Genomic DNA, 42,077 nt, shown 5'->3' on the forward strand with positions numbered 1-42,077 from the left:
AAAGCCCCGCATAAGATACGTCGTTAACGACGTCGCTATGCACGTGTCTTAGCCGATCACCCCACGCTCAGGCAGGCGGTGGCAACCGGGCGGTTACGACCGATCTTCTCCTTGTGGATCCGAGCGAAGGCCTCGGCCGTCATGTAGCGGCACAGGCAGTCCGCCTGCATGACAGATGCCGTCGCTAGATCGTCGGCGCGGACAGTCCCAGCCGGTCGCAATCGGCCCGCACCCAGTCGCGCAGGATCGTCAGCACCGCGTCGTCGAAGCGCGGCGCGGAATTGGCGGTGATATGCAGGTCGGCGGGCGTTCCCGGCACGCCATAGGCATGGATGCCGACGCAGACCGGCGGGCTGTCCGGGGCATCCTGCGCCCAGACCGGCGCCCCCGACTGGCCGCTGACCGTGTCGATGTCATAGAACAGCCGCCGGGGCGTCACCGCCATGATCCGGTTCGCGTGGTGATACTGCGTTTTGGCCAGTTCCTTGTCGGTCGGATAGCCCGAGACGTTGACCATCCGCCCCACCAGGTCGGCATCCGCAAGCTGCCGGATTGGAAAGACCCCTGTCCGGTCGCCCAGCGGCTCGGACAGGTGGATCGCGGCGATATCGTGATCGGCGGCCTGGCCGCCGACCCAGACGTTGAGGGTCGAGAAATGCGCCGCCTCGACCCGGCCGAAGGGAAAGCTGTCGCCGGTGCGGCCGGCGGCGACCACGATCCGGTCGGCCCAGCCGCCGAAGAACATTGGGTAATGGACGCAATGCCCGGCGGTGACGACGGTCGCCGGTCCGGCCAGCCAGCCGGTGCCCTTGAAGATGCCGCGCGGGCCGATCAGGTCAAGCTGGCAGATCCGCTTCCACGGATCGGCGCCCGCGTCGGGCACCCGCTGGCGTTCGTCGTTGCCGATCACGGTTTCCAGCCCTGTCATGGGATTGCGCGCGCGGGGGCCCGGGCGGGGCGGCCGGAAGCCCGTCGCGGGAACCGGCCCAGGGGGCGCGGCGGCGGGCGCCACCTGCCCCGCCTCGACCGGGGCCAGCGGTTCACGGGTGGGTGCGGGGGCGTCGAAGGCGCGATTGCTGACGCTGAACAGATCCATGCCGGTCACCGGATCAGCGACACGCGGCCCACGGTGATCTCGGGCAGCGCGCCTGCCTCGACCCCCCCTGCCTCGACCCCCCTGGCCTCAAGGGGCGCCCGGGGCACGATCCGCACGTCGATAGCACCGCCGTCATAGATGCCCGCGCGGATCTGGCGGTCGATCAGACCGCTGACATCGAAGGCCTCGTCATAGGTGTCCCCGCCCTCGGGCGGGGTGAAGGGCGCGAACAGGCCCACGAAATAGGCCGGATCCCTGTCGCGGGCCGCGCCTTCGGGGGCGTTCAGATAGACCTCGAACACGGTGCGGGGCGGCGTGTCGAAGCGGATGTCGTCCAGCCGCAGCACGACCGGCTGGGACAACTGGTCAGGCGTGGCGGTCGCAAACAGGTCCGGCCCGCCGGCCTCGACCACGGGCTGGGTCTGGATGGTTACGCCCTCGCGCGACAGGGTGACGGGACCGGCCGATGCCGCCAGTTCGCTGACCGGCGCCCCCGCCTCGACCCCGCTGTCCGCCTGGGCCAGGGTCACGGTCCCGGCTTCGGGCGCGGTCGCGTCGTCATAGCGGTAATCCAGCCGCGTGACGGTATCCATCACCTCTCGGGTGGTCATCTCGACCAGGTTGCCATCCTCGTCCCAGAAGCGGTGGACGCGGCCCAGGAAGGCGCCGTCGCTGACATTGGTCCGCCCCCGCGCGTTCCAGCGGGCCCACAGCCGGTCGATGTTGCAGTGATGCAGCCAGAAGATCGGGTCCAGGGCGGCGGTCGCGGGATCGGACATCAGCCCGTCGCCGCCCAGCGTCACGTGGATGATGTTGTGAGGCTGGCTTTCGATTTCCTGGTAGAAGCCCGGCCTGGCGCCGGAGGGCGCGGCCGAGGTTTCGTTGAAGGCCCCCGAGGTGCTGACCGATCCGCTGTCCAGGGCCGTGCCGCTGTTGATGCCCGGCGCGCGGGCGCTGCGGAACAGGGCGTTGGCCGCTTCGGTCGCGGGGTTGCGGAACGCCTCGGGCAGGGCGCGTTCGGCGGAGCTGTCGGTATAGTTCCAGTAGGGCAGCATGAAATCGGCCTTGCCCGAGGCTTTCCGCACGATCCGTTCGAAGAAATAGACATACATCCGGTGCCAGGGCAAAAACCGCAGGTTGCGGTGCTGGCACAGGTTCGTGCGGTCCAGGTAAAGCTGCAATTCCACCGGCAGGGCGGCGAAGTCGCGCGCGTCCGCCGGGTACGGCAGGTGGATCGCCGCCTGGAAGCGCCAGCTTGTCACGTCGGAATAGGGCTTGGCCATCATCGCCTTGACGCCGGTGCGATAGGCCTCGATCGTGGCGCGACCCTCGGCGGTCTGGGCCAGGGCATAGATGTTGCTCCTGACCCGCGTACCCTGCGAGGTGCCGCCGCCCGACCCCCCGGATCCGCCCGATCCGCCGCCGGGTTGGGCCGGGACGCTGGCGGGCCATGCCATCCCCATGGCCGCGGCCCCGCCCAGGGCGGCGGTGCCCAGAAAGCCGCGCCGGGACAGCGCGGGAACATGCGGGCCGGGGCGGGCCGGATCGTGATCGGATGTCATGGAGATCCTCCTTGCAGGGGCGCCGGGGCCGGGTGGCGCGGCGGGATGGAATCGGGGACATGGAACGGGACGGGCGCGGACAGGCGGCGTTCCAGCCAGCCATCGGCGTGAAGATAGATCGCCGCCCGCAGGCCGCCGTCCGGGCGCAGGGTCAGGGTGTGCAGGCTGCGCGGGGCGGGGCCGTCCCGCCGCAGCGCGGCCATCAGCGCCAGGGCAGACGCGGCGGACAGGCCCAGGCCGCCGGCCCAGGCGGCGATTGAGGCTGTCTCGTGCCCGTCGCGCCAGGTCACGCCCTGGGCTGCCTGGGTGGCCAGAGTCAGTTCTGAGACCAGGCCGCGGACGGGATCGGCATGGACCGCCAGTCCCGACAACCCGCGCAGCGCCGCCGCTGGGCTGGCGATGCCGGGGATTTCAGGGGTAAAGCCGGGCGGCAGCGCCAGTCCCAAGGCATCCGCCAGCCGCCCGACCGCCGCCGCGTCATGGCCCGGCAGTTCCCAATAGACCTTGGCCCCCGCAAGCCCCTGGGCCGTCAGCGCCAGCCCCATCTGCTGCGGACGGCCCGCCGCAAGGGCCGCATCCAGCGCCAGCAGGTGAGGACCGACCGCCGCGCCCCCCGCCGACGCGACGATCCGCGCGGCAAGCGCCAGCCGACAGGCGGGATCGGGACCGGCCACAGCTAGGTTGGCATAGGCTTTCAGCACCGGCTGCGGTCCCTGCGGGCCGTCCGTCAGATCCAGCCCGCCCCAGATCAGGAACCGCTCGGCCGGATCGGCCCGGCGGGCCTGGGCGATCAGCGGGGCCAGGCCCGCCTGCAACGGCAGAGGATCCATCCCCAGCACCTTCGCCGCCCGGATCAGCGCCGCGCGCGCCGTCCCGGCCCGCCCGGCCGGAGACAGGCGCGGGTCGCCCAGGTCGCAGGCCAGCCGCAGCGCGGGCCGGTGATCGGGATCGAGCGTGGCCGAGAATTCGACCGGCCAGCCCCGCGCGAGGCTTGAGACCGCTTTGTTCGGCCAAGGCAGCGGCGCGCCCAGCAGCGGGTCCAGCAGGGCATGGCCCGCGTGGCGCGCCATCCGGGCGGCCTGGGGCGACAGGCCGAGGGTCCGGGCCAGTGGCTCCAGATCCTGTGCGACGCGGGGCGCCGGGCGGGTGTGCGCGGGTCGGGTCCGGGGATCGGGCAGCGCCGCCAGGGCGCGCAGGGCGGCGGCGGCGGTCAGCGCGCCGCGTCCCTCGGGGCTGGAATCGCCCGGCGGGGATGCGGGATGGCGGGGCGGGGCCAGCAGGACGGCATCGGCAGGCCAGCGGCCAAGCCCCGCCATCCGTGCGCAGGCGTCGGCCAGGGCGTGGGCGCCCTGCGCCGCATCCAGCAGCCCGCGCGCCTGGGCCAGCGTCACGGCGTCCAGGGCGGGCATCGCTGGCGTGGCGGGATCGGGCAGGCGCGGGCGCGGGGCGGGGCGGCCAGCGGCGGCCCAGACCTCGATGGCGGCCAGGGTGGCGGTGCCGGGGCCGGGCCACCAATAGGCGCGCCAATGCCCTGCGTCGTCCTGGGCCAGGGCCAGGCGCTTGCGCCACAGCGCCGCCAGGTCGTCGCGGTCCAGTGCCTGGGCGGCGAACAGCGCCAGGGCGGATGCGGCGTCGACCTCGGGGCAGGGCAGGGACCAATGGTCCCAGGACCGCATCGGGCCATAGGTCGCCCAGCCCTGGGCGGGATCGCCCTGCATGGCCAGGAAGGCGGCCGATGCGGGCGCGGTCCGCCCAAGCGCCGCGAACAGGCGCAGCACGGCGGCGGTGCTGTCGCTGTCGGGTGGGACCGCCCCGTTGTAACCCCAGCCGCCGCCAGGGCGTTCGCGCAGGCGCAGGGCATCGGCGGCGCGTTCGGTGCGCGCCCGCGCCGCAGCCGCAAGGGCCGGTGGCAGGCGCCCCGACCCCGCCGCCTCGGCCAGGGACAGGGCCGCCACGGCGCCCACCCAGTCGCGGCTTTCGCCGGGGCGCAGGCGGAAGCCGCCCCACAGCCCGTCCGGTCCCTGCATCGCCATCAGTCGCCGGGCGGTCGCGGCAAGGGCGTCCGGGTGCCTCATCCCGTGCCCCCGTCCAGCGGCGGCACGAAGACGAACAGCGTGTCGCCGACATGATCGGCCGGATCGCTCCACCCGCCGAAGCCGCCGGGCCAGACGCCCCGCGCCGTCACCGACAGGCGCAGGAAGCCGTCGCCCGCCGTTCCGCCGGTGGTCCCGGCGGGGATCAGGTCGTCCAGGTTGCGTGGAAAGGTCACGCTGCGTTCGGGTTCGGACGCCATCAGCGTCACTTGCACAGGGGCGGCGCCGTCGCGGGTCATGCGCACCTCGACCGCGACCATCCGGTCGGGGCCGGGGCTTGCGGCAGCCTGGGCCAGTTGCGGCGACAGGATCCGCAAACGCCAGCCCGCGGTTCCCGGAGGCGCAAGCGCGTGGATGGCCCGCAGCGCCGCGTCGGGATCGACGGCGGCGGCCACGCCGGTCAGCACCGGAACCACGGTGTTCCAGACCGCGCCTTCCGGGGCGGCGACGGGGGCGAAGGTCAGCGTCGCGCTGCCGCCCGCATCGATGGTCAGGGGGAAGGGCTGCGCGGGCCGTGCAGCCAGCACCGCGGCGGGCAGCAGGGCGTTTTCGTCCAGCAGCAGCAGCGATGCCTCGGCCCCCGCGACGGTGACGGGCTGGGCGGCGCGGTTGGTGATGTCGACGCGTTCGGGATTGATCGTCGCGGTCGCCACGAATTCCGTCAGCGGCAGCGCGCCCAGCCGCTGGAAGGTCAGGACCAGCGGCACGCGGCGCAGCGGTGCGGCGGCGCCGTCGCTGGCGGGGGCCAGCGTCACCTCGACCGTTCCGGTCAGGCCGACCGGGCCGGTCAGGATGGTGGTCAGCAGGGCATAGTATTCCTCGCTGACATCCAGCGTCAGATCGAAGGGCGAGGCCATGTCGATGGCCACGCCGTCGGCCTCGGCATCCTCGGCGACGGCGATCTCCTCGGGGAAGATGGTGCGCAGGGTCAGCCGCGCGCCCGCCACGCCCCCGGCGATGACCTGGGGATGCAGATAGATGCCGCCGCTTTGGCGCGACAGCGCGGCCTGAAGCCCTGCGACGCGGGCCGGGTCGTACCAGGGTTCGGTCCGCAGCATCACCCGCAACCGGCGGCTGCCGTCCGGGGCCGCATACTGGACCGGCAGCATGTGCGGCAGCCCGCGCGCGGCGTCATAGGCCAGCCGGTATTCGTGCGGGATCAGATAGACGGTGTTGACGAATTCCGCCGGACACAGCGTGCCCCATTCGCTGTCCTGCCAGTCGCCGGGCAGGGTCGCCGCCCCCGAGATCGCCCGGAACACCCCCAGGTTCTGATCCAGTGTCCGGTCGAAGAAGAACGGCACCCGCCGCGTGAACGTGGTCGAGACGCTGCGGTCCTGGGGCGCGCCTGGACCCACCCAGATGGGCATGTCGATGATCTGCAAGTCCTTCCAGCGCACCAGCAGTTCGGGCGAAACCAGCGCCCCCTTGGCGATCAGCGCCGGGTTGATCCCGTGCGGGCCGCCTGCGCCGGTGCGGGGGGCATTTCCCAGGATGTCCGCCAGCGGCACCCGGATCTCGGGCGGCTGGAAGCGCGATTCCACGGTGATGATGTCCGCGCCGGTGCGTTCGCGCGGCAGGCGGATGGGAAAGCGGGGGCGTTCGACGGGTTCGCGTGGCGGCGGCGGGGGATCGTCGGTGCGAGGCGGGTCGTTCGGCACGAAGATGACGGGCGGGTCTTCGCGGACGCGATAGGATGCCGCATAGGTCGCTGTCAGCGCGCATCCCGCCGCCGGGTCGGTCATTGCCTGGACCAGCAGCGCCACCTGGTCGGGGGCCAGGGGGGCCAGGATACGCATTCCGCCCCGGATCCCCTCGTCGTCTTCCATCGGCGTCGGCTCGGGCAGTACGAATTCGCCGCCCACCCAGGTGATGCGAAGCGGCCCGGACAGGACGCCCAAGGTTGTCGTCCCGTCCGGCACGCCCCCCGGCAGGCCTTCGCGCAGGCCGATATGCAGGAACACAGACCCGTCGATTTCCTTCAGAAAGGCCACATCGGGGCCGGGAAAGCTGCCGCCGCGCTGTCCCAGCGTCAGGGTCGGGCGCGCGAAGTTCAGGCCGTCGATGGTGCCATAGGCCCGGTCGTCCCCCACCGGCTCGTTCGCGGGCAGGAACACCGGCTCCAGCCGCATCGCCATTTGCAGGGCGCGCATGACGATGCCCATGTCCGCCGCCGCGCGGTGGGGGCGGGGCGTCACCTGCACCCGGCGCGAGGGTTCCTGAACGATGCTGAACAATGCGTTCGCCATGGCCGCGCCCTACCTGAGAACCACGAAGGGATCGTCGGTCTCGACCGGCGGTTCGATCAGGTCGTCGGTCGCGACCCGGCCCACCCGCCGCACGGAATAGCGGAAGCCGCGCCGGGCGGGATCGGCGATCAACCAGGACCAGGTCTGGACCTTTTCGCCGCTGTCCGCGAAGAGCAGCGGCTTGCGCAGGGAGATGCCGTGGGCCGGATCCTCGTATTCCAGCGTCACCATCACGCGGGCATAGCGGGTCCAGTCCACCATCTCGGTGTCCACCACCACCTCGACCGCGCCGGCGCCGCTGGGACCGACGGTGATGATGTCGCCCAGCGTGCCGGAATGGTCGGTCGTCGCCTCGGATCCGTCGAGGCGCAGAACCTTCACCCGGTAGTCGAAGCGGGTCAGATCCTTGTCCACCTGGCGCACCGTCCAGTCCCGGTTGCGGGTGGCGGCGTCCAGCGTGAAGGTGGTGCGTTCGACCAGATCGTGGGCCGGATCGGCATAGGTGGCGGTGACGACGATCATCGCCACGTCGGTGCCGAAATCGCCCCGCCCGGCGAAGGTGGTCGTCACCTGCGATTCGAACGGGCTGGTGATGGTCAGCGCCTCGGCCGCGTTGTCCTGGGGCGGCAGGGTCAGCGTGGATCCGTCCATCATGCGATAGACGCGTTCGACCCGATAAGGCCGGATGGCGCCGCCCGCCGGGACCGAGACCAGCCAGCTTGCGGTCGGGCTTGCGGGCGACAGGGTGACGGTCTTGACCGCGCCGCGCGCCGTCGGATCGGGATAGGTGAGCGTCACATCGACCGAGGCCACCTCGGGCGGCATCGGTCCCAGCAGCAGGTCCACCTTGACCTGGCCAAGCTGGGCATAGCTGATGACCAGCACCTCTCCGGTGCCCTCGCTCCAGCCCCCGGCAGGCGGATGTTCCACCGTCGCCATGGATCCGGTGAAATGGACCACGGTGCGGTATCGGTAATTGGCCTTGGCCGCCCGATCTGGCCCCATCGCCAGATCGAAGCGGAACTGCTGCGGCCCGTCGTCGCGGCTGAGCCGGATCTGCTTCTGCACGCGGACCCGTTGGTTCTTGATGTCGTCGAATGCGTCATAGTCGATGAAGACGCTGACCAGCAGGATCGGATCGACCTCGAAATTGATGTTGGGCACCACCGTCAGGGTCATCACCGGGATGTTGGGCTGGGACAGGCTGGCATAGCGGATGGCGGCGGCGGCCTCGGCCGGGGTCAGGTTCGGCCCCAGGATGGCGTTGGCGCCGTGTTCGATCTGGACCACGTCCCGGCGGCTGATGGTCACATCGACCACGCCGGTGTCGGTGGTGGTTTCCCGGAACCAGTAGCCGCGGCCCTTTTCATCAGCCGATTCATCCTCGGACGGGATGGCGGTTTCGAAGAAGCCGGGCAGGATGTTGTTCTGAAGGATGGTCAGCGCCATCTTTTCCAGTTCCTGCGTTAGATCCTCGGACGGGTCGGCGTCTCGGAAATCGCCGTCGTCTATTTCCACGGTGAGGCTGTGATGGGTGTCGCGAAAGCTGGACAGGGTGGGCGGCGCATACCAGACCAGCCGGTGAATGAAGGCGCCGTGGACGGTCAGGAAGCGGCGCATGAAGGCGTGCTGGCGCGCTTCCTCCAGAAACTCGCGCCGCTCGCCATGGATGCGGATGGTGATGGCGGGAATGCGCGCGATCATCATCAGCTTTTCATAGCGGACCTGGATCGGCAGGGCGCCTTCCTCCATCGTCTGGCTGATCAGGCGGGCGCCGCTTTGCGTCAGCTGATAGGAAAAGCTGGCGCTGTTGATGCCGGTGGCCAGGATCGGGCAGGTGCCTTGGGCCGCGATCTGCAAGTCGGCGCCGAAGGTGGTGGCGGTGGCGGTGCCGCCGATGAACTGCGGCGCATAGCCCAGTTCCGGCTCGCCCGGCCGCAGCAGGATGCCCAGGAAGCGGAAGCCCCGGTTCAGTTCCTCGGCCAGCCGCTGGCGCAGGAAGGCACGGATCCGGTTCTGGTCGGCCTGGCCGATTTCCAGTCCCACGGTCATCTGCAACATGCCGCGTTCGACATCCTCGGTCGCGGGGATGGGCTGGGAATGGTCGCGGGTATAGGCGATCAGGTCGATCATCGGGCGGCTGGCCGGGTCGCGCGGATCGCTGCGCAGGATCTTCGGCTTGCCCGAGACCATATAGAATTTCCGCGCGTTTTCATCGTCGCGATAGATGACCACGTCGGGGACGCCGGGGACGGTAAAGCTGCCGTAAAGCGAAAGCATGTGCGTCGGTCCTTATCCTGTCACGTTCGGTCGAATCCGGCCCAGATCACGTCGCGGCCCGGCGGCAGGCGCAGGGGGTGGTCCCGCCGGATGGTCAGGACCGCCACGCCCTGCCGCCGCGTCGTGGTTGTGCTGGAGGTGCTTTCCAGCGTCAGGTGCCCGTCGCCGCCCGACAGGCGCAGCGTTTCGTCAAGGCGGGTCATCGCGTCGGGTTCGCCCATGCCGCGCAGGGTCAGGGTCACCTGCGCCACCGCGTCGGGCAGGCCGCGATCCCAGGCGCGGGCCAGGGCCTTGCCCGCATCGCCCGCAGGCGCCTCTCCGTTCAAGGCAATGGTGCCGCCGCGCCAGGCGGGAACACGGGCGGCGGCGGTGGTTTCGGGAACCAGCACCGCGCGCAGGTCCAGATCGGCCTCGGCCATCAGCAGGCGGGGGGGCGGGGCGTCGGGCCGGGCCAGCTGTGCCGTGATCGCCGTCAGGTCGGACGGCGGCGCGTCGCCGCGCAGGGGCAGCGTCCAGAAGCCGCCCAGGATCCCCTCGGCCCTGTCCCTCGGCCCGCGTCCCATAATGGTCAGCGACGGCGGGCCGTCGCCGGTCAGGTCCAGCGGCAGGACGTGGTGCGCGTTCGGATCGGCGTCGTCGCCGAAGACCAGCAGGTTGGCCCGGCCCGTCACCGCCCGCAGGGTCGCAAGGGCGATCATGATGTCACCGGAACGCCGATATTGCCGCTCAGCATCAGCACCAGGTCGGATCCCCAGCTTTGGCGGCTGTCGACCTCGAACAGGGCGTCGGCCGCCAGCCGTTCCACGGTGGACAGGGCGGGGACCGCGACCGGGGTCGAGATCCGCTGCAACGGCCCCTGCGTGCCGCCTTCGGGGATCGCGAACCAGCGGTTCAGCGCCGCCGTCATGTCGGGTTCCGCCGCGCCGAAGATGCTGTCCCACAACTGTCGGCGGAAGGCGGGGACGGCGGCCTCGGCCTCGTCCATGAAGGCGAAGCCGTGTTCGAAATCGGTGAACTGCGACCGGACCGAGAAGTTGGGCGATCCGACGAAGCCCCATTTGTCGTCGGCGATGGCGATCTTGCAATGCACCACCTTGGACGAATGGTTGAAGATCGCCACCCGCGCCTTCTGCGCCGCCCTCAGCCCGCGCATCAGGTGGAAGTTGATCGCTCGCGCCCGCGTCCAGGATCCGATGTCGCTGGGCTGGTCGTTCGGATCGAACCGGCCCGTGACCAGCACCACGCGAAAATCGTCATCCGCCCGCAGTCGCGCGTTCAGCGCGTCGCACAGGGGTTGCGAGGACAGCATCTGATCCTCGACATAGTAATAGGTCTCGGCCCCGCCGATGGCCGCGCGCCAGCCGCGATCCACGTCGAAGATGCCCGATGGCGCGAAGGTGCAGGTGTCGTTCATCGGGATCGGCGAGAACCCGAACAGCGACGGGAAATTGAACTGCGGCACGGTGCGCAGCGATTGCGCGTGGATGCGCCTGGCGGAGGGGCGGCCCACGCTGCGCGCGGGGATCGCGGCCGCCGCCGCCGTGCGGTTGTCCAGGCTGATCGCGTGGACCGTGCCGCCCAGGGTCACGGAAAAGGACAAGGGCCTGACCGGGCGGGACTGCACCTCGTTCCACATCTCGCGCCAGAAATCGAAGGCGGGCTGGGCTGCGGGGCCGGTCAGGCGCAACTGCACGTCGCGCCAGATCGGATCGTGGCGGTCGTTCACGCAATCGAGGCCCCCGGTAAAGACCGTCATCTGGTCGTCGTTGCCGACGATCGCCATCTTGGCATGGACCGCCCCCGCCGGATGAGACAGCGTGTTGCAGGCCACCTTGTCGGCAAGCGCCGGTTCGCTGCGCAGTTCCTTGACGAAGCGCATGGTGCCATAGCTGGTGCGGAACGCCTCGGCCGCGTGGGACTGGACGATGCTGGATCCCATCATCTCGGGCGCCAGAACCCAGCCCAGCACGCGGACATCGACGCCCGCCCGCGCCTTGGCTTTCAGCAGCGCGGTCAGTTCCGGCCCGCCGGTCATCGCGTCGAGCGAGAACAGCGGCGTGAACCACCAGCCCGCCAGCCACAGGATCGGATTGCCGCTGGCGGGCAGCGCGTCGATGGCGGCCTTGAGGCGGGCGAAATAGGCCGGACCCATCAGCAGGGGTTCGACCTCGTTCCCCAGGTGGATCGGGACAACGGGATTGGCCGTGCCGTCGCCCCCGCCGCTGCCAAGGATGCCGCTGCCGCCCGCCGGTTCCGAGGTGAACATGTAGCGCTGCTTGTCTGTATCGAAACTCATGATCGCGCTCCGGTCTCAGGCGGTGATCTGCAAAAGGACAAGGCTGTTTTCGGTGGTGACTTCGGGCAGGGCGCGCTGCTGGCCGGTTTGCAGCATCAGCGTGGCCTGCCAGGTAAAGCTGCGCGCCGCGCGGTCCTTCAGCCGCACGACCCAGCGGGCGGGTTCGGCGGCCTCGACGAACAGGCTGGCGGTCTGCCGGAATTCGGGGTCGTCGTCGGGGGTGGCGTATTTCAGCGTGACCAGGATCCCCAGCACGCCCAGCGTGGCCATCGGTGGCCCCAGGTAGCGCATAGTCACCTCCATCACGTCCGCCGCCGGGACGCCGACGATGGCCAGGCCGTCGGTCAGGGGGTGGAAATCCAGCGTCTCGATGCCGCCCCGGTCGAAGATGCGGCGTTCGCGCAGGCGGACCTCGGGCAGGGGGGTGGGGTTTGGCAGGACCACGGTGACGGGGACGGCGCGCAGGGGCTCGGTCACCTCGACCGCGGCGGCGGCGATCAGGGTTCCGCCCTGCCTGACCTCGTAATCGACTAGGACCGAGCGCAGTTCGTCCAGCGGATCGGACAGCATCACGGAAAACTGCGCGGCGGGACGCTGGGGCACCGGCAGGACGACCAGATCCAGGGGCTTGGCGCCTGCGGGATCGGGGCGCATCTCCTCGGCCAGAGGCTCCGCGCTGCCATCGGCGAAGACCGCCTCGGCGGTGATGCGGGCGGCGTCGTTGGCGTCGGCGAAGCGGACATTGGCGATGGCGGGCGCCCCGCCGGGGGTCAGCACGAAGCTGCGGCGGTCGTCGATCACGCCGTCGGGATCGACATAGGCCACGGTCGCGCGCACCTCGGACAGGTCGGGCGGCACGACGCGGGGCAGGGCGAGCGTGATCGGCTGGCGGCGGGCCAGCATCGAGGGGTGGACCGACAACTGCCGCGCCTCGGTCCGGGTCCAGGGGCCGGTGACGGTCTGGCGCGTGTCGCCCAGGCCGAAGTCCGGCAGATAGTGCAGCGTCAGTTGATAGTCATAGCCCATGTCGCCGCCGGGGTCGCGGGCGAAGACGAAGCTCGCGCGGTCCTCGGCGCTGTCCAGGATCACGTCGGCGGTTTCCTTGGGCTGCCCGTCCGGGCGGCGGCCATAGCGCAGGTTCACGGTCATGGCGCGGATGCCTTCGGCCGCGAAGTCGGCGCCGCCCGCGTCCACGTCGATCCGCAGCCGCGCGAAGAACGGGTGGTTCAGGCTGATCTTGTGGATCCGTGCGCGGATTTCGCGTTCCGACCCCATGAACAGCAGCGGGTTCTGCGGGCCGGTGCTGCGCTGCATCGCGGTGGTGCGCGACAGGTCATACACGACATGGCGCAATTCGCGCTGTTGCAGGCGGCGCATGGTGAAGGTCGCGGTGGGATGGCCTAGGGCGGACGACTGTTGGGCGACCTGGCTGTTCGCCGCTGGGGCGGGCGTGCCTTCGCCCGGTTCCGGGGGCGGGGTGTTGATGTCAGTGGCGGTGGCCATTTCCCGCGCCGTCACCGCCTGGCCCATCGCCTGGCCGATGGCGGCGGGCAGGCCCTGCTGGAACATGCCCGTGGCGGCTCCGGCGGGCGGGGCGAAGACGCTGCTTTCCTCGACGGCAGGGTCGCCCAGCTTCAGGGACGGCGCGAAGAACGCCCCCGTCGCCAGATCCTTGACCAAGGCGTCGATGCGGGTCTGGCGTTCTGCGAGGGCCTCGGGCGTGGACAGCTCCAGGCTGCGCACGGTGTCGTCGATCCTGATCGACTGGTTGTCGCGCAATTCCTCGACGATGGTGTCGATCTCACCGGCGACGACGATGGCGTTGAAGCCGATCCGGGTGCGCAGGAAATCATAGACGCGGGAATAGTCGATCTCGATCCGCAGGCTCTCGACCTCCATCAGCCCGGTGTATTTCAGGTCATAGATGGCGATCAGCGGGCGGGCGGACCGCCCCTGTTCCAGCAGGTCGGCGAAGAAGGCCGCGCCGTCCTGGGACAGTTGCAGCGAAAAGACCGCGCGGTTGTCGCCGTCCAGGTTGGGCACGGTGGCGCCGAAGACCTTTTCCACCAGCCGGATGCCGGTGGGGCCGGGATCGCTGGCGGGCGGGCCGCTGCCGTCGGGGTTGATCGGCGCCACGCCCGTGTCCAGCCCCGCCAGCCGCACCGAGCCTTCGGTGAAGGGGATCGACACCAGCCGCGCGTTGTCCCCGAACTGCCGGCGCAGTTCCCGCAGCAGGGGCTGTTCCAGCGACCCCAGCCCCGTGCTGATCGCCAGCGTCAGGAAGCCGCCGGTTTGCAGGTCGTCGGCCTGCCCGCCCTTTTCATACAGCATCAGGTCGAACATCAGCCCGGCCCGGTCGCGCGCGATGACCGGGTTCTGCGGCAGGAAGAAAAACACCTCGGGCTGGTCGGCGTCGCGATACAGCGTTACGCCCAGAAGCTCGAAACGGGTATTCAGGTCCAGCATGGTCGTGTCCCCTTAAAGGGTGCGTATCGAGATGATCAGTTGCAGGGCGTCGGTGCGGGTCTGCCACGGGCTGGCGGCGGATTCGCCCGTGCTGCGGAAGGTCTGGGTGCGGAAGTCATAGGTCATCGGCTGGCCGGGCCGGCGGATCAGATCGACCGTCGCGGACGGCGTGTCGGCGGGGCCGAAGAACAGTTCTGTTGTGCGGGGGGCGCCGGTCTCATCGGGTGCGCGGATTTCCACCAGCACGGCGTCCAGCCCGGCACCGGCCAGGTCGCCGCCGATCAGCCGCACGGTCAGCGCGTCGGGCCGGGCGGCGTCCGTGCCGACGACATGGGTGGTCTCACTCCAATCCACCCAGTCGCCCTGCGAGACGATGCCGCCCTCGCGCACGGTGGACCGGATGCGGACGGTGCGGCGGTCCTCGTCCAGGATCGACCAGGACAGCGACAGCGCCGCGAAAGGCGGCGTCAGCGTGGCGCGGAAGCGGCGGCGGTAATCGGCGGGCGCGTCGTCGTATTCGATTTCCACGTCGATCCCCTCGACGGACGGGGAAAGGACGTTCGGCTGGACGATCAACTGCCGCTGCGCGCGGAAGGGCGCGTCCAGCGTGAAGAAGGGCGGTTCCGCGATCTGCTGCGGCGCGGTCCAGACGCCGCCTTCGGCAAAGACATAGGTGGGGGTCAGGCGGAAGGTGCCGGGGCCTTTCTCCTCGGTGCGGATGGTCCAGTCGGCGCCGTCGGGGGCGATTTCCGCGATGGCGCGGTTGAACGGGGCCGTCAGGCGGAAGCCGCGGCTGGCGGTGAAGGCGCCCGAGGGCGTGGCGAAATCCGCATCCAGGCTGATCTCCGCCACATCAGCGGGGATCCGGCCGGGCCGCAGCGTCAGGCGGCGATAGCCGAAATCGCCGCGTGGATCGACCATCACCGACCGGCTGGTCGAGGTCCGGCGCGGCGTGACATAGCGGCTGCGGTCCACGGTGGCGTCCACCGGATCGTCGAATTCATAGGCGATGTCATAGCTGACGGCCATGCTCGGTCGCCCGTTGCGGTGGAAGGTCAGCACCCGGTTCCGCTCGCCCCCCGGCTGGCAGATCAGCGGCGGCTTCACGTCCGGCGGGCGGGACGGATCGTCGTCGCCATAGGACATGCCGACGACCGCCTGGCGCAGGTTCATTTCGGCAAAGGTCTCGTCCTCGGGCAGGGAAACGATGGCCTCTACGCGGTCGAAGAAGGCCGAGGCGGTGCCCAGGTTGACGACCGTGGTGTGTTCGTCGTGATCGTCGGGATCGATCAGGGTTTGCAGGAACGCCTGCGGCGCGTCGGTGCGGGTGACCGGCATCCGGGAATTATAGCTGAAGGTGCCCGACAGATGCGCGGTCTCCTGTTTGAATTTCAGCGTCAGGCCCAGCGATCCGCCGGTGGCTGTGGTAGCCGCCCCCGCCGCGCCGCCCGCCGCGTTGCCGGTTCCCGCGCGGGCAAGCGCCGCGATGGCCTGGCCCAGGCCCTGGCCCGGCGCGGGCTGCGGCGGCTGCGGCAGGGACGGGCGAAACATCTGCTGGATCAGATCCTCCTTGAACAGGGCGATGGCCTTCTGTTCCGCCTCGCGCGCGGCGTCGCTGTCGATGAAGGTCGAACTGTCGATCCTGACCACGTTGGTCTGGACAAGGTGATCCAAGGCGGCCTGGATGTCGGCCTTGAACCACTGCACCTGGCCTTGCAGCCCGCCTCCGAAATGACGCCGCATCTTGTCCATGTCGGCGGTGACGGTGACGTTGACGGCGGGGGACAGCCCCTCGAAGGTCAGTTCATAGACGACGCCCACGGGGGTCGAGGCCGCACCGAACATGCCCGCCATGAAGGCCGCGCCGTCGTCGGACAGCGACAGCGAGAAGATCGATTGCAGATCGCCCAGCAGCGCGGGCACCCCGGCGCCCAGGATCGCGGTGACAAAGCGGGGCCGCCCGACATTCGGATCGGCACCGGCCGGATCCGGCGTCACCGTGCCCAGTGTGGTATTGTCCAGCGCAAGGACGCTGGCCTTGCCTTCGGTATAGTGGATCGGCGACAGCTTGACGGCATCCTCGTCGGCCCCCGTCGCCCGCGCGACGGCCTTGCGCGCCTCTCGCAACTCGCGCTCAGAGCGGCGGCAGTTGACGCCCAGCGTCAGGAAACCGCCGCCCATTTCGTCGGGGATGCGGGTGCCGGTCAGGAAGTTGTGCACCAAAGCCTCGGTATAGACCCACAGGTCGAACATCGGGCGGCCTTGGGGGCCGACGGCCATCTGCGGCGCCCCGGCGCTGTAATACCACAGCAGCGGATCCTCGTGGTCCGGGAACAGGATCACCCCGTCAGCTTCGATATGCGGCGTTTCGAAGCTGAGCATGTCGCGCCCCCCTATGCCTGGAACGTCATCTGCGGGACGCGGACCAGGACCAGATCGCGGGTCCAGTCGGTCCAGCCGCTGCCGTTCGGAAAGCCGTCGGCATCGCGCCAGTCGGCCCTGATGCGCAGTGTCGCGACCTCGGGGGCGAAGCGGGGAAAGGTCCAGGTGCCCAGGTCGGTGCCCGCCTGGTCGCCCGCGACCGCGATGCGGTGCCGGTGGCGCAGCGCGCCGTCGGACCCAAGCGCCTCGGCCTGGATTTCCATCTGCGACAGGCGGTGCTGCGACAGGGGCAGACCGACCGCACGGAACCGCACGGCGCGCATCTCGACCAGTTCGCGGCCCAGGGCGATGGTGGTGTCGGTGGTCTCGCGCCAGTCGCCCTGCACAAATCCGCGCCCCGGCATAAGCGCGGTCAGGCGATAGACCAGGGCGGCCACGGTGGGATCGGCGATGGCGTAATCGCGCTCGATCAGCGGCTGGTCGGCGGACAGGGCGATGCGTTCGTCGATGCGGACGCCGTTCGCGGCATCGTCATAGCGGATTTCCAGGAAAGCCATCGTCACCTCGGCCCAGGGCAGGGCGGCGAAGAAGGTGGCGCGGCGGCGATGCGGCAGGGGATCGGGCAGGGTGATGCGCAACCCGGTCTCGGCGCGCCAGTCCAGGGCAACCGGCCCGCCCTGCGGCATCGGGCGTTCGAATTGCAGCCGGTATTCGAACCGCTGCGGATCGTCGCCATGGCCGCGAAAGGTCCATTCGGATTCGGGGCTGTCCGGGGTCAGGGCCAGCATGTCGCGCTGCGTTTCCTCGGTCCCCTCCGTCCGGCGCAGGTCCACGGTGACTTGCGGGAACTGCGCGAAGGGAAATCCCGGCGCGACGCCGATCACCGGCTGGCGCAGGCGATAGGGACCATCCACGCGCGGATCCACGATCAGTTCCCCGGCGCGGCCTTCGACCCAGGGGCCGGTTTCGCCGGGCCGCTGCCCGAAATCGGACGCCGGGTCGTAATGGCAGCGCAGTCGATAGCGATAGGGGTCTGTCAACAGCGCGGGGTCCGCGTCCAGCAGGTTGACCGCGTAAAGCTGGCGGTCCGTGGCGTCGTGAAAGACGAAGGTTTCGGGATGCAGGTCGCCCGCGCCGCCGGGATCGGGCAGGGCGATCTCGACCTCGACCGCGAACAGGCCGTCGCTGGCGAAGCGGTCCATGACGCCCAACCGGACCTCGCGGCGCGGGATCGAGGCGATGTTGACGCCGCCGATCAGCCGGTCGCGCAGGGCGGGCCAGTCCGGGCGTTCCTGTCCGTCCCCGTCCACCCGGCGGGCGAACAACTCGTGCCCAAGCGTCGCCTGGAACACCAGGTCGCGGCGGCGGACGGTGGTGCGGTTCAGCACCGCGTCGATCTGGCGCACGTCGCTGTCGCGCCGGGACTTCAGCTTGAAGGACACGCCGGGTATCAGCGTGTCGAACAGATCCGTCACCGTCCCGGCGATGGAATCGACCAGGGTCGGGGCGGGCGGGGGCGTCGTGCCATAGGCGGGATCGAAATAGCTGTCGGTGATCCAGTCCAGCACCGCGCGTTCGGCCGCCGCCGCGTCATCCGCCGCCTGTCCGTCCATGATGAGGGTATCGACCCGCACACCCGCATTGGACAGCGCGTCGCGGGTCTGGGCGGCGATGTCGGCGCGGACATACCAGACATTGGCCCGGAACCGCGCGTCAAGTTCGCGTTCCAGCCGCGACAGGTCGCCCGACACGCTGACCCGATAGGCCGGGTGCAGCCCCGACAGCGCCATGCGATAGACGACAAGCGCGGGCAGAGTGGGATCGCCGACGCCCGCCTCGACAAAGGCGGCGGCGGCGTTGAGCGCGATCTGGAAGGTCGCGGTGTTGTTTCCCGCCATCGACGGGCGGGCGCTGCCCAGCACCGTGACCTCGAACGGGGTGCCGGGCGTGGCGCCGCCACCCTGGCCCAGCAGGGTCAGTTCCACCTGCCCGTCGTCGAACAGCGGCAGGGACAGGCGCACGGGCCGCCCCAGCTCGTCCGAGAGGCGCTGCGCGATCCGCCGTTGCGCCAAGTCAGGCACCGCCAGTTCGGTGGCCAGCGACAGGAACCCGCCCGCCACCGCCGCACCGTCCGGCCCGTCGCCCAGGTATCGCATCAGCCCGAAGGCCGGGTCGCCGTTCGGCCCGTCCGCCAGCACCGGGGCGGCGGGCAGGATGTGGAACAGGCCCGCGTCCTGGTGGTCGGCAAAAACCGGATGGCCTTCGATCAGCCGTATCGGTGGGGCAAAGGACAGCATCGCGCCCGCCCTCGCATCAAGGGGCTGGCGGTTCGACGAACAGCCAGTCCTCGGGGTTGGTGAAGCTGGCGGTCCTGTCCTGCCCCGCGATCCGTTCGCCCGAAGCCAGGAAGTAATCCGCGCGATAGGTGTAATCCAGCTTGGCGGGATCCGCCAAGGCGACCGTCCAGACCGAGCTTTCGCCCGGCCCGCGCAGCACCGCGCCGTGCATGTCGGTCACGTCGTTGGCCGGATCGTCATAGCGCAACGTCACCGCCACGCGCCGAACCTCGGTCCCCAGGGCCACGTCCTCGCCCGAGATGGTCAGCCTATAGACCCCGCCCGGCGCGTTGCCGACGACCACCGGCACGCCGGTCGCGTCGATGGTGCGCACCGGCAGGCTGCGGGCCGCGCCGGACTTGAACAGATGCGTTTCCGCCACCGACACGGCGCGTTTCGCCGGATCCTTCAGGGGCGCGATGAAGGTCTTGATCTTGCCCACATCGTCGGGCGCGAAGAACAGCGACTGCTGGCTGCGCACATCGTTCGCCGCGTCCTCGTAGGTCAGCGACACCAGGATGCCGCTGAGTTCGTTCCAGTCGGCGGAAGGCACCACGTCCAGGCGCAACTCATCCTCGAACGGGGTCGAGACCTTGATGTTCGTGGTCCCCGCAGGCGCCTCCAGCCAGGGGGTCGAGATCTTCTGCGTCGGAAAGACATGGGTGATGCGATAGCGGAAGGGCTTGACCTCGGGCGAATAGACAGGGCGCTGGATCTGGACCTGCGGTGCGTCCTTGGTCAGGCTGCGTTCCTCGGTGAAGGGGGTGACGCCGTTCCTGCGGTCCTCATAGGCCAGTTCGATGTCGATGGATTGCAGGTCGCCGTCGAAGCCTGCGGCGGGGGCGGAAAAGGTCACGTCGATCTCGCCCGGATTGGCCACCGCGATCACCTGCGCGGGGGCGACGGATGTGGCGTTCAGCAGCCGCTGCTTCAGGACCGGGCCGTTGCGGTAATGCACCTCGGCCGTGACCTGGTATTCGTTGCTGCGGCCCTTGGCGGTGATGAATTTCTGCGGCTTGTTGTCGTCCTTGGTGAAGATGAAGCTTTCCGATTTCTGGATCCGCCGCCCGGTGTCGTCGGCGCTGTCATAGGACAGATCCACGACGATGGAATGGACGTAATCCTCGAACCGTTCGAAGTCGAAGCTGGTCGAGACATCGACCTCCAGCCGCTTGAAGAACGGATGGGCGATGGTGTCGACGATGATCAGGTAATCGGCGACATCGGCGGAAATGAAGGTGGGGTCGATGGTGGCGCTTGGGTTATATTGGCGCAGGATCACGTCGGATTGGGTCAGCACCAGGTCGAAGTTCTTCTCGAAATCCTCGTTGATGAATTCCAGCCATTCGCTTTGCAGCTGTTCGGGCGTCAGGATGCCGCCGACGTTCAGCCATTGTTCGTTGATGAACTTGTCCATCGCGCCCAAAGCGAAGTCGCGCAGGTCCGAGATCATGTCGTCGTCCATCTCGACCTCGGCGGAACCGGCGCGGATGTCCAGTTCGACCAGGGAATTCTCGCGCAGGAATTCGCTGTATCCGGTGCGCTTGCGGACCTCGGTGGTGGTGTCGCCGCCCCAGAAATCCTCGTCCACGACCTGCTGGGTGGTATAGGTGGCCACCACGTTGCGGACGCGCGCGGAACTGATATGGGCCTCGATCACCACGGCGGGCAGGCGCACCTCGAATTCCAGGTTGTATTCGACTGCCGCGATGGCCCCGCCCTGACGCAGCACGTCGGCAAAGACCTGCGCGCCCTCGAAGGGCATGTCGGTGACGATGGATACGGTGTTGCGCCCGAACAGGGACGGCTTGCCCAGGTCGATATTGGTGACAAGCTGGCTGCCCGGACCCCTGGCGATGCGCAACGCGGCGGTGCCATTGGTGAAATTCACCGGTCGGATTTTCGGCGTGGGGACCGGCGCGCCCGGCGAAGGCGCCTCGGCCCGCAGGATCTTCTGCGCCTCGTTCAGGGCCTTGGGTCCGATGATGTCGGCGGGCGCGGTCAGGACGGTGGTCATGACCATGAAGCCGCCGCCCTGCTGCTTGCCCTCGATCGGCAGCCCGGCCTGATACAGCACGAACTGGAACTGGGGCGAGCCGTCGGGGTTGCGGGCAAGCTCTACGGTGTTGGGCAGGTAATAGAAGGTCTCTTTCGCCTCGTCGTCACGAAAGAAATCGACCCCCTCGATTGAAAATCCGTCGGTCAGCGACAGCATCCTTGCGCACCCATGAAAGGTCAGGTGCCGCCGATGCGGTTCCTGACGTAAGACGAAATTGCGAAAAACAGGGATATTGCATATTTATTGACTCTGGCAGTGATGAAAGTAAAGCAATTCTTTTTGCATTATGTCGGTGTAATTGTTTTTGAATTGCAAAGCGCATTTTGTTAACAAAATCGGCATCGGAAGTATTTCGCCAACACGCTTTTCGGCATCTTCATTTCAACGTGTTAACTGATTTTGCCTATCCCGGCAGCGGCAGGCGCGCTGCGGCGGGCCTTTGCCGATTGCGTCATCGCGACGATGTGAACGGAACGCCGGGGGGCCGCGCCCGTTGGTCTTCACCTGGTCAGCCAGGGCCGCCCAACCAATCGGGGACCGAATGACCGACGAACCCAAGCCCGACGTTCTTCCCCTGGTGGAAGAACGGGTCGCCCTGACCAAGCGGACCATCCCGACCGGCCGCGTGCGGGTCGAGACCCGAACCGAAACCGTCCAGCAGCACCTTCCCGCCCAGCTTTCCAGCGAAGAGGTCGAGGTGGTGCGGGTGCCGGTGAACCGTCGGGTGGATGCGATGCCCCCGACCACCACCGAGGGCGACCTGACCATCATCCCGGTGGTCGAGGAGCGGCTGGTCGTCACCCGCGAACTGTATCTTCGCGAGGAGGTCCATGTCCGCCGCATCCGGCGGCAAGAAACGGTCGAAATCCCGGTCGAGACGCGCCGGCAAACTGTTCGCATCGACCGTCTGTCCCCCGAAGGCCAAATCCAACCCAGCAGCAAGGACCATCACGATGACCTATGACAACGATTTCGCCGCCACGGGCGGAACCTCGGTGACCGCTCTGTTCGACAGCCGCGACGACGCGCAGCGCGCCGTGGACCGGCTGACGCAGGCGGGCATTCCCACAGCCCGCATCAGGCTGGTCTCGGGCGGGTCGGACGCCGCGACCGCAACCCCCTCGCGCGACGAGGACAAGAGTTTCTGGGACAGTCTCAGCGATTTCTTCTTCCCGGACGAGGACCGCTATGCCTATGCCGAGGGGCTGTCGCGCGGCGGATATCTGGTGACTGTGACGGGGCTTGAGGCCGCGCAATACGACACCGCCCTGGACATCCTGGACGATGAAGGCAGCGTCGATCTGGACGAGCGCACGGAAAGCTGGCGGTCGGAAGGCTGGGGCGGGTACGAAGGCAGCGACTATGCCATTCCGGCGGCCGGGGCCGGGACGCTGGCAAGCGGCCGCGCCACGGACGATCTGGACGCGCAGACCGAATACGGCGCGCATTCGGACCAGCGGGGCATCGGCTCGGACGACGAAACGATCCCGGTCGTCCAGGAACGCCTGCGCATCGGCAAGCGCGACACCAGCCACGGCCGTGTCCGCGTCCGCGCCTATACGGTCGAGGAGCCGGTGAGCGAAAGCGTCGACCTGCGCGAGGAACGGGTGGACATCGAACGCCGTCCCGTGGACCGCGCCGTCAGCAGCGCCGACGCCGCCTTCCAGGACCGCACCCTGGAGGCCGAGGAATACCGCGAGGAAGCCGTCGTCCAGAAGGAAGCCCGCGTGGTCGAGGAAATCGGCCTGCGCAAGACCAGCGACACGCATCGCGAGACCGTTTCGGACACCGTGCGCCATACCGAGGTCGAGATCGAGGATGACCGCGACGGCACCGGCACGATCCGCCGCGACCCCGACCGGACCCTGTAAGATCGAAGGCGGCGCCCCCAGGGGCGCCGTTTTCCCTCAAGCGCGCAGCCGCGCGCGGCGCAGCCCCGCAAGATCGGCGCTGCCGGTGCAGAAGCAGGCGGTGCGCAACTGCCGCAGCACGATGTCCAACTGCCGTTCCAAAGCCTGCGGCCCGTCCAGGGCCGAGGCCAGCACCGCCCCCGCCAGCGAGACCATATCCGCGCCCAGCCGGATCGCCCGCGCCGCGTCCAGTCCGGTGACGATGCCGCCCGATCCGATGATCGTCGCATCCGGGGCGGCCGCCCGTGCGGCGCGGATCGCCTCGGCGGTCGGGATGCCCCATCCCGCGAAACAGGCCGCGACCTGGGCTGCGGCGGGATCGGGCGCCCGCGCGGCCTCGACCCGCGCCCAGTCGGTGCCGCCCGCGCCCGCCACGTCGAAGATCGCGACGCCCTCGGCCGCCAGGCGGGCGACGACGCTTGCGGACAGGCCCATGCCGACCTCTTTCACGACGACCGGCACCGGCAGGTCGCGGGCCAGGGCGCCGATCCGGGCGGCCAGCCCGCGCCAGTCGCGGTCGCCCTCGGGCTGGACGGCCTCTTGCAAGGGGTTCAGGTGCAGGATCAGGGCGGATGCGCCGATGGCCTCGATCGCGCGCAGAGCCTGATCGCGGCCGAAGCCCCGGTTCAACTGCGCCGCGCCGAAATTGGCCAGGATCGGGATGTCGGGCGCCAGTTGCCGCAGCGCGCCGTCCAGACCCGCCGCCGCGCCGCCTTCGATCATCACCCGCTGCGAGCCGACCGCCAACGGCAGGCGCAGGTGCTGGCAGACCTGCGCCAGCGTTCGGTTAATCGCGCCGGCGCGGGCAGGCCCCCCGGTCATCGACCCGATCATCACGGGGGCGTCAATGGCGTATCCCAGAAATTCGGTGGACAAATCGACATCGTGCCATGAAACTTCGGGCAGGGCGACGTGTTCGAACAGGACCGTTTCCAGTCCGGTCGTCACCGCTGCGCCCGCTTGTCCCGCAAGCACCACGTCCAGATGCTGTTCCTTCCGAGAGGTGAGTGTGAGATCAGAATCATCGTCTTGTCCAAGCGACGGATCGGGGTGGGTCATGCCTGTCAGCCCTTGTCGGTTCGCGACGGCCCGGTTCGGGCGCCGCACGCGGTGAACGACAGTCTCATGCACCGGCAGGCAAGAAACAAGGCAGGCCTGGCGTCCGATGCGCAGGCGGGCTTTGTCCGCAGCCTTGACGCGCGGATCCTGCATCACCTGTCGCATCTGTCCCCCGCCCCCGCCCGCCTGGTCGAGGCCGCGCGCGACGCGATGGGCAGCGGCAAGCGGCTGCGCCCCTATCTGCTGCATCTGGTGGCGGGCGATGACGCCGACGGCTGCGCGGTGCTGGACATGGCCGTGGCGCTGGAGATGGTCCATACCGCATCGCTGATCGTCGACGATCTGCCGTCGATGGACAACGCGACGCTGCGGCGCGGGCGGCCCACCACCCATGCCCGCTTTGGCGAGGCGACCGCGATCCTGACCGCCATCGGGCTGCTGAACCAGGCGATTTCCATCGCCAACGGCCTGCCGGGCTTGGCCGACGGACAGCGGGGCGCCCTGGTGGCGATCCTGTCGGGCGTGATGGGCTGGCAGGGGCTGGTCGCCGGGCAGGAACTGGATCTGAACGGCTTTTCCGACGCCGACCAGACGGACGGCGCCCTGGACCGCATTACCCGCATCAACGCGCTGAAGACCGGCGCGCTGCTCTGCGCAGCGGTCGAGGCGGGGGCGATCCTGGGCGGGCGCGCAGACGAGGAACGCAGCCTGCTGCGCCGCTTTGGCGAGGATCTGGGCCAGGCGTTCCAGATCGCTGACGACTTGGCCGACATGCTGTCCGACAGCGCCGCGACGGGCAAGGATTGCCGCCAGGACATCGGCAAGGAAACCTATCTGGCGGTCTTCGGCGCGGACGAGGCGCTGCGTCGCTGCCGGGCGCTGCTGGCCGCTGCGGACGACGCCCTGCTGGGCGCGGGCCTGGATCCCGGCCCGTTCCGCCACATGATCGACGCCATCTTTCAGCCGATGCTGGATCGCGTGCCCCAGGCCCGCCCGGCAAGCGCCGCGCGATGACCTGGCTGGCCCCCCTGCTGATTGTGGTCCTGACCGTCGCGGCGATGGAGTTCGTGGCCTGGTGGACCCACAAATACGTCATGCACGGTTGGGGATGGGGCTGGCACAAGTCGCATCACGAACCCCATGACGGCGGGTTCGAGCTGAACGACCTGTATGCGGTGTTCTTCGCCGCCGCCTCCATCGGGCTGTTCTGGTGGGGGCAAAGCTGGTGGCCCGCGACCTGGCTGGGGGCGGGCATGACCCTGTATGGGCTGCTGTATTTCATCGCCCATGACGGGCTGGTCCACAAGCGTTGGCCCTTCACCTATATCCCGCGCAAGGGCTATCTGAAGCGGCTGTATCAGGCGCACCGGCTGCATCATGCGGTCGACGGCAAGGACGGCTGCGTCAGCTTCGGCTTCATCTACGCCCCGCCGGTGCCGACCCTGGTCAAACAGTTGGACCGGAACAAGGCCGCGCTAGGGCCGGATGTAAAGTCCGCTCCGGTCGATGGCGCGGGGACGCCGCCGCAGGATCGTTGATCCGACCGCCCGCGCCGCCAGCCGCAGTTTTTCGCCCCTGGTGGTGGACAGCCGTCCGGCCCAGGCGTCCGGCCCCTGGGCGCGCAGCTTGACGCCGATCTGGCGATAGATGTTGCGGGCCGCGGCGATGGCAAGCGCCGGGCGCCGGGGCAGGGCGGCGATGCCGGTGTCGGCGCTGCGGTAATAGATCTCGGCCTGATCCAGCAGGCGCAGGGCGACCCGGTGCAGGGCCGGGCGTTGGCCGGGGTCGTCGGGGTCGATCCGCTTCAAGCCTTCGGATCGCAGCAGGTCGCGGGGCAGATAGGTCCGCCCGATGCGGGCGTCGTCGATCACGTCGCGGGCGATATTGGTCAGCTGGAACGCCAGCCCCAGGTCGCTGGCGCGGTCCAGAACGCCGTCGTCCCGGACGCCCATGATCCGCGCCATCATCACGCCCACCACCCCCGCGACGTGATAGCAATAGTCCAGCAGGTCGGTCATGTCGCGATAGACACGGCCTTCCACGTCCATCGCGAAGCCGTTCAGCAGTTCATCGACATGCCGGTGCGGAATGTCCCGCGCCGCGACCACGCGGGCCAGCCCGGCATAGACCGGCGCCGACGGCTGGCCTGCCAGCGCGCGGTGGGTCAGGTCGCGCAGTTCGGCCAGCCGCGCGGCAGGGTCGTGCGCCGCGCCCGTGGCAAAGCCTGCCTCTTGCCCGTCGATCACATCATCGGCGTGGCGGCACCAGGCATACAGCATCACGCAGTCGTCGTGCATTCCGGACGGCAGGAAGCGCGAGGCCATGGCAAAGCTTTTCGACCCGACCGCGATGGATTGCCGGGCTTGGTCCAGCGTTGCGTCGGTCATCGGGCATCCTTCAGCATCAGCGAGGCGGTCGCCTCGGCCGAACCCACCACGCCGGGGATGCCCGCGCCGGGATGGGTGCCCGCGCCGACGATATACAGGTTTTCCAGCCTGTCGTCGCGATTATGGGGGCGGAACCAGGCGCTTTGGGTCAGGATCGGCTCGATGGAAAAGGCCGATCCCAGATGGGCGTTCAGTTCCGACCGGAAATCCAGCGGCGTGAAATGCCGCACCGTCATCAGGTCGCGCCGCAGGTGCGGGATATAGCGGGCCTCCAGATAATCCAGGATCCGGTCGCGATACGCCGCCGCCGCCTGGTCCCAGCCGGGATCCACCGTCCCCAGATGCGGCACCGGGGCCAGGACGTAATAGGCGCTGCACCCAGGCGGGGCGAGGTCCGGGTCCGTGACCGAAGGGGCGTGCAGATACAGCGAGAAGTCCTGGGCCAGTTCCTTGCCCGCGAAGATTTCTCCTATCAGGTCGCGATAGCGGGGGCCGAACAGGACCATGTGATGGCGCAGATCCGGCCGCAGCCCGCGCAGGCCGAAATAGACCACGAACAGCGACATGGAATGGCGTTTCGCCGCCAGCCTGTCGCCCTTGGGATCGCCCAGCAGGCTGCGATAGGTGTGGACCACATCGGCATTGCTGGCGATCATGTCGAAGGCATGGCGCGCGCCCATGGCGTGAACGGCGGTGGCGCGGGCGCCTTCGGTCTCGATCCGGTCGACGGGGGCGTTCAGGTGGATGGTGCCGCCCAGTTCCCGGAACAGCCGCACCATGCCCGCAACCAGCGCGCCGGTGCCGCCTTTGGCGAACCAGACGCCGCCCTTGCGTTCCAGCGCGTGGATCAGCGCATAGATGGACGAGGTGGTGAACGGGTTCCCCCCCACCAGCAGCGTGTGAAAGCTGAAGGCCTGGCGCAGGCGTTCGTCCCGGATATGCCGCGCCACCATGGAATGAACCGACCGCCAGGCTTGCAACCGCGCCAGTTGCGGGGCGGCACGGATCATGTCCGAAAAATGCAGGAAGGGGACGGCGCCCAGCTTTTCATAGCCTTCGCGATAGACATCGCGGGAATAGGCCAGGAACCGGCGATAGCCCTGGACATCGGGCGGGTTGATCGCGCGGATCTGACGCTCGATCGCGTCCTGGTCGTCGGCATAGTCGAAGACGGTGCCGTCTTCCCAGCACAGCCGATAGAACGGATCGACCGGCAGCAGCGTCACATGGTCCGCCATGTCGCGGCCGGACAGGCGCCACAGCTTTCCAAGGCAATCGGGATCGGTGATGACCGTCGGCCCGGCATCGAAGGTGAAGCCCGCGTCGTGATAGACATAGGCCCGACCGCCCGGCTTGTCGCGCTTTTCGAAGACCGTCGTGGCCACCCCCGCGCTTTGCAGGCGGATGGCCAGCGCCAGTCCGCCCAGGCCCGCGCCAATGACGGCGGCCGTCTTGCCGGAGGGCTGCGTCATGCGGGATCCGCCCGCAGCGCGCCGGGCAGGCAGCGCAGGGCGCGGCCCACCGGGACGGGCGGACGGCCCGTCAGGATGCGGGCCTTGTCGGCCAGGGTGCTGCGCCCGGCATAGAACCGCTCGATCAACGGTTCGGGCAGGCCATAGAAGCGCGCCATCACGCGGCGGCGTTCATCGGGGGCGGCGGCCTCGAACAGCATCCGCGACAGCAGGCGGTAAAAGCCCTGCGCCCTGGCGTCGGCCAGCGAGGTTCTGCGCAACTCTCGGGCCAGCGCGCGGGGGCCCTGGCGCCAGTGCCGCGCGATCAGATCGGCGTCGCGCACCGCATGGGGCAGGCTGTAGCCGGTCAGCGGATGGAACCGCATCGCGCGCAGGCCGATGGTGGGAACGTCCGGGGGCAGGCTGCGCCAGAAGGCGTCGGGGTCGAAGCGCAGGGCGATGGGCAGGACGCCGCTTTCCTCTCGGACCACCTCGGCCACCTGCCAGCCCTGGTCGGCGGCATAGGCGGCGATGGCCGCGCGCTGATCGTTGGCCGACAGGGCGGCGGCGTCCGAATAATAGGTCGCCTCGACCAGCAGGCGGGTGTCGTCGAAGGGCAGCAGATAGAAGAAGCGGTATCCGTCCCGCTGCGGCACGGTCGCGTCCATGATGACGGGCCGGGTCAGGCCGTGGGGCGCGGCCAGGCGCAGTTCCTGGCCCAGGAATTTCTGGAACCGCACCTGGATCGCCGGATGGGGAACGAAGCCGCGCGCGTCAAGGACCAGGTCCGCGTCGATCCGCCTGCCATCCGCCAGCGAGACGCCCCCCGCGTCGACCGACGCGACCCTTGCTGTCAGCCGCGCCACCCCCGGCACCCCTGCAAGCGCAGCGCCCAGGCTGTCCGCGTCCAACGAGGCATAGCCGGATCGCAGCCCGCGCGTCCGGCCCGGAAAACGCACCTGCTGGCCGTCCCAGGCGCGGCGGATCGCGGGGGCCAGCCAGGCGCGCTGGCTGGCGTGGATATCGCCCGCATGGAAGGACCAGGTGTGGCCCGCCAGCGGATCGGCCCTCTGATCGATCAGCAGCACACGCGCCGCCCCTGCCAGCCGCAGCGCCGCAAGCGAGGCCGAAAGCCCCGCGCCGGCAATCACGACCTGGGCTGCCTGATGTGTCATAACCCCTTGGATCTCTGGCCTCTTGCCTCTGCTGTCCGCAGCCTTACTGTGGTAACGATGACAAACGAGAACCGTTCCGTCCCGCCGTTTTCCCCTGAACGATCCGCCAGCCTGACGCTGGTTGCAAGCGAATTGCCGCAACCGCGCGGACGGGGGCGGCAGGCCGCCCTGCTGATCGGCCTCGCGCTTCTGGGCAAGCTGGTGTTGCTGGCGATCCTGGGCCGCCCGGCAGGCTGCGATTGCGGGCAGATCTGGGCCATGCCGGGACAGGCGGGGCTGAATTCGCGGACCCTGCTGGATCCCTATAGCCTGTTGCACCTGATCTTCGGCGCGGTGCTGGTCAAGCTGGTGCGGTGGAAGCGGCCCGACTGGCCGTTGTGGACGCTGCTGGCGGCGGTGATCGTCAGCAGCACGGTGTGGGAGGTGGCCGAGAACCTGCCTTTCACCATCGCGATGTTCGGCTATGACCCTGGCGATCCGCTGGCCTATCGGGGCGACAGCATCGCCAATTCCTTCAGCGACACGGCCGCCGCCGCCCTGGGGGCGGTCCTGGCCCTGCCGCTGGCCGGTTGGGTCGTCGCCGCCGCCGCCGTGGCGGTCGAGCTGGGCCTGACGCTGTGGATCGGCGACGGCTATCTGATCACGCTGTGGCGCGCCCTGGGATTTTGATCGCGGCCTCGATCCGGTCCACGGCAGCCGCCGCCCCGCCCCAGCCGTCGGCCTGCGCGGCGAATCCCTGCGCGGTCCGGCGGTAACGCGGATCGTCCAGCACATCTCGCACCGCATGCGCGATGGACGCCGTGCCGCGCTGCCAGGGATGCAGCCGCAGGCCCGCGCCGCAATGGGCGATGCGCGCGGCCACGCCCGGCTGGTCATGGGTCAGCGGCAGGGCCAGCATCGGCACGCCCGCCGCCAGGCATTCAAGCGCGGTGTTCAGCCCGGCATGGGTCACGCACAGGTCGGCGCGTTCCAGCACCGCCTGCTGCGGCACGAAGCCGCGCACCCAGTCGGCGGGGATCGCCTGCGCCTGGGCCTCGGTCAGCGACCCGGCATGGGACACCAGCACCTGCACACCCGCTTGGCGGCAAGCCCGCGCGATCCGCGCCAGAAGCCCGGCGCGGTGCCCCTGCAAGGTGCCAAGCGAGGCATAGACGAAGGGCCGTGCCGGATCGGGCCGGATGTCGGCGGGAAAATCCTGTGTTGCATGGCCGCGCCGGAAGGGGCCAAGCTGGGCGATATGCGCGCCGTTCACGGGGCGGGCATAGTCGAAGCCCGGCGCCATCTGCGACAGCGTCAGGCCGGGGGACAGGCAGTCCTGCAAGCGGCGCAGATCGCCCAGGCCCCAGGCCCGCGCGCAGCGGCGGATCGTCCGCGATTGCGGCGTCATCAGCAGGTCGGCCACCCGTTCGCCCCCGGCATTGCGGCGCAGTCCCTGGGCGGTGGGATCGTGCGGCCAGCCCAGAAACGGCAGGGGGATGCCCGGTTCGGGATCCATCGGCACCGCGCAGGCGACCGAGACCAGCGGCACCCCGACGGCGCGCGCCAGCAGGCCCGAGGCAGGCTCCATCTGGTCGCCCAGGATCAGGTCGGGCGACAGGCCGCGCAGGACCGCCAGGCCGTCGCGGCACAGACGGTCGGTGCGGCGCCGCTTTGCAAGGCGGTGCCGGGTTCGGTCAGGAAGATCGCCTGATGGCCCCGGCGGGTCAGTTCCTGGGCCAAAGCCTCGAAGGCGCGCAGGTGGCTGGGCAGGGGCGGGCAGATCAGGACGGCGCGCATGGAACCTCGGGGGATGGGGGCAGGGCCGTCCTGCCACAAACGCCGCCGGGTTGCACTTGTGCTTTTGCGCCGGATCGCCTCTGGTCAGGGGATGGGGGGACCGTGACCATCGATCTGATCATCTTCGATTGCGACGGCGTGATGGCCGACAGCGAGGTTCTGTCGGCCTCGGTCCTGATCGACCAGCTTGCGGTGCTTGGCATCGTCGTGACCGCCGCCGACGTGCGGCGCGATTTTCTGGGCCGCAGCTTCCCGACCGTCGCGCAGTCGATCCGCCAGCGGTGGGGGCGGCCTTTGCCCGACAGCTTCGAAGCCGATTATCGCGCCCGCCTGCTGGACCGCTTTTCCGCCGAGTTGCGGCCGACGCCCGGTTTCCTGGCGGTGCTGGACGGGCTGGGGATCCCGGCCTGCGTCGCCACCTCGTCCAGCCCGCAGCGGGTGGGGCATACGCTGCGGGTGCTGGGGCTGGCCGATCGGTTCGGGGACCGGGTCTTCACCGCCAGCCAGGTCCGCCATGGCAAGCCCGCGCCCGACCTGTTCCTGCTGGCCGCGGCGCGGATGGGCTGCCCGCCCGCATCAACCCTGGTGATCGAGGACAGCGCCCCCGGAATCGCCGCCGCCCTGGCCGCCGAAATGCGCGTCCTGCATTACGCGGGCGGCGCGCATCTGCGCGGGGCCGAGCCGATGGCGCTGCCGCGCGGCGTCCGCTCCTTTGACAATTGGGCAGAGTTTCCGCAACTGTTGGCAAACCTTCAGCAAGAGGCGGCGACCCGGTGAATGCAGGACGATTCAGCCCCGACGCGGTGCGCCTGGACGATGCGGCGCGGGCCGGCTGGCTGTATTACGTCGCGGGCAACACCCAGGACGAAATCGCCCGCAAGCTGGGCGTCAGCCGCCAGTCCGCGCAGCGCCTCGTGGCGATGGCGGTCAGCGAAAAGCTGATCAAGGTGCGGCTGGACCACCCCATCGCCCGCTGCATGGATCTGGCGGGCGCGCTGTCGGATCGCTTCGGGCTGATGTCCTGCGAGATCGTGCCTTCGGACCCGGATGCGCCGGGGCTGATCACCGGCGTCGCCATCGCGGCGGCGGCCGAACTGGAACGGGTGCTGAAATCGCCCGACCGCCGCATCGTCAGCCTGGGCACGGGCCGGGCGCTGAAGGCCACGGTCGAACAACTGCCGCGCATGTCCTGTCCGCAGCATGTGGTGGTGTCGCGGCTGGGCAACATGATGCAGGACGGATCGGCGTCACCCTATAACGCGACGATCAGCCTGGCCGAGCGGATCGGGGCGCCGCATTACCCCTATCCCCTTCCGGTGCTGGCGCGGAACCCCGCCGAACTGGCCGCCATGCGCAACCAGGAAGCGGTGCGGAACACCATCGATCTGTGCCAGCAGGCCGACCTGTCGCTGGTCGGTATCGGCCAGATGGACCGCAGCGCGCCGCTGTTTGTGGACGGCTTCGTCAGCGCCGAGGAAATGGACCAGCTTGCCGCCCTTGGCGCGGCCGGTGAGATCACCAGTTGGGTCTATGACAGCGAAGGCCGGGTGATCGACTGCGCCTTCAACGCCCGCGTCGCCTCGGCCCCGCTGCCGCGCGCGGCGGAACGCCCGGTCATCGCCGTCGCCACCGGCGAGGCGAAGCTGCCCGCGATTCGGGCGGCCCTGGTCGGACGGCTGGTCAACGGCCTGATCACGTCCGAGGCCACGGCGGAACGCCTGCTGACCCTCTGAACCCCACCAGCCTTGTGAAGGTTTGCGCCTGGGCAGATGCCCCGGCCAGGCAAATTTTGCCGATTGACAGAGCGCGTGCGGTTTGTGAATATTTGCCCGTCGATGTGGCAAATGCCCAAACGACAAGGGAGGATAGCATGACCATCACTCTTCGCGCCCTGCTGGGTGGGACGGCGCTGTGCGCCACCGCCGGCATCGCGGGCGCGCAGGACAACGTGACCCTGACCGTCGCCACGGTGAACAACGGCGACATGATCCGGATGCAGGGCCTGACCAGCGAATTCACCGCAGCCAATCCCGGCATCACCGTCGAATGGGTAACGCTTGAGGAAAACATCCTGCGCGAGCGGGTCACCACCGACATCGCCACGCAGGGCGGGCAGTACGACGTGCTGACCATCGGCACCTACGAGGTTCCGATCTGGGCCAAGCAGAACTGGCTGGTGCCGCTGGAATTCGACGACGCCTACGGGGTGGACGACCTGATCCCGGCCGTGCGGGACGCGCTGTCGGTGGACGGCAGGCTGTATGCCGCGCCCTTCTATGCCGAATCGGCGATGGTGATGTACCGCACCGACCTTGCCGAGGCCGCCGGGGTAAAGATCCCCGAAAATCCGACCTGGACCGACATCATGACCGCCGCCAAGGCGATGACCGACAAGTCCAAGGAACAATACGGCATCTGCCTGCGCGGCAAGCCCGGCTGGGGCGAGAACATGGCCTTCCTGACCGCCATGGCCAACAGCTATGGCGCGCGGTGGTTCGACACCGACTGGAAACCCCAGTTCGACAGCCCCGAATGGCAGGCCACGCTGACCGATTACCTGACGATGATGAACGAATACGGCCCTCCCGGCGCGTCGTCGAACGGCTTCAACGAAAACCTGTCGCTGTTCCAGCAGGGCAAGTGCGGCATCTGGATCGACGCCACCGTCGCCGCCAGCTTCGTGACCGACCCCGAGGACTCGACGGTCGCCGACAAGGTGGGCTTCGCCAAGTTTCCCAACAAGGACGGCGTGGACAACCACGGCAACTGGCTGTGGGCCTGGAACCTGGCGATACCGGCCTCGTCGGACGCGCAGGACGCGGCCAAGACCTTCATCGCCTGGGCCACGTCCAAGGGCTATACGGACCTGGTCGCCAGCAAGGAAGGCTGGCGCGCGGCGCCTCCGGGCACCCGGACCTCGCTTTACGAGAACCCTGAATACCAGAAAGAGGCGCCCTTCGCGGCGATGACCCTGACGGCGATCAACGCGGCCAATACGCAGAAATCCTCGGTCCAGGACATTCCCTATACCGGCGGGCAATTCGTGGCGATCCCGGAGTTCCAGGGGATCGGGACCGCCGTGGGGCAGCAGTTCTCGGCGGCCTTGGCGGGGCAGGCTTCGGCGGCTGATGCCCTGGCCGCCGCGCAGGCCAACACCACGCGCGAGATGACGCGGGCCGGCTATATCAAGTGACGCATGACCCGCGCCGCCTGGGGAACCGGGCGGCGCGGATCCGGGGGGCGCGCCTGTCGCGCCTGGGAGGATAGAGGAGTTTCGGCCATGGCCACTCGCCAGACCCAGGGGCTTGCGCGGCTGATGCGCGCGCCCGCCATCATCCTGCTGTTTCTGTGGATGATCGTGCCGCTGGGCATGACGCTGTACTATTCGTTCCTGAACTACAATCTGCTCAATCCCGGCATGACCAGTTGGGCGGGCTGGTTCAACTATCAGTATTTCTACAGCGATCCGGCCTTTTTCGCGGCCATCTGGAATACGCTGGTGCTGGTGCTGGGGGTGCTGGCGATCACCGTGATCGGCGGGATCGCCATCGCCATGCTGATCGACAAGCCGATCTGGGGGCAGGGGATCGTGCGGATCCTGGTGATCAGCCCGTTCTTCGTCATGCCGCCGGTGGCCGCGCTGATCTGGAAGAACATGATCATGCACCCGTCCTATGGGGTGCTGGCCGACATCGCCCGGTTCTTCGGCGCCAGTCCGGTGGACTGGTTCGCGCAATATCCGCTGACCTCGATCATCCTGATCGTCGCCTGGCAATGGCTGCCCTTCGCGACGCTGATCCTGCTGACCGCGCTGCAATCGCTGGACACCGAGCAGATGGAGGCGGCCGAGATGGACGGCGCCCCCGCCCATGCCCGGTTCCTGTACCTGGTGCTGCCGCACATGGCGCGCGCGATCACCGTGGTGATCCTGATCCAGACGATCTTCCTGCTGGGCATCTATGCCGAGATCCTGGTGACGACCAATGGCGGTCCGGGCTTCGCCTCGACCAACCTGACCTTCCTGATCTATCGCGCCGCGCGGCTGAACTTCGACATCGGCGGGGCGGCGGCGGGGGGCATCATCGCCGTGATCCTGGCCAACCTCGTCGCGATCTTCCTGATGCGCGCCGTCGGCCGCAACCTGGACTGAGGGGGAACACATGGCCCGCGCAACATCCAAGAATGCACGGATCGGCTGGACCGTCGCCGCATGGTTCGTGGCCCTGCTGATCTTCTTTCCGATCCTTTACACGATCATCACCAGCCTGAAGACGGAACAGGAAGCCATCGCGGGCTTCAACCTGATCCCGTCCTTCACGCTGGAAAGCTATCAGACGGTGCAAAGCCAGAACAATTACTGGCGGCCCTTCACCAATTCGGTGATCCTGGCGGTGGGATCGACGCTGCTGGCCCTGGTCGTGGCGATTCCGGCGGCCTGGGCGATGGCGTTCTCGCCCACCAAACGCACCAAGGACATCCTGATGTGGATGCTGTCCACCAAGATGATGCCCGCCGTCGCGGTGCTGGTGCCGATCTATCTGATCTTCCTGCGCACCGGGCTGATGGACACACGCATCGGCCTGACGATCCTGCTGATGCTGATCAACCTGCCGATCGTGGTCTGGATGCTCTACACCTATTTCCGCGAGATTCCGGGCGAGATCCTGGAGGCCGCGCGGATGGACGGCGCGTCCCTGCGCGACGAGATCCTGTATGTGCTGACGCCGATGGCGGTGCCCGGCATCGCGTCCACGCTGCTGCTGAACATCATCCTGGCCTGGAACGAGGCGTTCTGGACCATCCAGCTGACCACCACCAACGCGGCGCCCCTGTCGGCCTTCATCGCCAGCTTCTCCAGCCCGCAGGGGCTGTTCTGGGCCAAGCTGTCGGCGGCGTCCACCATGGCCATCGCGCCGATCCTGATCCTGGGCTGGTTCAGCCAGAAGCAACTGGTCCGCGGCCTGACCTTCGGCGCCGTGAAATAAGGGGAACGACATGGGACAGATAACCCTGCAAGGCGTGGCCAAGCGCTTCGGCGAGGTCGAGGTGATCCCGCCGCTGGACCTGGCCATCGACGACGGCGAGTTCGTGGTCTTCGTCGGCCCGTCCGGCTGCGGCAAGTCCACCCTGCTGCGTCTGATCGCGGGGCTCGAGGACGTGAGCGGCGGGCGCATCCTGATCGACGGCAAGGACGCCACCGATGCCTCGCCTGCCAAGCGCGGGCTGGCGATGGTGTTCCAGTCCTATGCGCTTTACCCGCACATGTCGGTCAGGAAGAACATCGCCTTTCCGATGAAGATGGCGGGCGTGCCGCAGGACGAACAGAACCGCCGGATCGAGGCCGCGGCAAAGGCGCTGAACCTGACCGACTATCTCGACCGCCGCCCCGGCCAGTTGTCGGGCGGGCAGCGACAGCGCGTGGCCATCGGCCGCGCCATCGTGCGCGAACCGGCGGCGTTCCTGTTCGACGAACCGCTGTCGAACCTGGACGCCGCCCTGCGCGTGGGGATGCGGCTGGAAATCAGCGAGCTGCACAACCGCCTGAAGACGACCATGATCTATGTCACCCACGACCAGGTCGAGGCGATGACCATGGCCGACAAGATCGTGGTCCTGCAAGCGGGCCGGATCGAGCAGGTGGGCAGCCCGCTGGATCTGTATCACAGCCCCCGCAACGTCTTCGTGGCGGGCTTCATCGGCAGCCCGAAGATGAACCTCTTTTCCGGCGCCCCGGCGGCCGAATACGGCGCCGCGACCATCGGCGTGCGGCCCGAACACATCCGCATCTCGGCCACCGAGGGCAAGTGGAAGGGCCGCATCGGCGTCAGCGAACACCTGGGGTCCGACAGCTTCTTCTATGTCGAGGATACCGGCCTGGCGGAAACCGTCACCGTCCGGTCCACCGGAGAGGTCAACCTGCATCACGGCGATACCGTCTGGCTGACCCCGGACGAGGACAAGATCCACAAATTCGACAAGAACGGAGACCGCATCTGATGCGACGACTGGACGGCAAGCGCGCGCTGATCACCGGCGCGGCGCGCGGCATCGGGCTGGAATTCGCCCGCGCCTATCTGGCCGAAGGCGCCCGCGTGGCGATCTGCGACATCAACATCGACGCGGCGCGCCAGGCGGCGGAGGGCCTGGGCGAAGGCGCCATCGCCGTGCGGCTGGACGTGACCGACCAGTCCTCGATCGACGCCTGCGTGGCCGAGGTCGAAGGGGCCTTCGGCGGCATCGACATCCTGGTCAACAACGCCGCCCTGTTCACCGCCGCGCCCATCGTGGAAATCACCCGCGCCGATTACGACCGCATCTTCGCGGTCAACGTGTCGGGTACGCTGTTCATGATGCAGGCCGTCGCGCGCGGCATGATCCAGCGCGGGCAGGGCGGGAAGATCATCAACATGGCCTCTCAGGCCGGTCGTCGCGGCGAGGCTCTGGTGGCCGTCTATTGCGCCAGCAAGGCCGCCGTCATCAGCCTGACGCAATCGGCGGGGCTGAACCTGATCGCGCACGGCATCAACGTGAACGCCATCGCGCCCGGCGTGGTGGATGGCGAACATTGGGACGGCGTGGACGCCTTCTTCGCCAAATATGAAGGCAAGGCCCCCGGCCAGAAGAAGCGCGAGGTCGGCGAGGCCGTCCCCTTCGGCCGCATGGGCACCGCCGCCGACCTGACCGGCATGGCGATCTTCCTGGCCTCGTCCGAGGCCGAATACATCGTCGCCCAGACCTACAACGTCGACGGCGGCAACTGGATGAGCTGAGGCTTGTCCCCCAGAAGAAAGGTTCGGCCATGGCCGTCTCATTGAACGCATCCGCCTTTGCAGACCTGCCCGATACCGTGGGCCGCCCCGGATACGACCGCGCGGCGCTGCGCCCCGGAATCCTTCATGTCGGCGTCGGGAACTTTCACCGCGCGCATATGGCCTATTACCTGGACCGCCTGTTCGACATGGACGCGGGGCAGGACTGGGCGCTGATCGGCGCGGGTGTGCGGCCCGGCGATGCGGCGATGCGCGACCGGCTTGCCGCGCAGGACTGGCTGACCACGGTGGTCGAACTGGATCCGAACGGGCTGAGCGCCCGCGTGATCGGGTCGATGATCGACTTCGTGCCGGTCGATCCGCAGGCGGTCATAGCCGCCATGGCCGACCCGGCGATCCGCATCGTGTCGCTGACCATCACCGAGGGCGGGTATTACGTCGACGCCAAGACCGACGGCTTCGACGCCGCCCATCCCGATATCGCCCATGACGCGGCCAATCCCGAGGCGCCGAAGACGGTCTTCGGCATGATCCTGGCCGCGCTGCGGCGCAGGCGGGATGCCGGGATCGAGCCTTTCACGGTGATGTCCTGCGACAACCTGCCCGAAAACGGCCATGTCTGCGCGCGCACGGTGACGGAACTGGCGCAACTGTCCGACCCCGATCTGGCCGAATGGGTCCGGCGCAAGGTGGCGTTCCCCAATTCCATGGTCGACTGCATCACCCCGGCCACCTCGGACCGCGAACGCGCCCTGGTCCGCGACCGCTTCGGCATCGCCGACGCAGCCCCCGTGGTCTGCGAGCCGTTCCGCCAATGGGTGCTGGAGGATCACTTCCCCCAGGGCCGCCCGCCGTTGGAAAAGGTTGGCGCCGAATTCGTGGCCGATGTCAGCAAGCATGAACTGATGAAGCTGCGGATCCTGAACGGCGGGCACGCGGCCATCGCCTATCCCTCGGCGCTGCTGGGCCATCACTTCGTCCACGACGCCATGGCCGACCCGCAAATCGCCGCCTGGCTGCGCGCGGTCGAGGAACGAGAGATCATTCCGACCCTGCAACCGATCCCCGGCGTCAGCTATGACGATTACCTGGATCTGATCGTCAGCCGCTTCGCCAACCCCGAGGTAGGCGATACGATCCCTCGCCTGTGTCTGGACGGGTCGAACCGGCAGCCGAAATTCATCCTGCCGACGCTGGCCGACGCGCTGAAATCCGACGCGGTTATCGACGGCCTGGCGCAAGAGGTCGCCTTCTGGTGCCGCTATTGCGAGCGCACCGATGAGGCGGGAAACCCGATCGCGCCCAATGACGACAACAGCGACACGCTGCGCGACCATGCCCTCGCCGCGCGCCGCGACCCGCTGGCCTTTCTGGCGAACGAGACGGTGTTCGGCCCGCTTGCCGCCAATCCGCGCTTCCAGGAAGCCTTCGCCCGCAGGCTGAAGATCGTGCAGGATCAGGGCGTGCGCGCCGCCATCGACAGCTATCTGTCGGGCAAGTGAAAAAAAACCGGCCCGTAGGGGGCCGGTTCTTCGTCGATCACGGTCGTCGTTTCAGTTCCGCAGCGTCTGGATCGTGACATAGCCCAGGGCCGGGCCGACCCATTGGCGCGACACCGGGATCTGGCCGCCCTGCACCATATAGCTGTTCTGGAAGCTGGCGCCATGGCCTTGGCAGGATTCCACGATCACGCCGGGGCGGGGGCCTGCGCCCACGGTGCAGGCGAACTGCAAGGGCCGTTCCACCCCGTCGCCCGCGAAATAGCGCATGACGCGCGTGCCGCTGCCCGAACCGCCCGCGCGGATCAGCCCTTCGGTTCCCGGCTCGGCGACCGACAGGTCGTTGCCCAGCCCGCGTGTGCCGACCAGCATTCCGTTCCGCAGGATCACCGCTTCTTCGGACGGGGTCATGAAGGTGCGCATGGCGCCGTTCTGGCCTGTCATCGCCATGACCTGCGTGCGGCCCAGGTTCTCGAAGCCGACCTGAATCAGCGGACCGGGATTGACGCGCAGCGCCTCGGCCGCCGCTTCCTGAGGGGATTTCGCGGAGGCGGCGGGCTGGTCGGCCGCGCGGCGTTCGGCGGCGATCTGGCCCGCCGTCTGGGCCAGCGCGCCGAAGGGTCCGGCGTTTTCGCTGTCGTTGCCGCATCCCGCCAGCCCGGCCAGCAGGGATGCCGCCAGCGTGATCTTCGTGACGCCGTTCATCATCGCCAGAACCTCCCCCAGCCTTCATAGAGTTTGACGGAATGACTGTCCCGGACATGGTCGTACAGCCGGTCGCGGACGTTCAATTGCGCCCCGCCGTCGCGCGACAACGACCGCAGGTCGGCGCTGACGCGTTCGCGCGACGGCTGGCCGGTCACCCAACCCAGGGGGATCGACAGCGTGACGCCCTTGTCGAAGCTGCCCTCGCCGAATTCCTCGGCCGACAGGTCGGTCTTGGTCGCATAGGCCCCGATCCGCCAGCCGTTCGCGAATTCGCGCGTCAGCGTGACGGTCGCGCCCTTGTCGCCCGCCAGATACTTGCCGACATCAAGCTGCGCCGTGAACCCCTGGGCAAATTCGTAATAGGCCGAGACATGGCCCATCGTCACCTCATAGTCGCGGAAATCGAACAGCTGGTCGAAGTCGCGCTTCTTCACGCGGTTGATTTCCGCGCCAAGGGCAAAGGCCGAATTGGCGGGTTTCCACAGCACCTCGGTCGAGACGCCGCCATAGGCGCGTTCCAGAAGACCGGCGGTGACGCGGGTATAGACCGCGGGCGCGGGCTTGGCATACCAGCCCAGCGTCAGTTCCGGGATCACCAGGTCGTTGTTTCCGGTATACATGCGCGTGTCCGACCGCACCCGCGGCACGCCCTGGGGCGTGGTTTCCAGGGCGGGGTTAGCCTCGTATTCGCCGGGCGTGTAGTGTTCGCCCCGCCGTCCGGGAATGCCGGGGCCGCGCTGGTCGATGTTGCCGAAGGCGCGCTGGCGCAGGGCGCCGGTCAGGATCAGGCCGGGCGCGATCTCATAGCTGGCGCGCGCCTCGGCGCCGACCTCGTGGGTCACGCCGTCCTCGGCGCTGAAGATGCCCAGGTCGACATAGGGCTTGATCGACCAGCGAAAGCGCGGATAGACGCCCTCGCTGCGCACCAGCCCCGGCGCGCCTGCGGGCGCGTCCGACAGCGCGGATGCGGCGGCTATCTGCCCGGCCTCGGTGTTTTCCAGCCGCTCCACATCCGACCGGCGCACAGTGACCGAGGATGTCGGCACCCCGTCGGCGGTCGAGGTGATCACGAAGGTCTCGACCGAGGGGGGCAGGGCGCGGGTCATCAGCCGCGCGGTGCGGCCGATGGCCTCGGCCTGGCTGATGTAGCGCCCGTTGCGCAGCCGGACCTCGGCCCGGTTGGCCGTCAGCGCCATGCTTTCCAGGGTCTGGCCTTCCTTGCGCATCGCATCGCCAAGCGCGGTCTGGATCGCGGGCTGCGCGGTCGGATCCTGCGCCCAGCTGCCCGACCAGCCCTCGGGATCGGCTTGCGGCGCCGGGCGCGGGCGCACCGGGGCCGGGGCCTTTTCCAGGCCCGAGGGATAGGTCGCCTCGCGCTGGTTTAGGGCGATGGAGAACTGCGCCCCGAAGGTGTTGCCGCCGATGGTGTAAAGCCCGACCTCGTAATTGCCGCCAAAGCGGTAGAAGGCGGCAAGGTTCAGGTTGCTGTCGGGTTCCTCGCCCTGCTGGAAGACCGCGCCGTTGCTGTATTTCGCGATATAGTCGTTGTTCGAGTATTCCGCGACCAGATTCAGCCGGTCGTTGACCTGCCAGCTGACCGAGGCGAAGGGCCGGGCGCCGCCCCGGAACCACTGGTCCAGATTGGGCGTGCCGCCCTCGTCGTTGCTGTCGATGGTGCGCGGCTTGCCCGCCAGCGCGCCCCAGCCAAGGCCGGCGGACACGCGGACCGAAGGCGTCACCGTCCTGGTGGCGACGATGTATTCGCCCGAATAGACGCCGGTGCCCAGGAAGTCCTGCAAGCCCACCGCGACCGCCGGACGCCAGCCTTGTTCGTCCAGAACCTGCCAGCGCAGATCGGCCGAGCGGTCCGAGATATAGCCGTCGTTTCGGTAGTCGTTGATGCCTTCCACGCGCGAATACCGCAGGACCGCCGTCAGCTTCGGAAGCGCCTGGAACACCACGCTGCTGCGGCGGCCGTAATCCGACCAGGACACCGTCGCGCCCAGCGTGCCGTCCGGCAAGGTTTCGGCCGTCGGCGTGTCGATGCCGCCCGCCAGGCCATAGGTGGACATGTTCCGCGCATACAGCGGATCGGCCACGGCGGTGGTGCCGGCCGACCCCAGCACCAGGGCCACCGGCAGGGTTGTCGCCATCAGGCGTCGGATAAGGGGGGATCGGCGCATGGCGTGTCCTCGTTTCGGCTTTGGCCGGATCATAGACGGCAAACCGCCCCGCCGACAGCCCGCCGCGCACCAGGCTTTGCCGGGTGCGGCATGGCTGCCGCAGGGCGGCCGGGTCGTCATTCGGCGGGTTCGGGGGGCGTCGGCGTCGCTGATTCCGAGGCCGCGCCGGTCGATCCTGCGGGCGGCAGGGTGCGCAGTTCGGGGACGATCGGGGCGGATGCCCCGGTTTCCGCAGCCGGGGAGGCGGGTGCGGAGTCCGGCGTGGCTGCCGCCGCGGGCGGCGGAGGCAGGTCGCCGGTGCCCTCGGATGCCGGGGCGGGGGTCGCTGCGGGCGCCGGGG

The 42,077-nt window shown here is 68.8% G+C and carries 32 protein-coding genes and 1 pseudogene; 13 read left to right on the forward strand and 20 right to left on the reverse strand.

Translation table 11 applies throughout. The features are described from left to right. Positions 1–184: 184 nt before the first annotated feature. From PARHAE_RS19700 to PARHAE_RS19750, 11 genes are read right to left on the reverse strand one after another with little or no spacing between them, the layout of a single operon-like run. Positions 185–1,096: a trypsin-like serine peptidase gene (locus PARHAE_RS19700; protein ID WP_126156215.1), complete on the reverse strand. Its 912-nt coding sequence runs from the start codon at positions 1,094–1,096 to the stop codon at positions 185–187. A gap of 5 nt (positions 1,097–1,101) precedes the next feature. Beyond that, the gene (locus PARHAE_RS19705; RefSeq protein WP_126156216.1) at positions 1,102–2,658 is read right to left on the reverse strand and encodes a tyrosinase family protein; all 1,557 of its coding nucleotides are present in this window, start codon (positions 2,656–2,658) and stop codon (positions 1,102–1,104) included. Further along, complete coding sequence (locus PARHAE_RS19710) at positions 2,655–4,733, reverse strand: hypothetical protein (protein ID WP_126156217.1); 2,079 nt, start codon at positions 4,731–4,733, stop codon at positions 2,655–2,657. Before PARHAE_RS19710 ends, PARHAE_RS19705 begins: the two co-directional genes overlap by 4 nt. Continuing rightward, positions 4,730–7,000 carry a hypothetical protein gene (locus PARHAE_RS19715; RefSeq protein WP_126156218.1) on the reverse strand — a complete coding sequence of 757 codons (2,271 nt, stop codon included), beginning with the start codon at positions 6,998–7,000 and terminating at the stop codon, positions 4,730–4,732. The genes PARHAE_RS19710 and PARHAE_RS19715 overlap by 4 nt, the downstream gene beginning before the upstream one ends. A gap of 9 nt (positions 7,001–7,009) precedes the next feature. Then, on the reverse strand, positions 7,010–9,280 hold the full coding sequence (locus tag PARHAE_RS19720; protein WP_126156219.1) for a hypothetical protein: 2,271 nt from the start codon (positions 9,278–9,280) through the stop codon (positions 7,010–7,012). A gap of 20 nt (positions 9,281–9,300) precedes the next feature. Next, positions 9,301–9,978, reverse strand: a complete 678-nt coding sequence (locus PARHAE_RS19725) for a hypothetical protein (protein ID WP_126156220.1) — start codon at positions 9,976–9,978, stop codon at positions 9,301–9,303. After that, positions 9,975–11,576: a phospholipase D-like domain-containing protein gene (locus tag PARHAE_RS19730; protein ID WP_126156221.1), complete on the reverse strand. Its 1,602-nt coding sequence runs from the start codon at positions 11,574–11,576 to the stop codon at positions 9,975–9,977. The genes PARHAE_RS19725 and PARHAE_RS19730 overlap by 4 nt, the downstream gene beginning before the upstream one ends. 15 nt (positions 11,577–11,591) lie before the next feature. Beyond that, positions 11,592–14,042, reverse strand: a complete 2,451-nt coding sequence (locus PARHAE_RS19735; protein WP_126156222.1) for a hypothetical protein — start codon at positions 14,040–14,042, stop codon at positions 11,592–11,594. A gap of 12 nt (positions 14,043–14,054) precedes the next feature. Then, on the reverse strand, positions 14,055–16,424 hold the full coding sequence (locus tag PARHAE_RS19740; protein WP_126156223.1) for a hypothetical protein: 2,370 nt from the start codon (positions 16,422–16,424) through the stop codon (positions 14,055–14,057). 11 nt (positions 16,425–16,435) lie between these two features. Then, positions 16,436–18,721: a hypothetical protein gene (locus tag PARHAE_RS19745; protein ID WP_126156224.1), complete on the reverse strand. Its 2,286-nt coding sequence runs from the start codon at positions 18,719–18,721 to the stop codon at positions 16,436–16,438. Positions 18,722–18,737: 16 nt separating this feature from the next. After that, positions 18,738–20,975 carry a hypothetical protein gene (locus PARHAE_RS19750; RefSeq protein WP_126156225.1) on the reverse strand — a complete coding sequence of 746 codons (2,238 nt, stop codon included), beginning with the start codon at positions 20,973–20,975 and terminating at the stop codon, positions 18,738–18,740. A gap of 385 nt (positions 20,976–21,360) precedes the next feature. Between PARHAE_RS19750 and PARHAE_RS19755 the strand changes: the two genes are divergently transcribed. Then, on the forward strand, positions 21,361–21,783 hold the full coding sequence (locus tag PARHAE_RS19755) for a YsnF/AvaK domain-containing protein (protein WP_126156226.1): 423 nt from the start codon (positions 21,361–21,363) through the stop codon (positions 21,781–21,783). Continuing rightward, the gene (locus PARHAE_RS19760) at positions 21,773–22,690 is read left to right on the forward strand and encodes a YsnF/AvaK domain-containing protein (protein ID WP_126156227.1); all 918 of its coding nucleotides are present in this window, start codon (positions 21,773–21,775) and stop codon (positions 22,688–22,690) included. The genes PARHAE_RS19755 and PARHAE_RS19760 overlap by 11 nt, the downstream gene beginning before the upstream one ends. A 36-nt stretch (positions 22,691–22,726) precedes the next feature. Here PARHAE_RS19760 and fni read toward each other — a convergent pair whose 3' ends face one another. Further along, on the reverse strand, positions 22,727–23,953 hold the full coding sequence (gene fni / locus PARHAE_RS19765; RefSeq protein WP_338142939.1) for a type 2 isopentenyl-diphosphate Delta-isomerase: 1,227 nt from the start codon (positions 23,951–23,953) through the stop codon (positions 22,727–22,729). On the opposite strand from fni, the gene PARHAE_RS19770 reads away from it, so the two are divergent. After that, entirely contained in the window at positions 23,840–24,802 is a 963-nt protein-coding gene (locus tag PARHAE_RS19770) for a polyprenyl synthetase family protein (RefSeq protein ID WP_164555324.1), read from the forward strand. The two genes, fni and PARHAE_RS19770, sit on opposite strands and share 114 nt — an antisense overlap. Beyond that, on the forward strand, positions 24,799–25,326 hold the full coding sequence (locus PARHAE_RS19775; RefSeq protein ID WP_126156230.1) for a sterol desaturase family protein: 528 nt from the start codon (positions 24,799–24,801) through the stop codon (positions 25,324–25,326). Before PARHAE_RS19770 ends, PARHAE_RS19775 begins: the two co-directional genes overlap by 4 nt. Here the strand turns inward: PARHAE_RS19775 and PARHAE_RS19780 are convergent. Genes PARHAE_RS19780 through crtY form a run of 3 tightly spaced genes read right to left on the reverse strand, consistent with a single transcriptional unit; the run spans position 25,264 to position 28,801 of the window. Continuing rightward, entirely contained in the window at positions 25,264–26,175 is a 912-nt protein-coding gene (locus PARHAE_RS19780) for a phytoene/squalene synthase family protein (RefSeq protein ID WP_126156231.1), read from the reverse strand. The genes PARHAE_RS19775 and PARHAE_RS19780 overlap by 63 nt on opposite strands. Beyond that, complete coding sequence (locus PARHAE_RS19785; protein WP_126156232.1) at positions 26,172–27,647, reverse strand: phytoene desaturase; 1,476 nt, start codon at positions 27,645–27,647, stop codon at positions 26,172–26,174. Before PARHAE_RS19785 ends, PARHAE_RS19780 begins: the two co-directional genes overlap by 4 nt. Then, on the reverse strand, positions 27,644–28,801 hold the full coding sequence (gene crtY / locus PARHAE_RS19790) for a lycopene beta-cyclase CrtY (protein ID WP_126156233.1): 1,158 nt from the start codon (positions 28,799–28,801) through the stop codon (positions 27,644–27,646). The genes PARHAE_RS19785 and crtY overlap by 4 nt, the downstream gene beginning before the upstream one ends. A gap of 57 nt (positions 28,802–28,858) precedes the next feature. On the opposite strand from crtY, the gene PARHAE_RS19795 reads away from it, so the two are divergent. Then, entirely contained in the window at positions 28,859–29,470 is a 612-nt protein-coding gene (locus PARHAE_RS19795; protein ID WP_164555325.1) for a DUF2585 family protein, read from the forward strand. On the opposite strand, the gene PARHAE_RS19800 is transcribed toward PARHAE_RS19795, so the two are convergent. Both PARHAE_RS19800 and PARHAE_RS21460 read right to left on the reverse strand, forming a co-directional pair. Beyond that, complete coding sequence (locus PARHAE_RS19800) at positions 29,442–30,368, reverse strand: glycosyltransferase (RefSeq protein ID WP_206437034.1); 927 nt, start codon at positions 30,366–30,368, stop codon at positions 29,442–29,444. The genes PARHAE_RS19795 and PARHAE_RS19800 overlap by 29 nt on opposite strands. A gap of 14 nt (positions 30,369–30,382) precedes the next feature. Continuing rightward, complete coding sequence (locus PARHAE_RS21460) at positions 30,383–30,577, reverse strand: hypothetical protein (protein ID WP_206437035.1); 195 nt, start codon at positions 30,575–30,577, stop codon at positions 30,383–30,385. A gap of 102 nt (positions 30,578–30,679) precedes the next feature. Between PARHAE_RS21460 and PARHAE_RS19805 the strand changes: the two genes are divergently transcribed. From PARHAE_RS19805 to PARHAE_RS19840, 8 genes are all read left to right on the forward strand, one after another. Beyond that, complete coding sequence (locus tag PARHAE_RS19805; RefSeq protein WP_164555326.1) at positions 30,680–31,354, forward strand: HAD family hydrolase; 675 nt, start codon at positions 30,680–30,682, stop codon at positions 31,352–31,354. Continuing rightward, on the forward strand, positions 31,351–32,310 hold the full coding sequence (locus PARHAE_RS19810; protein WP_126156236.1) for a sugar-binding transcriptional regulator: 960 nt from the start codon (positions 31,351–31,353) through the stop codon (positions 32,308–32,310). The genes PARHAE_RS19805 and PARHAE_RS19810 overlap by 4 nt, the downstream gene beginning before the upstream one ends. A 137-nt stretch (positions 32,311–32,447) precedes the next feature. Next, positions 32,448–33,770 (forward strand): ABC transporter substrate-binding protein, encoded by a 1,323-nt coding sequence (locus PARHAE_RS19815; RefSeq protein ID WP_126156237.1) that lies wholly within the window; start codon positions 32,448–32,450, stop codon positions 33,768–33,770. A gap of 87 nt (positions 33,771–33,857) precedes the next feature. Continuing rightward, positions 33,858–34,727: a carbohydrate ABC transporter permease gene (locus PARHAE_RS19820; protein ID WP_126156238.1), complete on the forward strand. Its 870-nt coding sequence runs from the start codon at positions 33,858–33,860 to the stop codon at positions 34,725–34,727. Positions 34,728–34,737: 10 nt separating this feature from the next. After that, positions 34,738–35,562: a carbohydrate ABC transporter permease gene (locus PARHAE_RS19825; RefSeq protein WP_126156239.1), complete on the forward strand. Its 825-nt coding sequence runs from the start codon at positions 34,738–34,740 to the stop codon at positions 35,560–35,562. A 10-nt stretch (positions 35,563–35,572) separates the two neighbouring features. After that, a complete protein-coding gene (locus PARHAE_RS19830) occupies positions 35,573–36,574 on the forward strand; it encodes an ABC transporter ATP-binding protein (RefSeq protein WP_126156240.1) in 1,002 nt (333 codons plus the stop codon). Then, entirely contained in the window at positions 36,574–37,347 is a 774-nt protein-coding gene (locus tag PARHAE_RS19835; protein ID WP_126156241.1) for an L-iditol 2-dehydrogenase, read from the forward strand. The genes PARHAE_RS19830 and PARHAE_RS19835 overlap by 1 nt, the downstream gene beginning before the upstream one ends. Before the next feature lie 29 nt (positions 37,348–37,376). Further along, positions 37,377–38,849, forward strand: a complete 1,473-nt coding sequence (locus PARHAE_RS19840) for a mannitol dehydrogenase family protein (RefSeq protein WP_126156242.1) — start codon at positions 37,377–37,379, stop codon at positions 38,847–38,849. Positions 38,850–38,900: 51 nt separating this feature from the next. On the opposite strand, the gene PARHAE_RS19845 is transcribed toward PARHAE_RS19840, so the two are convergent. The 3 genes and pseudogenes from PARHAE_RS19845 to PARHAE_RS21260 form a co-directional block, all read right to left on the reverse strand. Beyond that, positions 38,901–39,551 (reverse strand): YjbF family lipoprotein, encoded by a 651-nt coding sequence (locus PARHAE_RS19845; RefSeq protein ID WP_241232906.1) that lies wholly within the window; start codon positions 39,549–39,551, stop codon positions 38,901–38,903. Continuing rightward, positions 39,551–41,707, reverse strand: a complete 2,157-nt coding sequence (locus PARHAE_RS19850; protein WP_241232907.1) for a YjbH domain-containing protein — start codon at positions 41,705–41,707, stop codon at positions 39,551–39,553. The genes PARHAE_RS19845 and PARHAE_RS19850 overlap by 1 nt, the downstream gene beginning before the upstream one ends. A gap of 146 nt (positions 41,708–41,853) precedes the next feature. Then, positions 41,854–42,077 (reverse strand): annotated as a pseudogene (locus PARHAE_RS21260) (signal recognition particle-docking protein FtsY); the annotation flags it as partial.

Source organism: Paracoccus haematequi (assembly GCF_900631945.1).
Classification (GTDB): Bacteria; Pseudomonadota; Alphaproteobacteria; order Rhodobacterales; family Rhodobacteraceae; genus Paracoccus; species Paracoccus haematequi_A.

Excerpts from the sequence above, each read along its gene's own strand:
- PARHAE_RS19830 (WP_126156240.1), top strand. The coding sequence starts at position 35,573 with ATGGGACAGATAACCCTGCAAGGCGTGGCCAAGCGCTTCGGCGAGGTC.
- PARHAE_RS19795 (WP_164555325.1), top strand. The coding sequence starts at position 28,859 with ATGACAAACGAGAACCGTTCCGTCCCGCCGTTTTCCCCTGAACGATCC.
- PARHAE_RS19835 (WP_126156241.1), top strand. The coding sequence starts at position 36,574 with ATGCGACGACTGGACGGCAAGCGCGCGCTGATCACCGGCGCGGCGCGC.
- fni (WP_338142939.1), bottom strand. The coding sequence starts at position 23,953 with ATGCGACAGGTGATGCAGGATCCGCGCGTCAAGGCTGCGGACAAAGCC.
- PARHAE_RS19815 (WP_126156237.1), top strand. The coding sequence starts at position 32,448 with ATGACCATCACTCTTCGCGCCCTGCTGGGTGGGACGGCGCTGTGCGCC.
- PARHAE_RS19710 (WP_126156217.1), bottom strand. The coding sequence starts at position 4,733 with ATGAGGCACCCGGACGCCCTTGCCGCGACCGCCCGGCGACTGATGGCG.
- PARHAE_RS19735 (WP_126156222.1), bottom strand. The coding sequence starts at position 14,042 with ATGCTGGACCTGAATACCCGTTTCGAGCTTCTGGGCGTAACGCTGTAT.
- PARHAE_RS19820 (WP_126156238.1), top strand. The coding sequence starts at position 33,858 with ATGGCCACTCGCCAGACCCAGGGGCTTGCGCGGCTGATGCGCGCGCCC.
- PARHAE_RS19700 (WP_126156215.1), bottom strand. The coding sequence starts at position 1,096 with ATGGATCTGTTCAGCGTCAGCAATCGCGCCTTCGACGCCCCCGCACCC.
- PARHAE_RS19730 (WP_126156221.1), bottom strand. The coding sequence starts at position 11,576 with ATGAGTTTCGATACAGACAAGCAGCGCTACATGTTCACCTCGGAACCG.
- PARHAE_RS19750 (WP_126156225.1), bottom strand. The coding sequence starts at position 20,975 with ATGCTGTCGCTGACCGACGGATTTTCAATCGAGGGGGTCGATTTCTTT.
- PARHAE_RS21460 (WP_206437035.1), bottom strand. The coding sequence starts at position 30,577 with ATGCGCGCCGTCCTGATCTGCCCGCCCCTGCCCAGCCACCTGCGCGCC.
- PARHAE_RS19785 (WP_126156232.1), bottom strand. The coding sequence starts at position 27,647 with ATGACGCAGCCCTCCGGCAAGACGGCCGCCGTCATTGGCGCGGGCCTG.
- PARHAE_RS19780 (WP_126156231.1), bottom strand. The coding sequence starts at position 26,175 with ATGACCGACGCAACGCTGGACCAAGCCCGGCAATCCATCGCGGTCGGG.
- PARHAE_RS19760 (WP_126156227.1), top strand. The coding sequence starts at position 21,773 with ATGACCTATGACAACGATTTCGCCGCCACGGGCGGAACCTCGGTGACC.
- PARHAE_RS19725 (WP_126156220.1), bottom strand. The coding sequence starts at position 9,978 with ATGATCGCCCTTGCGACCCTGCGGGCGGTGACGGGCCGGGCCAACCTG.
- PARHAE_RS19745 (WP_126156224.1), bottom strand. The coding sequence starts at position 18,721 with ATGCTGTCCTTTGCCCCACCGATACGGCTGATCGAAGGCCATCCGGTT.
- PARHAE_RS19850 (WP_241232907.1), bottom strand. The coding sequence starts at position 41,707 with ATGGCGACAACCCTGCCGGTGGCCCTGGTGCTGGGGTCGGCCGGCACC.
- PARHAE_RS19845 (WP_241232906.1), bottom strand. The coding sequence starts at position 39,551 with ATGAACGGCGTCACGAAGATCACGCTGGCGGCATCCCTGCTGGCCGGG.
- PARHAE_RS19720 (WP_126156219.1), bottom strand. The coding sequence starts at position 9,280 with ATGCTTTCGCTTTACGGCAGCTTTACCGTCCCCGGCGTCCCCGACGTG.
- PARHAE_RS19840 (WP_126156242.1), top strand. The coding sequence starts at position 37,377 with ATGGCCGTCTCATTGAACGCATCCGCCTTTGCAGACCTGCCCGATACC.
- PARHAE_RS19740 (WP_126156223.1), bottom strand. The coding sequence starts at position 16,424 with ATGCTCAGCTTCGAAACGCCGCATATCGAAGCTGACGGGGTGATCCTG.
- PARHAE_RS19755 (WP_126156226.1), top strand. The coding sequence starts at position 21,361 with ATGACCGACGAACCCAAGCCCGACGTTCTTCCCCTGGTGGAAGAACGG.
- PARHAE_RS19775 (WP_126156230.1), top strand. The coding sequence starts at position 24,799 with ATGACCTGGCTGGCCCCCCTGCTGATTGTGGTCCTGACCGTCGCGGCG.
- PARHAE_RS19825 (WP_126156239.1), top strand. The coding sequence starts at position 34,738 with ATGGCCCGCGCAACATCCAAGAATGCACGGATCGGCTGGACCGTCGCC.
- crtY (WP_126156233.1), bottom strand. The coding sequence starts at position 28,801 with ATGACACATCAGGCAGCCCAGGTCGTGATTGCCGGCGCGGGGCTTTCG.
- PARHAE_RS19705 (WP_126156216.1), bottom strand. The coding sequence starts at position 2,658 with ATGACATCCGATCACGATCCGGCCCGCCCCGGCCCGCATGTTCCCGCG.
- PARHAE_RS19715 (WP_126156218.1), bottom strand. The coding sequence starts at position 7,000 with ATGGCGAACGCATTGTTCAGCATCGTTCAGGAACCCTCGCGCCGGGTG.
- PARHAE_RS19800 (WP_206437034.1), bottom strand. The coding sequence starts at position 30,368 with ATGGAGCCTGCCTCGGGCCTGCTGGCGCGCGCCGTCGGGGTGCCGCTG.